Raw genomic sequence first — 55,304 nt, forward strand, 5'->3', positions numbered from 1 at the left:
CCGCAGAGGGCCCAGACCCTTCGCCGCCGCCGCCGGATCGTGCGCGCCGCGGTGCCGCATCACCGGCAGCCGGGCCACCCATGTCGTACCGGCGAGCGTGACGACACCGGCGCAGATCAGCGCCGCCGCCGGCTCGGCCGTGGCCACCAGGAACGCCGCGACCAGCATCGGGCCGAGCACGAACACCAACTCGAACAGGGACGTCTCGGCGGCGATCGCGGCCGACCGCAGCTCGTGCCGGCCGGTGCCCGGAGCGGTCATGTCCGTCCACGCGCGACGGATCGCCGCGGTCGACGGCGGGTAGGTGGCACCGGCCGCCGCCGACGCCACGAAGATCCACGCCAGGTCCTCGACGCCGCCGCGGCTCGCCAGCAGCAGGGCCGCCAGGGCCAGCGGGTGCAGGATCGCCGTCGCCAGCAGGATCGGTCCGGCGCCGATGCGGTCGGCGAGCCGGCCCGCGATCGGGCTCAGCGCCGCGCCGGCCAGCGCGTAGACACCCCCGGCCAGACCGGCCGCCGCATAGCGCCCGGTCGTCTGCTCCACCAGCAGCAGAAGGGCCAGCGGAGTCATGCCGATGCCCAGACGGGCCAGGATCCCGACGACCAGCAGAACCTTCGCCCCCGGCAGCCGCCACACGCCGAGATATTGCCGCAATGCGGTCACGGGGGTCCTCCGGGCTGCCGAACGGTAACGAGCGAAACGCTCTTCGAGGCTAACGTCGGCAGCCTGTGGACTCATCCGGTTTATGGCAGCGCCTATATGAGCAGCGTCACCGATGCCTGGTGAGGGCCGCCTGCTGGTGCAGCCGGCGGACCCGCTCCTCCATCGGCGGGTGAGTGGAGAACAGCGCTGCCAGACCGCCACCCGCGAACGGGTTCGCGATCATCAGGTGCGCGGAGCTCGCCAGGCGCCCGTCAGCGGGCAGGGGTGCGCGCGCCGTACCACGATGGATCTTCTCGAGGGCGCCGGCCAGGGCGAGCGGGTCACCGGTCAGCGTCGCCCCGGAAGCGTCCGCCTGGAACTCGCGGTTCCGGCTGATCGCCAGCTGGATGATGGTCGCGGCCAGCGGGCCGAGGATCATCATGAGCAGCAGGCCGGCCGGGTTCGGGCCGTCGTCGTCGTCGCCGCCGAACGGCAGGAAGATCGCGAAATTGGCGAGCATCGTGACGATGCCGGCCAGGCCCGCGGCGACACTGGAGATCAGAATGTCGCGGTTGTAGACGTGCGACAACTCGTGGCCGATCACCGCCCGCATCTCCCGCGGCTCCAGCAGGTTCAGGATGCCGGCGGTCACCGCCACCGCGGCATGCTGCGGATCACGGCCGGTGGCGAACGCGTTCGGCTGCACCGCCGGCGAGACGTAGAGCCGCGGCATCGGCTGGCCGGCCGTCTGAGCCAGCTCACGCACGATCCGGTACAAACCCGGCAGTTCGGCCTCGGTCATCGGGCGGGCACCCATCGCCCGCAGCGCCATCCTGTCGGAATAGAAGTAGCTGACAGCGTTGACCGCCAGCGACACGAACACGGCGAGCACCAGACCGGTGCTGCCTCCGAGCCAGTAACCCACGGCCAGGATGAGGCCGGTGAGCAGACCCAGCAGGGCGGCCGTCTTGAGGCCATTGTGATGGCTGGACACTTCGACTCCTTCGGCTTGCGGGCTCGTGACCCGCATTCCAAGGAACATCGTTCGCCTGCGTGTTCATCCGTGTGCCCGCTGTGACTTCACTGAAGGCAACGTCAGATGTACGCCGTACACCCCCCCGATCTCTCGAACGGGCTGATGTGGCTCAGGAACAGGGCGTGGCGCTGCCGGTCACAGCGTGCGTCAGCGACGGACGAGAGAGCGAGTATCGAGCTCGAACCGGAACGGGTGCTCGGAGATCAGGCTCGCGCCGGTCTTCACGACCGTTTCCTCTACGTAGTGCTGACCGTCGAGGCGGTTGAGCCGCAGTGTCAGCGAATCCGGCGCCTCGTGTTCGACCAGGAGGTGCCAGCCGATGCCGGCGGCGGCGTAGAGCTGCATCTTGAGCACGCGGTCCATGGCGGCGTTGCTCGGCGAGACGATCTCACCGATCAGAAGGACCCGGGAGGCGTCCGCTGTGACGTCTTCCTCGTCCACGTCCACGACGGCCAGGGCGGGAATCACGATGCGGCCGGTGTGCAGCCGGACGTTGATCGCCTCAACGGCGACCGAGAATCTTCGCGCGATCGGTTCCGCCTTGGCGGGTATCGACTCGACCCCCTGAAAATCTAGAGTCATGGTGCATCTGATCACTGTCGAGAAAGATCAGGAAGTTCTGGCGACAATTGGGGCGGCTCTTGCTGAGCTAGGCGTAACCGCCGGTTCGATGACCCTGATCGGAGCCGTTCAGGCGGCGACCGTCTCGGTTATGAAGAAAGATGATGCGCTGACTGATTACCTGCGCACCTACGATCAGCCGCTAGAGCTGAGCGGCACCGGAGAAATCTGGGACGGCAAACCGCACGTTCACGTCACGCTGTGCGCGGAGGACTTCGTAACCGGCGGACATCTGCACTCTGCGACGGTAAGAGACTTCTTCGTTCACGCCTACGTCACGCCGTTAGGATGATATGTGGCCCTCCGCGTACTGGTGGAGGGCCACATATTCTGTCGTGTGGCATGGGTGAGAGAAATTTTCGGAATGGTCGCGCAGTCCGGTTTACGGGCCTGCACGTGCTCGGCCCGCTCGATCAGGATCCGCGCGACGGCTCCCATGGTCGTGATCACTGCGTCCGCCCCCGCCCGCCGGAATGGCTCTTCCTTCGCGGGCCGGTTCGCGTAGGCGATGCTGCGCACTCGGGCAGCCTGCGCGCCCTCGATGTCCGAGAGCTAGTCGCCCACGAGGACACAGCGGGTGGCCGGTACACCGACGGCCTGAACGGCTCTCGGGATCGGTGCGGGGTTGGGCTTCATCTGGCCCGGCTCGGCGTCCGCGCGTCGGCTGCCGGCGAGACATAGGCGCTTAGCCGGTGTGCGGCGAGGTAGGCCGAGACGGTCCTAGCGGAGTTGTTGCTCACGACCGCCACCGGCAAGCCCGCCTGATGGGCAGCAACGATGACTTCACGGCCGTACGGGGTGGGAACGGCCGAATCGGCCGCGTGGCGCTCTGCCTGGCACGCATCCTCGATCTTCCGGGTGACGCTCGGAGTTGCGGGCTTGTCCGTCCATCTGAGGACTTCAAGCGGATCCTGTTCAGTGGCCACACCCGGTGGGATGTCCACGCCGTGTTGCCGAAGCACGTCGCCTAGGGAGCTTCCGAGGTCAGGGTCTGTGCCGGGTCGCCGCCGCCTCGGCCGGTCTACCTGCCGGGTTCGGGTGTTGTCGCCGCCGTCTGCGGTCGGTGGCCGAGCCCGGGTTCCTCTACCGGGTGCGCCGGACGGCCCGGCGATGGGTTTTGTGCCTGCCCGAACCGCTGCTCGGGTGCGAGTGCGGCGCGGCACCGGCGTCGACGATCCGGCTCACGCGTGTCAGTGGTCCGTGTGGTCGATTTTCTCTGTGGTCGCTGGCGGTGATGGGCGCACACGTAGCGGTTGCGTGTGCGCTGGTCGTCGCCCTGGCGTTGGTGAGAGCCCACGATCGGGGTTTCGTGTGCGCTGGTGGTCGTGGGGGCGTGGCTGGGGTCGCACGATCGGTGTTCGTGTGCGCCCGTCCTCGTGCTCGGCGAAGGCAGGGAACGTCCTGGTGACGAGTCCCCGGGGCAAGGGCAGCGGACGTCTGGCGACCAGTCTCTCGGGGCAATGGGCCGGAGACGTCTTGGTGGCCGGTCTCTCGGGCCCGGGGGCAGCGGACGTCTCGGTGACCAGTCCGTGAACCGCGGCGTGAACGGGCTTGCGGCGACGTCATGACCTGGCTGAGCTATGGCCAGCCGACGCCGGCGCAGACCCTGATTCCGAAAGCTCTCTCTAGATCCGCGGCGATTCCGGGTGCGGGGTGGCCGGTGAAGATTCCGCGGACTGGTCCGTCGAAGTCCAACAGCACGGCGTCGATGTCGGCCATGAGCCGATCGAGGTCGGTGCCAACCTGAGGCACGCGTGCCTCTCCGGATGGCTTAATGCGGGTGTCTCGGCCGCCCTGGTCGCGACTTGGGCGGGGCACAGCATCGCCGTCCCGCTGAAGATCTACGCGAATTGCCTCTATGGAGAGCAGGAAGCCGCGCTGCGGGGCATCGAGGCGTTCCGGCAGGGCTACGCCACACCCGAAGCTGCCTGATCACGGCCGGCGAAGTTCGGGGGACGTATGGGGGACAGCGGGTGAGATCCAACGCGATCGAGTGAGACTGAGTGAGATCAACGAAAGAGGCCCCTGACCGCCGAATCGGCTGGTCAGGGGCCTCTTTTGCTTGCCTGTGGCGGGTAGAGGATTCGAACCTCTGTAGCTTTCGCGACGGATTTACAGTCCGCGGGGAACGACGCTGTGACCAGGGGGAATCCCACTGAGTGCCCGTATCGCGACACGGATACGACTTTGGCGATGCGATGGCGGACTACAACGGAGAGAGTCAAGGTGACCTCTACCAACGCCAGGCCTGATCTTGCACCCCATTGTCTAGCGGTACTGACGTGGCGGAGACTGCGTGAGTGAGGGAGACGACTAACCTACGCGTACAGCGCCGAAGCGGAAGAGGTGACCGACAGTGACGCAAACCGTCTCGAACTGGCGGGATTCCGACGTCGGCCTTGAGGTGTCCATCGATGGTCCCCCACGTTCGGTAGGGGTCAGGGCTTACACCCAACTACTCGACCAGGTCTTGCTGTCCCTCGAAGAAGTCGACCGTTTTGCCATGCCTGGCAGGGTCGCCCGGCTTGAGTGGGCCGTCTCCGACCTATCGGTAGATGGGGGCCTCAAGGCTGTTATTGCCCCCCGACGAGTGCCGCCTCGCCGGCCTCTCGGTACGGTTGCAGCGCCTGCGCTTGGCCTGGTAGCCGGTATTCATGAGCTGCATACAACGGCTGAAATCCCGCCTCTATTCTCGCCGATCACCGTTGAGCGTGTAGGGAACATCGGTAAACCGGTAGGTCTACATGGCGTGGAGCGAATTGGAATTAGACCCGTATCCCTCGATGGCCGTAGCGCCGTTGTTGATGAAGATACTGTCATTAATGCACGTGACGCTATTAATATCTCACGTCGATCCTGGGGAAGTGTCCAGGGTCGTCTAGATATTATTAGTGCCCGAACCCGGTCGGGACTTCGAGCGCAGGTGCTGAACGAGGAAACGCGTCGCGCCATAACCGTCCGCGCAGCGCCGGACCAAGCGGACGTTCTGCGTGATGCGTGGGGTAAGCGGGTGCTCGTGGGTGGCGAGCTGCAACGAAACATCGCAGGCCAAGCCCTGCGGCTGGATATGACAGAGATTCGCATTCTTCCGGAACGAACAAGTGTGTCTGCCTATGACATCCTCGGCATCGCGCCGGGATGGACCGGTGATCTGACTACCGACGAGTATATGCAGCAGGTGCGCAGTGCCTAAGTCCGCGTCCGGCCCAAAGGTTTACGTCGACACGTGCATATATATTAACGTAATCAAGCGAGAGCCTGGCCTATGGGCGGACTCTCTTAAGGTGCTACTTGCCGCAGAGCGCGGCGATATTCGCCTTGTGGCGTCTACTTTGCTTCTGGCTGAAATCGGCTCGTGGAATGGCACAGTCGACCCGATTAGCCGTGACCAAATTCTGTCAGGTTATCTCGAAAATTTGCCGGTCGAATGGGCTGAGCTTGACCTTTTCACCACGCATGAGGCTCGTACGCTGTGCGATAGGTACAGGATGCGTGGCGCCGACGCGGTTCATCTCGCTACCGCTATTCGGCGGAAGGCCGACTATCTAGTAACGCGGGATAAAGGTTTTCCGACTGGCCCCGTACCCGGAACGAATCTCCAGGTAACGCCTCCGATTACTCTTTGGAACCCAACGTTGGAGGACGCCCATATTGACATGCGCGCTCAGGAGGAGTCGCTATCACTCCAGCAGCGGCAACCCAGCGAGGCACCGCCTGTCCCAAGGCCGCAAGGTCCAGCTCGTGGCTGGTAAGCCGACATGATGCGACCCGAGATTGCCCCCTTCGCCATCCTCGTTGGACTTCATTCACACACCTGCCCGGCTGTCTAGCCGCACGGTTGGAGCTTGTCGTGCGGCGAGGACCTTGGCATCCCCGCGCCAGCTTCAGAACACGCGTTTGGGGTTCGGCCAAGGTTTACTTGCTAGGACTTTGGCAATAATCGATTCCCGCGTGGGCCGACTGCTTGACCTGCGATCGTAATCGGGTGGCCGACATGCGCGAAGAAGAACGCACCTTCACTCCCCTCTGTCCCGTTTGCAACACCGATCGGCTCAAGTTTGATCGAAACGGCGGTGCAGAGTGCGAGGAGTACGCGGACCCACAGTTTCGCACTCCGGACCTGCCGAGCTGCACGGGCACGTGGGACGACGGATTGGATGCGGCAATCGCTTACCAGAGACAGCACGACATCAAGGACCGGCACATTTGCCCCGTTGGTATACAACCGTTCGGTTGTCGTGGAACGGAGGAGAGTCGTCCAGTTCTGGACACCGGCGACGACGCGGGGCTGGGCTGCTTTTCCTGCGGAAATTGGCTTGAAAGATGCGAAACATGCGAAAATATCGCCGACCCCGACCGATGCAAGATCTGCAAGCCTCTTTGACCGCACCCGCATCTGCGATGGATCAATATCCCCTGCGACCCTCTCCTGTTCCAAAGGGGTAGAGACTTCAGAGCTACTGCGTCTGTGTAGCTAAACCTAAGCCCCTTTGGCGTAGACAACGGCGGTCGAGCCGAGCTTTGCCCGGTCCTGTTGGGCGGCGCGAGCGGTCGGCTGTGCAGGCCGTCTCGATCTTCTGGAAGGAAGATTCGCACCGGACGCTGCAACTATTGGCCGCCCGCCGTCTTAAGGCATGGTCGGCGCTTACGACGTTGGTAGTAAATCGATGGCACCGGGTGCTGCGTAGCATCGAGCCGGGATGATGCTGCCGTCGGCAAGGTGATGCGAAGTCGAGCCGAGGAAGACGCAGCCCATCTTTTCGTACATGCCGATCGCGCTGCGGTCCTTCTCCATCACATCGAAGACCGCTCGTAAACGCTTGTCCGCAGCGTAGCTAAGGGCCGCGTCGGCAAGCATCCGACCGGCACCCTTGCCACGTGCGGTCGGCCCTACGAATAGCCGGGCCAGCACAGCGATTTCGGATTCGGCGATGCCGGTTCGTTCGATGAGCATCGCGACGGCAGCGTCGCCTTCCCCTGGCTCGCACACCGCAGCGTGTCCGAGCACCTGCCCCTGTTCGTCCGCTACCCACGCGGCCATCAGACCCTCCGGATACATCCATGCCGTTGCGTCGTCGACACCCTCGACGGGGTAGCCGTCCAGCGCGTATACCTCCCGCAGGAGAGCAGCGCACTCGGGTACGTCGGCCTCCGCGCGAGGCCGGACCTGAACAGCCTTCCGGCCGTCCGAAGGGTTCGTCACGATCGGTCCTCATTCAGCTTGTCGTGGTCATTCGGTCTCTGTGAATGGGCTGGGCTGCTCCATCCCGCTCCATCATGGCGGCGACGAGAGCTACGCGCGTCACCAGGTCCACTTCAAGAACCGCTCGAACAGTTCGGCCGGCGGATTGGGCGGAAGGTCGTACAGCGCCTCGTCCAGGCGCTCCCACATGTAGATGGCCAACCCGACCCGGTCCATCTCGCTTCGGAGCGCCTCGCGGGCCGGATCGCAGGGCCAGGTTTGATCGCAGGCGACGCAGTCCCATGACGGTCGCGCGGCGGTGTGGTCGTCGGTTCTCATGGGGCCTTCGGCCCCTCGTAGACACCGGGCGCGAGGCGTACGAGCCCGCTGCGGGGATCTTCAGCTAGCAAGGCCAGCAAAGGGATGGTGGGGCCGGAGAACCGCTGGGTCTCCAACGCTCCCCATTCGTCGATCTGGGGGAGACCGTCTTCAGATACGAGTTTCCACTTACTTCGTGACATGAATGCCGCACCCCTCGTCTGCGATTCCGCTTGGAATCAGCGTGCGAGGTGGCCGTGTGAGAAAGTAGTCACCAACTGTCTGCTCTGAGATGGCGGACGTTTTTAGTCTTCGACCGGCATCTCAAAGTCGAGGGTCGTGAGGTCTGCCCTGATCACAAATCGCGTTACCTCGAAGGGTTGACCTTGCTCGTTGAAACTCGTGTGAGTGATTTCAAGTACGGGTGTGATCGGTGAGATGGCTAGGTGCTCCCCTTCCAGCATGCTGGGCATGCGAGCGATGATGTGTTCGTTGACCCTTGCCGCGCGATATCCGATGTCAGCTAGTCGGGAGTACAGCGATCCTCGCCCGAGAGCCTTCCTGCCTAAATGCGGGGCCTCGGTTGCCAGATACTCGGGTAAGAAGGTCATTCCGATCTGCACGGGTTCGTCATCGGCGAAGTAGTGGTTCTCTCGACAGATGATGAAATCACCCTCCTCGATCATGAGGAGGCTCGCAATGTCGGCTGGCGCAATCTTTTTCGTGACGGCGCGGCATTCGGTGCGCGGTGCGCGGCCCTGCGCCATCATTTCCATGCGGAAGGGGGAGGCGCCGGTCTCGGATCGAAGACGCGCCGAATAGCGCCGTGCCCCCCAGCGCACGAGCCGTGGCCGACTCCGAACAAATGTGCTGTTGAGCCATTTGGCGAACCGTGCCCACTGGGCGGCTTCGTGGCGGGCTGCTGGGTCGTCGTCTGCATCTCGGAGTTGCTGGGCTAGGTTCTGCAAATGGTGACGGTTTCCGTCGAGCAGCCGCATAGCCTCGCTAAGTGGCGCATTCATGTCGGCATCAGGCTGGTGGGTGACCAATTCCGCCAGAGTCCCTTCCGCAGACAAGGCCGCGTCAAGCGCGTGTGCCACCTCTGGGGTGGGCTGCTTGCGGCCGGTTTCGATGTCCCACAGGTAGCTATGGGAGTAGTGGACAATCGTTGCCAGGCTTCGCAACGAAAGTCCACTATCCTGGCGTAAGGCTTTCAGTAGGCCAGCGAATCGCGTGTCAACGACGATCATCGGTCGTCCCGCCTGGACCCATGGGTGTCCTTCCTAATCCTCTACGGGCATGTCATAGTCAAGTCCGTTGAGGTCCGCCCGCATAACAAATCGGGTGACCTCGAATGGGTTTCGATTCTGGTCGAAACTTGTGTGTAGCACCTCGATGACGGGCACGCCCGGCGGCAAGGCTAATCCGGTCATTTCTTCTGGCGACGGCATTCGCGCAGAGATTTCTTCTCTAATCCTCGTTATGGAGTACCCGAGGTCCTCGAATCTGGCGTAGATGCTGCCCTTGCCGAGGGTTTTCTCTGAGGCCAGCGGCGAATCCCTCGCCACCTCAACTGGGATGTAGGTGATGCCTACCTGGGTGGGATCATCGTCCGCGAAGTACCAGTTCTCGCGACGAATGACATCGGACGTCGAGGCGTCGAGCCCAAGCCTGTCAGCCACATCGCCAGGGGGGGTCTCGCGGGTCACCGATCGGCACTCAGTTCGCGGCGTGCGGCCCTGCTTGGTCACCTCGATGCGGAACGGAGAGAGGCCGGTCTCACCACGCAAACGGCGCGAGTAGCGATTCGCGCCGAGTCTCATCAGGGGCCTGCGAGGCCGGACGAAGACGCCGCGCCCGTGCTGCGCGACGACCAGGCCCTCGCCTTGGAGCAGGCTGATTGCTTCCCTCGCCGTGTTCCGGGCGGTGCCGTACTGGGCGGCGAGATCACGTTCAGATGGAAGCTTCGCACCAGGTGCGAGGCGGCCGGCTTCGATGCTGGCGCGCAGGTCATCGGCTATGCGACGGCTTGGGAGCCGCTTTTCTGGTTCAGGTTCTCGGGCCATGCATGTACCTGCCTCTTGTGTGAATGCCCTGCTCATCAGGGTATCTCAAACTGGCTCAAGCCAGTCCTTGACAGCGTGCCAAAGGTCACTCCAAACTGGCTCAAGCCAGCAACTGGCTCAAGCCAGTTGGATTCGAGTGGAGGAGCCTCCCGTGTCTGTTGACCCCTTCGAGCCGCTCGGCCCGTCGTCGGCCGAACTGGACGCGATCACGGCCGAGTGGCCGCTGATCGCCGCCGAGCTGGACCTCGTGGACGCCGAGATCGCCGAAATCAACGCAGCGGACCACGGCGGCCCGTCGCCCCTGGACTGGCGTCGGTTGCGTCGCGCCGAGGCTCGCGTGACCCGCGTTGCCGCTGAGCTGGCCGCCCGCCCCGCCACCCGGAAGGCGGTCGCGTGATGAGCCAGGACATCAAGCGCCTCAAGCGCATCGGGTGGGGCGTCCGAGCCGTGTTCGCTCTCGGCATCGCCGCGTCCCTGGCAGGCAATGTGCTGCACGCCGACAACAACGTGATCAGCCAGGCCATCTCCGCGTGGTCCCCGGTGGCACTGCTGCTGGCGGTCGAACTCATCTCGCGGGTTCCGGCCCGGCGGTTCGCATCCACCGTGGTGCAGCTCGGGCCGATCGTCCGCATGGTCGCTACTGCGGTCATCGCTGGCATCGCCGCCTGGGTGTCGTACTGGCACATGGTCGGCGTGGCTACCCGCTATGGCGAGGCCGACTCGTCGGCCTACCTGCTGCCATTCAGCGTGGATGGCCTGATCGTGGTCGCGTCGATCAGCCTGGTAGAGATCGGCGGCCGGATCCGCACTCTCGCTGACCCTGCCATCGAGGAGCCCGCACCGGTAGTCGCCAAAGTGCCTACCACCGAGACGGTCGCCGTGGCGCCGGTCCCGGTGCCGGTGGTCACGAAGACTCCCGCGAAGCGCGTCACGCCGCGTCCCGCGTCGGCCGAGAAGGTCGCCAAAGCTGCCGCGAAGCTGCCCGGCGCGACCGTCGCCGAGATCGCCGCGAAGGCCGGTGTGTCGGTCTCGACCGCCCGGCGTCACCTGCCCGCCCAGCGTGTCACCGACGCGTCACCGTTCGCCCCGGCACATGCGGAAACACCGACTCTTGTCGCTGCCTAGCTTCGCCCGGTGACGCGGCCCCAAGCCTGCAAGCAAGCGCCGCGTCACCGGCCCTCCCATCAGTCACCAAACCTTAGGAGAGACCCCCATCATGACTGCCGCGTTCGCCGCTGTCTTCGCTGCCCTGTTTGTCGCTCACCAGGTCGCCGATCACTGGGTTCAGACGCAGCATCAGGCCGACTGCAAGGGCCGTCCTGGTTGGCCTGGTCGTATCGCCTGCGCCACGCACGTGACCACCTACACGTTGACCGCGCTGGTCGCCGTGATCGTCCTGGGGTTGTCGACCGACCTGCATGTCCGGCCCGGTCAGGTCGCCGCCGGCCTAGCGGTCTCCGCCGTGACGCACTACATCGCCGACCGGCGGACCCCGCTCAAGCGCCTCGCCGACCTGGTCGGTGCGGGTCGGTTCTACGCCCTCGGAATTCCGCGTGCCGGCCGAGACGACAACCCGTCGCTCGGCACCGGCTCGTACGCCCTCGATCAGTCCTTCCATTACCTGTTCCTGTTCGTCGCCGCCCTCGTGATCGCCGCCTGAGACCGGAGGACATTCCGAGATGAGCACCCCCAATCACGATCCCAACGAGTTCGACTGGAAGGCCGCCGAGTCCGACCTCGGCGCGGTCGTCGACCTGGAGACCGCGCGCCAGCGCCGCGACGGTGCCGCGGTGGTGGCGTCCGAGGTGCCCGCGGTTTCCGGCCCGGCCGGCACGGCGGACTCCGAGGTCCTGGAGGGCGAGATCGTGGCCGCTCAGGTCACCGACGCGCCGCCGGAGCTGAAGCAGTGGGCATGGGCGGTCGGCTGGCGGCACAAGGCCCGCCGGCTGTGGACCTACAAGTGGCGCTACCTGTGGAACACGTTCGTCGTGCTCGGCGCATGGAGTGTGCGCGCGTCGGGCTGGTGGTTCCGGGGCATCGGCCGGTCGGTCTCCGACTTCTTCAACTACGTCGACGACCGTCAGGCCCTGGTCATCGCCGACCAGGCCGCCGGGGCGATCGACGGCCGTGCCGACGTGGACGCGTGGCTCAAGGCGCGTGCGGAGCGGCATCGGGAGGTCAAGGACCGGCGCCGGGTGGTCCGGTCCCGCACGATCCTGCCGCTGGCCGCGCTGATCGCCCTGGTCGTGCTGCTGCTCTGGCTGGGCCGGGGCGACATGATCCGCAGCAACCTCGGCCACGCCACCCTGACCGCCTGGATCGGGCTGGGCTGCTGGCTGGTCTGGTACGGCCGGGCACGCAGCGCGCCGTTCCTGCCGCAGTTCCGCGAGCCCTCGCCGTACCCGCCGGTCACCCACGACACCATCACCGGCGCTCTGCTGGCCACCGGCATCAGTCAGTTCCGCGACGTGGTGAAGGCCGGCCACTCCCCGGTCGACGTCATCTTCCGCGACGACAGTGCGGGCGGAAAGATCGCCGAGACCCACCCGATTCCGGGTGTGACCACGCAGATGGTGATGGCCAAATCAACTGTCATCGCGGGTGCGCTGAAGCGGCCCCCGGCGATGGTGCACCTGTCGCAGGCCCCGACCGGGGTGCCGGGGCATGTGGAGATCCTGGTTCTGGACATCGACCCCGGGCAGACCAAGCCGAAGCGGTTCGCGTACCTCGGTAAGCCGGTCAACGTGGGTGCGCCGTGCACGATCGGCTACGACCCCAGGAATCGGCCGGTGCGGTGGCCGCTGCCCGGCGCGAACGGCATCACCACCGGCACCCCCGGTTCCGGCAAGACCGCGTATCTGATCGGGCTGGCGTGTCTGGCTGCTGCTGATGTCGACGGCGCGCAGCTGGCGGTGTTCGACTTCAAGGGCATGGGCGACTACGCCGAGCTGGAGCCGGTGTGTTTTGCCTACGGTGCGGACGCCGACCCGACCGAGACCGGCCGGATGCTGGTCGGGTTCCTCACCGCGTTGAAGCGGGAGATCATCCGCCGCCGCCAGGTGCTGACCGATCTGAAGAAGATCGGTTCGGAGATGCTGGACAACAACGCCGCCGCCCTCACCGACCGCCTCGCACGGTCTAAGAAGCACAACATGCCGTGGATCCTGGTCATCATCGACGAGATCCACGAAGGTCTCGGCGACCCGATCTACGGCAAGGAGATCGCTGGCCTGCTGACCGACCTGATGAAGATCGGCCGTGCGTGTGGCATCCATGTCGAGATCGCCTCGCAGCGCACCGACACCGACTCCATCCCGACCTCGATCAGCTCCCTGCCGATCGTGCGGGTGGCGTTCCACCAGAACGGACAGCCCGGTAACGACATGATCCTCGGCACCGGCGCCTACAAGCGCGGCGTCGACGCGACCGCGTTCCGCCGGGGTGCGGCCGGCACTGCCGCCGACGACCGGGGTTCGTGCTGGTACATCGGTTCCGAGGGCGGCGAACCGGTGCGGGTGCGGACGACGTTCGTGCTCCCGGACGTCAAGCGGATCGTCGCCGCAGCTTTGGCCGGACGCACGAAGGCCGGAACGCTGACGGGTGCGGCGGTTGGGATCGTCGAGCAGGCGGATGCGGCACCGGCGCACAGCGCGCTCGATGACGTGCGGGTGGTGTTCCTCGGCGAGGAGATCGCCCTGCACGGGGATGTGCTCTTCCACCGGGTGGAGACCCGCCACCCCGGCCGGTGGAAGTCCCAGGCCGCGCTCATGGCCGCGCTCAAGGCCGAAGCACCCGGCTGGAAGTCCCCGACCGTGGACGTCGGCCAGGTCCGCCCGGCCGATGCCCCGGTGGATGCCGGGCTGGAGAAGACCCGTAAAGGCATCCGTCTTGCCCACCTCGAATCGGCGATCACCGAGCGTGACAGCAAGCGCGGCGGCTAGCACTGTCCGGGTAGGCCTCCATCGGTCCGGCCGGACCCCGGCGACAACCTAGATCGGGCCGCGAGGCCTCGCGGGTGATCCCGCTAGGCCTCGCGGGTCCGCTAGCCCCCACCCTCGCCCCCAAACTGCGCCATCACCAGCCGACTCGCTCCTAGCGCCCGGCACGGTCCCGCACACCCAAAAACCGCCCTGGAGGCCCTGGTGACCACCCCCACCCGCAAACCGCTATGGGCAATGTTCGCCCTGATCGCAGGCCTGCTCTGGCTTGCCGCCCGCACCACACCCGGACTGGCGCTGATCACTTTCGGTAGCCTCGCCGGGCTGTTCGGATACCCCGGCAAGGGCCTCGCGGTAGTCGCTATCGGGGCGATGGTCTACGCCGCTCAGTGCTCCCGCACCGCCTTCACGCCGTGCCTGCGGTGCAAGGGCACCGGCCACCACCGCAAGCGCCGCACCCGCACCTGCCGCCCGTGCCGGGGCAAAGGCGTCCGGATTCGGTGGGGCCGCGCCGTGATGAACGCCTACCGCCGCGCCACCTACACCGCCCCGGCCGCGCCCGCCGCCCGCCCGGCACCGCCGCTGACTCCCGGCACCTACGCCGACACCGACCGGCACTGACCCCCGCACGCCACGGAGAAAGGCGCAGACACCCGATGAACACCACCCGCACCATGGCCCGCCTGATCCGCACCCAGACCCCGCACACCCAGTGGTGCACCCAGGACCACCGGTGCGGCGTAGCCGAGCACCGAGGCCGCGACATCACCGCCGATGAGATCGGCGGCCGGGCCTGGATCACCCGTGTCCGGGCTGGCGACGTCGAGTACGCCGAGATCCGCGCGCGGATCCCGCTGCACGGCAACGACTCGATCGCCCGGTGGCAGCTCGATTTCTGTCTCTCGATCATGCGCGAGCTGCTGATCGGCGTGGCCGTGCGGCTGGCCGGCCTACCGGGCGAGGACAAGCGGCGCGCGATCGGCCGGGACCGAGAGGCCGCCTGACCTTCGCCCAGCGCCCTCCCACCCCCGCCCCTGGAAAGGAGCCGAACGTGTCTCAGCACGCCGCGTACGACCTGGCCGCCGAGCAGGCCGTCATCGGTGCCGCTCTGCTTGCCCCCACGCTTATGGCCGACCTGGCCGCCACTCTTACCGCCGGGGATTTCTACCGGCCCGCGCACGGCGTGCTGTGGGAGGCGATGTGCGCCATGCATGCCGCCGGTACCCCGACCGACACGATCACCGTCGTCGCTCACCTCGCCGAGGCTGGCGACCTCGGCAAGGTGGGCGGAGCGCCGTACCTGCACACCTTGATTGCCGACGTGCCGAGCGCCGCGAACGCCGGGCACTACTCGGCCCGCGTCGCCGGGCTGGCCCAACGGCGCAAGGTCGCCGACCTCGGCGGGCAACTCACCCGGCTTGCCGCGTCCGGCGCGGACCCTGCCGAGCTGGTAGCGACTGGCCGGGCGCTGCTGGATGAGGCCAACACTCCCGGCGGCTGGTCGCCGGTGATCCCGCTCGGCCGGGGCCGCCACCTGCCCGCCTTCCCCGCCGAGTTGCTGCCCGGCTGGCTGGCCGATCAGACGCGGGCGGTCGCCGAGTTCACCCAGACCCCGATCGACCTGGCCGGGAGCCTCGCCCTGGCGTGCCTCTCCACAGCGGCCGGGGGACGCGCCGAGGTCGAGGTACGCGGCTCCTGGCGCGAACCGACCAACCTCTACACCGTCGTCGTCCTGCCGCCCGGCTCCCGCAAGTCCGCCGTGTTCGCCGCGATGACCGGCCCGATCCTCGCCGCCGAGAAAGCCCTCGTCGAGCGGACCGCTCCCGCGATCATCGAGACCGAGCTCGCGGCGAAGGTCGCCACCAAAGCCGCCGAGAAAACCGCCCTCGCCGCCGCGAACGCCGACCCGTCCGGCCGAGACACCCTGATCGCTGAGGCAACCGCCGCCGCGATGAACGCCGAGGCCATCACCGTGCCGGCCAAACCACAACTGGTCGCCGACGACATCACCAGCGAAACCGCCGCACACCTACTAGCCCAGCAAGGCGGACGCCTCGCCGTGCTCTCCCCGGAAGGCGGCATCTTCGCCACCATCGCCGGGCGCTACTCCGGCACCCCCAACCTGGAGGTCTTCCTCAAGGGCCACGCCGGAGACATGATGCGCGTCGGCCGCCTGTCCCGCGAGGCCGAACACGTCGACAAACCCGCCCTCACCATGGGCCTCGCCGTGCAACCCGAAATCCTGCGCGACATCGCGGGCATGCCCGGATTCCGGGGCCTCGGCCTGCTCGCCCGCATCCTGTTCGCCCTGCCCGAGAACACCGTCGGCCGCCGCAAGATCGGGGCCGACCCGGTGCCCGAACAGGTCGCCGCCGCCTACGCGACCAACCTGCACACCCTCATCCTCAGCCTCGCCGAGTGGACCGACCCCGCCGTACTGCCGCTCACCCCCGACGCCAACGATCTCGTGCTCGACATCGAGCGAGCCGTAGAGCCGCGCCTCGCCCCGGGCGGAGCGTGGGCACACGTCGTGGACTGGGGCAGCAAGTACACCGGGGCCGTGGTCCGCATCGCCGGGCTCCTGCACCTTGCCGAACACCTGCGCGACGGATGGGGCAAGCCCATCACCGCCGACACCCTCACCCGGGCCGCCGCGATCGGCGACTTCTATGCCGCGCACGCCCTGGCCGCGTTCGACGACATGGGAGCCGACACGGCCACCCGCAACGCGCGGCACGTGCTGGCCTGGATCGAACGCACCACCACGACCGCCTTCACCAAACGCGAACTGTTCCGCGCCGTGCAATCCAGCCAGATGAAAACGATGGCCGACCTCGATCCGGGCCTCGCCGTCCTCGAAGCCCACGGCTACCTGCGCCAGCTCGAACAGCCCGCAACGAAACGAGCCGGGGGCCGCCCGCCCTCGCCGAGCTACCTCGTGCACCCCGGGGTGCACCGACCCGCCGCCACCGTCCACGCCCTCGACACCGTCCGGCGGTCCGCATGAACGCCCCGACAGAACTGACACAACTGACACAACCCTCTACCGACCGAGGTTCTGTCAGTTCTGTCAGTTGTGTCAGGCCCACTCCGTCCTTCTGTGGGCGAGGCCCACCCAGCTCGGCCGGACGCAATCCACAGGCGAACGACCTCTTCCTGCAACTCAGCACACCCGCCCGTGCATCGCCTAGGGAGGCCGGACCCGATGGCTAGCAACTTCCTGACCCTTGCTGACTTCCTCGCCGAGTTGGACGTACCAAAGTCGACCTTCTTCCGCTGGAAGGCCCTCGGCGAGGCACCCCGCACCTTCAAGCTGCCGAACGGGCAGCTCCGTATCCGTCGCACCGACTTCGACGCCTGGTTGTCGAGCCGTGAGGAGCCACAGGCCGCATGAGCACCTTTGATGTCCGCGTCCACAGCGTGTTGGTCAACAAGCTCGCCAAGGGAACCTCATACACCGTCCGTTGGGTCGTCGCCGGGAAGCCGTTCCGGGATACGTTCGCCACTCGGGCATTGGCCGACAGTTATCGGTCGAAGCTGGTTGTCGCCCAGCGAGAGGGCATCGCCTTCGACGAGAAGTGCGGCCTGCCCGAACCGATGGCCCGTGCTCTCAACACCCGCTCCTGGTACGACCACGCAATTGCCTACGTCGACGTCAAATGGGCGCGTTCCTCGGCCAAACACCGCAAGGGCATCGCCGAGGCGCTGGCAACCGTCACGCCGGCGCTGCTGTCAACCAGTAGGGGAGTGCCGAGCGAAAAGGCCATCCGCGCCGCACTCTACGGCTGGTCGTTCAACAAGGCTCGCCGCGACGCCGGGGATCCGCCGGCCGAACTGGCGTCTGCCGTCCGATGGCTGGAGGCCAACACCGTCGACCTGTCTGCCCTGACCGAGGCCGCATTGGTCAGAAAGGCCCTCGACACCATCGCACTTCGCATGAAGGACGGCGGCGCGGCATCCGCGAGCACCATCGCCCGGAAGCGCGCGATCTTCTCCGGTTCGCTCAAGTATGCGGTCGAGCTGCGGCTGCTGGAGGTCCACCCGCTGTCACTCGTGAGCTGGATCGCCCCGAAGCATGACGATGAGGTGGACCGGAAGGCGGTGGTCAATCCGAAGCAGGCCCGAGCCCTGCTCGCCGCCGTCGCCGATCGCACGCCCGAGCTGGTGGCGTTCTTCGGATGCATGTACTACGCCGCGTTGCGCCCAGAGGAAGTGCTGAACCTCCGCGAGGACGAGTACGAGAGGCCAAAAGTCCAGGGCGGCTGGGGCGTCCTGAATCTGACCGGCTCAACCGTCGCTGTAGGACACGGATGGGGCGACGAAGAGGGCACGATCGAGCGACGAGGACTCAAGCACCGGGCGAAGAGCGCTACCCGGCCGGTGCCCGCGTCCCCGCCGCTTTGTGACCTGCTCGATTACCACATCGCCAAGTACAAGCCCGCGCCCGACGGCAGGCTGTTCGTCACCCGGCGCGGCCCCGGCGGTCGCTACGTGCCGACGCTCGGCCAGCCCATCCCGAGCAACTCCTACAGCAAGGCGTGGCGTGATGCCCGCGAGGTCACCTTCACGCCCGCGCAACTTCGGTCCCCGCTGGCGAAGCGTCCTTATGACCTTCGGCATGCCGCCGTGTCGCTCTGGCTAAACGCCGGCGTCCCCGCAACCCAGGTCGCCGAGTGGGCTGGGCATAGCGTCCACGTCCTCATGCGGGTATACGCAAAGTGCATCGATGGTCAGCACGAAGCAGCCCAGAAGCGGATCGAGCACGCTCTAACGGCGTAAGAGAAGGTCGCTACTATGGAAATTTTGCCACTGCACTGTGCGCGATCTAGTTGATGCAATTTCCAACAAAGAAGTAAACGAGGAGGCCATCGCCCACCGATCGGTTGGCGATGGCCTCCTCGTAGCCGGTGGTAGCGCAGTCAGGAGGCGGGGGTCTCACCTGCTGGCCTGATTGCGCCCACGATCTTCAATTCAGCCTCAAAGAGCGCTTTCCGCTCAGTCAGGAACCCGCGATAGTCGTCTTGCATAAGTGCCGAGGGAGATTCGGCTACTGGTAGGAGGTGGGACTCAAGGACTCGATTAAGAGTTTCGATTCCCAAATGTTCTTCGATTTTTGGAAGATATTCGCTAGGCGGCGTAGCGAGAATGGTGCGATTAGTTGTGCCGTCGATCAATGCACGGTTAAGGATTAATTCTGTGGAGGGTCCTTGCCCCGTCTGGTTCTTCTTGAGCCAGTTTTGCGGGAACACGTGATGACTTTCGATTCCGCCGGATCGAAGCATCGTGGCGTTAATCTCAGCGTCAGTATGGAAATCCCTACAATGTCGCCGAAGCACGAGTGCCATACAGGACTTGTAGAGGGCCGTCCGGGTTGTAGTCGCCGTTTCCAGCACTTCGATGCTGAATTCGGGTTTCTCCACGATGGCTGGCTGGCGACCCTCTGTCAGCCAAGTGTGGAGCTGCCCGAAGTCGCGCCCTGCTTGGCTGTTCGCGCCTTGGTCATACGTGCCGGAGAAGCATGACGTCCAGAAGAACTCCTGTAAGCGCTTGGTGAGTTCCGTCCGGTCAAGACCCTTCTTGCTTGAGATTAGTGGCCACACTGCCGCCATCGGAATCAAGATTCCCGTGTATGGCAGGTAATCAGGCGTTATGACGCCGCAGGCGGCTCGAAGCAGTTCCAGTGTGCCTGCCATGCCGGCAACAGATTCTTGCCAATATGCCTCGATGTCTTGTGACGTCAATTTCATCACGTCACTTCGCTGGGCACTGCCGGTGGTTCTGCCGTCCACCGTTTTGGCCGTTGCGCGTAGAGTGAGAGACTGGAGGACGTTGTAGGGGTCTACGCCGAACTCTTTTAGGATGGGATATTCACCGAGTGCATCGTCCCACAGGTCTCGCAGTCTGATCTCATCTTTAAAGAATCGGGCGGTGAGAAGATCGAATGCGCTCAGCTTTAGGCCACGCTGATTTAGTGTTTCGAAGATCGTGCATACGGCGTCTACGGGTGTTTCTGTGGGCAATGATACTACGGGAAGACTGTGGGCTTTGATTGTGGAAAGGTAGATATCAAGTACTCGCTTGACCTTCTTTCTTTTGGTCAGGTCCGTGCTTGCATCGAACGGAAAAGCAATCTCAAGCCACGCTTCCGTCGTGTTGCTTCCCACCCTCTCTAGTGGAATTTTGAGCTGCTCAACCTGCGCAGCTACCGTGTCGAGTTCCCGTTCCTTTTTGCGATTACTGACGATGCTTTTAAAAATTACCGCGTCTTCAAGTGTCGCCGCGTCATAAGGCTTGGCGCCGGCGCCAAGCCTTTCGATTAAGATCGATAGATCCAAAAAGTAGCGATACTCATCTGGCGCGAAGAGCGCCTGATAGAGGCTGGTAAGGCGCTGCTGGCCGTCCAACACCAGCTGCACCGGCTGTTGAGGGTCCAGCGGTGGGGCACCGGTGATTGGTCTGGTCGCGAAGACGTCGTTCCCCTGGGCTTGGGAAAGTAGAAGCAGCACGCCGACGGGGTAGCGAGCCAGAATCGAAACGAGCAACGCTTGAGCGCGGGCAGGATCCCACTTGAAGTCTCGCTGGAAATTCGGCAAGCCTAGGCGGCCACGTTGGATGTCGCCTAGCAGGGAGTCGAGCCGCTCTGGAGCAGCACGCGTAGCTGCTGCAAGGTAGCCAGGTTCGTCCGGCAGGGCATCAGAGTCAAAGACCACGTCGACCACCCTAGCTATCTGGAACGCTCAGCACTTCGTGCTGAGCGGATGGCAGTTGGGCGTGCGCGACTGCCATCCACCGGCGAGTGCTAGCGCTGTGGGGTCGCAGGCGGAGCGATCCTTAACAGCAAGGCAGTCCGGAGGGGTCGTGCCCTCTGTCGTGTCGTCGTGCGGACCCACCCCAGGGGCGTGTCTTTGCGCAGCGATTCGCGGTCCAACTTGAAGCCGGGTAAGACCGAACCGGAGTGCATCGATGGCGTGACTGCGATCATGCGCTGCCGCGCCCCACGAGGGCAGGATCGATTCCCCCAGCTGAAGGTCGCGAGTTGCCGAGACCTGCCTTCATCCGCAGTGGTTTGATGCGCCGACACGTATACGACACGACCAGTGAGATTGAGCGGTCTCGAGTGAGACCTAGTGGGACCAACGAGAGAAGCCCCTCACCGCTGTTTCAGCTGGTGAAGGGCTTCTTCGTGCCTGTGGTGGCGGGTAGAGGATTCGAACCTCTGTAGCTTTCGCGACGGATTTACAGTCCGCTCCCATTGGCCGCTCGGGCAACCCGCCTGGGCAACCACCACGGTCTCCCGCGGCGGCGGACATAAGAATAGCCGTAGCGCGAACCGCATCAACAACCGGGTACGGTCGGCATGTTGCGGGCCCTCGTGAGCCCGCTGTAGGCATTGACAAAGCATCCAGCCGCAGGAGTCTGATCATGGCAGCCAGCCCGTCGTTCGACATCGTCAGCAAGGTCGACCGGCAGGAGGTCGACAACGCTTTCAACCAGGCGGAGAAGGAGCTCGGGACCCGGTTCGACTTCCGGGGCACCGGCACGTCGCTCGCCAAGTCGGGGGAAGCGTTCACGATCACCTCGGAGACCGAGGAGCGGGCGACCGCCGCGCTCGACGTCTTCAAGGAGAAGCTGGTGAAGCGCAACATCTCCTTGAAGTCGCTGGACGCGGGGGAGCCCCGGCAGTCCGGCAAGACGTGGAAGATCGACCTGAAGGTGGTCGAGGGCATCGAGACCGACAAGGCCAAGGCGATCAGCAAGAAGATCCGCGACGAGGGGCCGAAGGGCGTGCAGGCGCAGATCCAGGGTGACCAGCTGCGGGTCACCGGCAAGAAGCGTGACGACCTGCAGGCCGTGATCGCGCTGCTCAAGCAGGAGGACTTCGGCGTCGCCCTCCAGTTCAACAACTACCGCTAGACGAGAGCCGGCTCGACTCCGGTGGGCGGGGAAGGGCCGCGCGGTGGGTCCGGCACGGGGCGATCGATCTCGCCCCGGAACGCCGGCCACCGGCGCCCGGCTGGAGACGGGACCCGTTGTCGTCCGAGTTGAGAACGGGACGGGTGGCCGTACCGGATTCAGGCCCGCCGAAGGCGGTCGGGGGCGCAGACTGGGGTGATGAGCACGGCGGCGGCCCTGATCGGGTTGGTGCTGGCGGTGTTCGGGCTGCGGATGCTGGTGACCGGCAACGCTCCCGGCGTGATCGCCCGTTCGTTTCGCACGCCCCGGCAGGCGGGCTGCTATCACTTGCTGTTCGGCACCGCCGTGTTGGTCTTCGTCCTGGGGGCGACCCAGCTCACCGAACTGGCCGCGATGATCGCCACGCTGCTCGCCGTGGCGATGGTGGCGGTCGCGGTCGTCTATTTCCGGCCGGGGAGCCGCAGCCGCGACCATTCCGAGTGAACCTCGACGCGGCGTCCGTGGCGTACCGTCGAGTCCGGTTCAGCGTGCGGCTGGTAGGGGGCTGTGGTGATCGACCCGGTGGTGGACGCTTCGTGGATCGCGGATCGTCCGGTGGTCCTCGCCGACGTCCGGTGGTATCTGGACGGCCGGTCGGGCCGGGAGGCCTACGAGCGCGGGCATCTGCCGGGCGCGGTCTTCATCGATCTGGACGCGGCGCTGGCCGGTCCGGCGTCGCCGGCCGAGGGCCGGCATCCGCTGCCGGATCCGGAGGTGTTCGCGGCGGCGATGGCGGCGGCCGGGATCAACGATCAGGATCAGATCATCGGGTACGACGACGCGGGCGGAGTGGTGGCCGCGAGGCTGATCTGGTTGCTCCGGGTGACGGGGCATGACGCCGCGCTGTTGGACGGTGGCCTGACCGCCTGGCCGGGTGAGCTGACCACGGAGGTCCCGGTCCGCCCCGAGTCGACGTTCACCGCCCGTCCGTGGCCCGCCGACCGGCTGGCCACGCTGGAGGAGACGGTCGCCGCTGCGGGCCCGGTGCTGGACGCGCGTGACGCGCCCCGGTTCCGTGGCGACGTCGAGCCGGTCGACCCGCGGCCCGGCCACATCCCCGGTGCGAAGAACCTCCCCGTCCGGGCGAACGTGGACGCCGCCGGTCGTTTCCTGCCCGTGCCCGAGCTGCGGAAACGGTTTGCCGAGGTCGGGGTGGAGGACGCCGCCGACGTCATCTCGTACTGCGGTTCCGGCGTGACCGCCTGCCACAACCTGATCGCCCTGGAGCACGCCGGCCTGGGGGAGGGCCGCCTGTTCCCGGGGTCCTGGTCGCAGTACAGCCACACCGATCGTCCCGCCGCCACCGGCGACTGACTCAGTCGGACCGCCCGGCCGGGTCGGCCGCCCAGCGCTGGTGGGACTCCCAGGCGGCCTGCTTGGTGGTGCCGAGCGCGGCCCCGATCCTGGTCCAGGAGGCGCCGGTGGCACGGGCCGCGCGCATCATCGCCTGCCGTCCGTAACCCGCCTTGCGGATGATCACCTCACTGAGGGCGAGCATCTCCAGGATCTCCTCGGTGGAGAGGGCGGGCTCTTCGGGGTCCATGGCGGCGAGAGCCTCACGCATCCGGAGAGCGTCGTATCGGTTCGTCGCCGTGGTGAGGGTGTGCCGCTGCTCCAATTCGTCCGGCGTGGTCATGCGGATCAGCCTTCCGTCAGGACTTCCTGACGTCAATGTTCCTTGACGATCGGCGGGAGGTTTGTATTGTTTTGCCGCCTAAATCAGGTATAAAGCTGCCAATTCTTCGGTAGCAGGTGGGAGGTCCCGCTCAACCGTTCGGCCAGGATTTGCCGAGCATCGACACGACCCGCCGATGAACGCTCCCTGTCGCACAACTGGTGTGGCACCATCATGTGGACCCCGCCTGCTGCATCCGTGTTAGAGGAGCGAGCAATGTCTGCAAGGAAGTTGAGTCGGTTTGCCGGCGTGGTGCTCGCGCTCGCGGTGGTGCTCGGCGGGGCGGGTCTCGGAGCAGCCACAACAGAGCGCACCAACGCCGCTGTCATGAACACCGGAAACCTCGAGTGGTATTAGGAGCTTGACCGCTCGTCGCACTGTCCGGCGTTGATGTGCTGGCTGGGGAGGGTCCTGGATGGTCAAGCGCCCCCCGCCCCGACAAGGCGGCGCCCAGCGGGCGTGGTTGATCACCTTTCCACTCGGCCTCCTGGCGTTGATCAGCTCCGCGGCATTCTGGATCGCTGAACCGCCCGGCGCGAAGGACTGGCTCCTCGCGCTGCCGTTCTTCATCGCTTATCTGATCGTCCATCGGGACGTCTTCAACATCGTCATCTGGCGCACCACGTTCGCCGTCACGGTCTCCGACGTCCCGCTCGTCCTCGCGTTCTTCTATCTCCCACCGGTGCTGGTGATCCTGGTGGTGAGCAGCGCGATCCTGGCACATCAGATCCGGTCGAGGGTCTCGCCCGTCAAGCTCTGGTTCAACGTCACCAAGTCGGCGGCCGGAAACTCCGCGGCACTGTTGCTGATCTGGATGTTCCCGCTGGACCCGGTGACCGCCGACCCTCGTGCCTGGGCCGTTCTCGCCGCGGCGACGGTCGTGGCCTTCACCGCCGACCTGCTCAGCCTCGCCACCGTGCTCAGCCTGGTGCAGGGCCTGCGGACCGGCCGCGACGCGCTCCGGGCCGGCCTCGCCACGTTGCCCGTCACCGGCATCAACATCGTGATCGGCCTGATCTTCCTGGTGGCGCTCCAGGCCAACCGCTGGTCGGCACTCCTGCTCTCCATCCTTGTCGCGGCACTGGCGCTGGTCCTCCGGTCGTATGCCGAGTTCTTCCGCCGGCACCGGACACTCGCCGAGGTCTACGAGCTCACCCAGGCGGTGCGGGACGAGAGCGGCCGCAGTGGTCTGCCCGACGTGTTGCTCGGCCGGGTGCGCTCCCTCATGCAGTCGGAGTATGCGACGCTCTGGCTCGCCCCGCAGGGCCGCTATCCGGAGGTGCTGCTCACCGCCCGGGTCGAGCACCGGGGCCTGCTGGACATCTCGCCCACTCCGGAGGCCGTGCGCGAGCACGCGATCTCCACCCGGTCCGCCACCGCGGTCGGCACCCGTTTTCCCGGCACCGTGGATCTTCGTCCGGCGCTGCGCTCCGAGAAGGTCAAGGACGTCATCGTCATTCCGCTGCGGTCGGGTCAGGCGGCGATCGGGACGCTCGAGGTGGCGAACCGGATCGGCGACAACCGCACCTTCCGTGAGGCGGATGTACAGGTGCTGGAGACGATCGCCGCGCACGCCGCGGTCGCCGTGGAGAATTCGCGTCTGGTCGACCGGCTGCGCTACGACGCGTACCACGATCGCCTGACCGGTCTGCCGAACCGGCGCCGGGTGATCGACGCGCTCGCCGAGGCGGTCACGGTCCGCGTCGAGGACGAGGTCGTCGCGATCATGCTCTTCGACGTCGACGGCCAGCGAAACGTGAACGAGTCGATGGGCCACGCGGCCGGCGACAAACTGCTGGTCGAGACGGCCGACCGGATCCGTGGCATCGCCGAGCCGGGCGCTCTGGTCGCCCGGATCGGCGGTGACGAGTTCGTGGTCACGCTGCGGGCGCCGAGCATCGACGCGACGATCGAGATCGCCACCCGGATGCGGGAGCGGCTGCGCGGCCCGATGGCGGTCGGCTCGCTCACCCTGGACGTGAACACCGCGGTCGGCGTCTCGGTCTATCCCGACCACGGCAGTGATCCGGAGACCCTGCTGCAGCGGGCCGAGCTGGCCGCCAACGCCGCGAAGGTCCTGCCGTACGGTGTGCAGCCCTTCCACCCGGCTCTGGAGTCGCGCGCGGTTCGCCGACTGGGCATCGCCGCCGACCTGCGCCGGGCATTGGACAACGACCAGCTGGAGGTCTACTTCCAGCCGAAGGTGACGCTCGCCGACCGGCACGTGGTGGGCGTCGAGTGCCTGGCCCGCTGGGTGCACCCGGCGCACGGCGAGGTGGCCCCGGAGGACTTCGTGGCGGTGGCCGAGCACACCGGCCAGCTGGCCCGGCTGACCGAGTCGGTGCTGGTGGCCGGGTTGCGCCGGTGCCGTGCGTGGGCCGACGCGGAGCGCCCGTTCGCGATCGCGGTGAACCTGTCGGCCCGGACCCTGCTGGACTCGCGCTTCCCCGAGCTGGTCCGGGAGCTGCTGGACGAGCACGGGGTGGATCCGGGGCTCGTCACCTTCGAGATCTCCGAGCCGGGCATGCTCAGCGACATCGAGCGGGTGCTGCCGTCGCTCTACCGGCTGCGCGATCTGGGCGTGCGCCTGAGTGTCGACGACTTCGGCACGGGTGCGTCCTCGCTGGCCTACCTCCGGCAGTGGCCGGTGCACGAGGTGAAGATCGACGACAGTTTCGTGCAGGGGATGGCAACCGACTCAGGTGACCTCGCGATCGTCCGGGCGGTGATCGGCCTCTCCCGCGAGTTCGGTCTCACCGTGGTGGCCGAGGGTGTGGAGAGCGAGCTCACGCTGGAGCTGCTCGAGGAGATGGGCTGCGAGATCGGCCAGGGCTACCTGTTCAGCCGGCCGTTGCCGTTCGAGCGTTTGGAGGCCTGGCTGAACGCGCAGACCGAGCCGGAGTCCACTCCCACCGGTGAGGTCAGAAGGCTTCGAGCGGTGATCTGACCAGGTATTTCAGGGGAAGGGGGTACTGATTTCACCCCCGCTCCGGGGCCGTGTAGTCTTACCCGTGCAGCAAGCGAGTCATCGCAAGCAGCGCCCCCTTAGCTCAGTCGGCAGAGCGTCTCCATGGTAAGGAGAAGGTCTACGGTTCGATTCCGTAAGGGGGCTCTACCGGGTTCGTTCCGCCTTGCCTGGCGCTGGACATGTGAGCCTGGCTCGGCGGTGTAGCTCAGATGGCAGAGCAAGCGGCTCATAATCGCTGTGTCGCCGGTTCAAGTCCGGCCACCGCTACTTTCCTGTGGACCCCACCCGGGGCACCACTTTGCGAAGCGGCGGACCGAGCGTCTACGCTGGTTCGTCGTCAGTAAGTAAACCGTTAGCAGGAAGGCACCCCGCCGTGGCCAAGGCGACCGACGTCCGTCCGAAGATCACCCTGGCGTGCACGGAGTGCAAGGACCGGAACTACATCACCAAGAAGAACCGGCGTAACGACCCGGACCGCGTGGAGCTGAAGAAGTTCTGCCCGCGCGACGGGAAGCACACCCTGCACCGCGAGACGCGCTGAGCGTACCGCCAAGATCTTTACCACTGCGCCGCCCGGATCCGTCCGGGCGGCGCAGTGTCGTTTCCGGAGCAGCGCGGCGCGGTCGGTTTCCGGGTCAGCGCGGCGCGGTCGGTTCCAGGGTCAGCGCGGCGCGGTCGCTTCCAGGGTCAGCGCGGCCAGGTAAATATTTTTGCACTCGTAGTGCTATATCTGCGCGGCCCTCGACAGGTAGTTTGTGGACATGCCTCTGGACCAATCCTTCGTGGGCCGCAGCTGGCCGCCCACCGAGCCCTACCTGGTCGGCCGCGAGAAGATCCGGGAGTTCGCGCGGGCGATCGGCGCCACCGACGCCGAATATCACGATCCCGAGGCGGCCCGGGCGCTCGGCTACGCCGACGTGGTGGCCCCGCCCACCTTCCCCGTCGCGATCACGATGCCGGCCAGCCGTGAGGTCGTCGCCGACCCCGCGCTCGGTGTCGACTACAGCCGGGTCGTCCACGGTGACCAGCGCTTCGCGTACACCCGTCCGGTCGTCGCCGGCGATGCTCTCGTCTGCGTCAACACGGTCGAGGAGATCCTCAGCCGGGGCGGGCACGAGTTCCTCACCACCCGCACGGACGTGACAACCGAGGCCGGCGAACCGGTCGTGACCGTCTGGTCGAAACTCGTGGTGCGGGGAGAGGACTGATGAGCGCAGAGCTGGAGCCGCAGACCTTCCGGGTGACCCGGGCCGACCTGGTCCGCTACGCGGGGGCCTCGGGTGACTTCAACCCCATCCACTGGAGTGACCGGATCGCCACTGGAGTGGGACTGCCCGGCGTCATCGCGCACGGCATGTTCACGATGGCACTGGTGGGCCGCGCGGTCACCACGTGGGCCGGTGCCGCGGACGCGGTCGTCGAGTTCAGCGTGCGTTTCAGCCGTCCCGTCCCGGTGCCCGACACCGACGAGGGGACCGACGTCGTGGTTTCCGCCTCGGTGAAGGAGGTCACCGACGAGGGACACACTCGGCTGAGCCTGACTGCGACGTGCAACGGGGACAAGGTACTGTCCATGGCACAGGCGCTCATCAGGAAGCGGTAGCCCGGGTTGGGATAACAGCGGGCGTACCCGTACACTGGTGCGCCGTGGGGCTCTGAAGTCGCGAGGCGACAGGTCCCGCAAAGGGGTGTAGCTCAATTGGCAGAGCAGCGGTCTCCAAAACCGCAGGCTGCAGGTTCAAGTCCTGTCACCCCTGCGCAATCCTCCTCGACGTGCCCGCCCGGTGCGCGGTCCGCACTGCTTCCGCGTCTGGTCGGGTTCTGACAGGACCATCGGAGAACCACCGACGACGGAAGTAGGGCGAAGTGGCCGAGAAGGACCGCCCCCGTGACGACGTCCCCGGCGATGACGAGGTTTTCGCCGACGCCGCCGCCGGTGATGTGCCGGATGACGACGCGCTGGTGACCAGTGGCGCCGGTGGTGGCACTGCCGTCGCCGAGCGTGTGAAGGACGAGAGCCCCAAGGCCAGGAAGTCCGGCCGCGGCCCGTTCGGTCGGATCGGTGGTTTCTTCCGCGAGGTCACGAGCGAGCTCCGTAAGGTCATCTGGCCGACTCGCAAGGAGCTTCTGACCTACACCGGCGTGGTGATCGTCTTCGTGGTGATCATGACGACTCTGGTGGCCGGTCTGGACTACGGCTTCGGTAAGGCGATCCTCTGGGCGCTGGGCTGATCCGCGACACCGGAGCCCGGCCCCGAACCGTAGAGACTTATTTGGAAGTGAGCGAGCGTGCCTGAGTACGACGACGAGACCACTGACGAGCAGTCGTCGCTGGACATCGACGAGTCGGTGGAGACGGCCGACGAGTCGGCCGTGGCCCAGGCGCCCGAGGTCGACGAGGACTACGACCCGGTCAAGGAGCTGCGGCAGAAGCTGCGGTATGCGCCCGGCGACTGGTACGTCGTGCACTCCTACGCCGGTTACGAGAACAAGGTCAAGACCAACCTCGAGACCCGGATCACGAGCCTCGACATGGAGGACTTCATCTTCCAGGTCGAGGTGCCGACCCGCGAAGAGGTCGAGGTCAAGAACGGCAAGCGCAACCAGGTGCAGGCCAAGGTCTTCCCCGGCTACATCCTCGTCCGGATGGACCTGACCCCGGAGTCGTACTCCTGCGTGCGCAACACGCCCGGCGTGACCGGCTTCGTGGGCGCCACCGACCGGGTCGACCGGCCGGCGCCGCTCTCCCTCGACGAGGTGCTGAAGTGGCTGGCCCCGGCCGTGCAGGCCGAGGAGAAGAAGGCCAAGCCCGAGATCAAGGTGCTCGACTTCGAGGTCGGCGACTCGGTCACCGTCACCGACGGCGCGTTCGCCTCGCTGCCGGCCTCGATCAGTGAGATCAACGCCGACCAGCAGAAGCTGAAGGTCCTGGTGTCGATCTTCGGCCGGGAGACCCCGGTCGAGCTGAACTTCAACCAGGTCACCAAGATCTGATCGCCGGATCCCCGGCGATATCAGTGGGAGGGGCCGCCGTCGTGCGGTCCCGCCAACAACCACAGGAGTATCGAGTAATGGCACAGCGCAGCAAGGCGTACCGCGCCGCTCAGGAGAAGATCGACGCCAACAAGCTCTACGAGCCGAAGGACGCGATCACTCTCGCCAAGGAGACCAGCCCGAGCAAGTTCGACGCCACCGTCGAGGTCGCGATGCGCCTCGGTGTCGACCCGCGTAAGGCCGACCAGATGGTCCGCGGCACCGTCAACCTGCCGCACGGCACCGGTAAGACCGCCCGCGTCATCGTGTTCGCCCAGGGCGCGAAGGCCGAGGAGGCCGTCGCGGCCGGCGCCGACGAGGTCGGCACCGACGAGCTCGTCGCCCGGATCCAGGGTGGCTGGCTGGACTTCGACGCCGCGATCGCGACGCCGGACCAGATGGCCAAGATCGGCCGGATCGCCCGCATCCTCGGCCCGCGTGGCCTGATGCCGAACCCGAAGACCGGCACCGTCACCGTCGACGTGACCAAGGCCGTCAACGAGATCAAGGGCGGCAAGATCACCTTCCGGGTGGACAAGCACTCCAACCTGCACCTGATCATCGGCAAGGCGTCCTTCTCGCCGGAGCAGCTGATCGACAACTACGCCGCGGTCCTCGACGAGGTCCTGCGGTCGAAGCCGTCGGCGGCCAAGGGCAAGTACCTGAAGAAGGTCACCATCGCCACCACGATGGGCCCCGGCGTCCAGGTCGACCCGAACGTGCAGAAGAACCTGCACGGCGAGACCGCCTGACATACCGCCTCACGCCGAGCCCCCGGGGACTTCCCCGGGGGCTCGACGCTTTTCCGGGCCTGTGTGCGGGGCACGGTCTGTGGCAGGCTGTCGGCCGTGCGTTTCGACGACGTCTGGTTCCGGTACGCCCGCCGCGCCCCGTGGACGCTGCACGGAGTGGGAGCCGCCATCGAGCCGGGCCGGACGATCGTGGTCCTCGGCCGTAACGGCGCCGGCAAGTCCACGCTGCTCCAGCTGGCCGCCGGGGTGCTGCGCCCGACCCGGGGCTCGGTTCGTGACCGGCCGGCCGTCGTCGGCTGGGTCCCCGAGCGCTTCCCGGCCGCGCAGCCGTTCACCACACTGGGCTACCTGCGTGCGATGGCCGGGGTGCGCCGTCTGCCGCAGGCCGCCGTCGACCCGTGGATCGACCGTCTGGGGCTGACGGGCCACGCCGGCACCCCGCTCGCCGAGCTGTCGAAGGGCACCGCACAGAAGGTCGGCCTGGCCCAGGCGCTGCTCACCCCGCCGGGCCTGCTGGTCCTCGACGAGCCCTGGGAGGGCCTGGACGCCCCGTCCCGTGAGCTGATTCCGCAGATCGTCGCCGAGGTCACCGGCGCCGGCGGCACGGTCCTGGTCAGTGACCATCGCGGCGAGATCGCCAACCTGCCGGGCGCGCTGCACTGGACGGTCGCCGACGGCACCCTCCGTGCCGGGCCGGACCCGGTTCCCGCCGACGGCGATGCCGACGACGTGGTGGTGGAGATCCTGGTGCGGCGGCACGAGGCCGCCGCGACGATGGACCGGCTGGGCGCGTCCGGTCACCGTGTTCACGGGGTCCGGGATCTCGACCCCTCGGGGGTACGCCGAGAGCGCTCCGGCGTGGCCGAGAGGATGTCGGGCGTACCCGAGCGGGGCCCTGAGCCGGGGGAGGGGCGATGATCGCGCTCACCCGGATGCGCCTGGCCGGTTTCGCGCGCGGTGGCCGGGCCACGGCGCCGCTGATCACCGTGCTGGCGGTCCTGTCCGTTCTCTACGGCGGCGGGCCGTCCTCCGCCTCGACCGCCTACGGCTACTCCGCGGCGTGCCTCTTCCCGATCCTGGCGTGGCTCACCAAGCTCGTGCTGGACGCCGAACCGGACGCACAGCGCAGGCTGGCCCGCCTGGCCGTCGGCCCGCTCCGGGAGGCGGCGGCCGGCCTGCTCGCCGCGGCGGTCCTCGCGATCGGGGTGTGCGTGCTGGCGATGCTGGCGCCTCTGCCGTTCCGCGCGATCACCGGCCCCGAGCCCGGTTCGCTGGAGCCGAGTCTTGCGACGGGTGTGCTCCTCGGTGTTCTTGCTCACCTTCTGTCGGTGGCCGCGGCGGTGGCGCTGGGCGCTCTCGCGGGCCGGGCCGTCACCCGCCGGATCCTGCCGGGAGTGGGCATCCTGGTGAGCGGGTCGATCCTGGCCGTGGTCCTGGGCTTGAGCGACTCGGTCGTCCCCTGGCTGGTGCCCCCGCTGATGGCGACGTCCCGTGCGCTGAGCGGGCGGACCGCCCCGTCCGTGGTCGAGGTGTTCGTGCTGGTCGGGTGGACGGCACTGTGGTGCACCGCGGTCCTCGGCGTCTACGCCCGCCTCCGGCGCGACCGCTCGTGACGGCATTGCCGGGACCGGCCCAAACAGGCGGGACGGGGCCGATTTGGTTTTCGGCGGCGGGTCCGCGTACTCTCTCGTCTTGAAGTTCCACCCATAGACCGCTGGTCGCCGCAGCGATCGTCGTCAAGACGGACGCCGCGGCCGAAGGTCCCGCCTAAAGTGGGCGACCCGTGCAGGGAAGAACGGATCGTGATCGTCGGCCGCGCCCGTGCGCGTGTGTTCGAGTCCGCCCCGTGCCCTGCGCCGGGGCGTTTTGCTTTTCTTGCGGACCCTCTCGACCAGTGGCTGAAGCACTGAGAGAGGAGGGACATGGCGGACAAGCCGGTCCGGGCCGATAAGGCTTCGGCCGTTGCCGAACTCACGGACCACTTCCGTGCTTCGGCAGCCACCGTGTTGACCGAATACCGCGGCCTCACCGTGAAGGAGCTCACTGAGCTCCGGCGGTCGCTGGGCGGCGAGAACAAGTACGCCGTCGCCAAGAACACGCTTGCGAAGCGTGCTGCCAGCGACGCGGGTATCGAGGGTCTCGACGCGCTGTTCACCGGTCCTACCGCGCTCGCCTTCGTGAACGGTGACGTGGTCGAGGCGGCCAAGGGCCTCCGTGCCTTCGCCAAGGCCCACCCCGTTCTGGTCATCAAGGGCGGTGTCTTCGAGGGCAAGGCCATCACGGCGGACGAGGTCAACAAGCTTGCCGACCTCGAGTCCCGTGAGGTGCTGCTGGCCAAGCTGGCCGGCGCCATGAAGGCCAACCTGAGCAAGGCCGCTGCCACGTTCCAGGCGCCCCTCACCAAGACGGTGCGCACGGTCGAGGCTCTGCGGGCGCAGCGCGAGCAGGCCGGTTCCGCGGAGGCCTGAGCCTCGCGTGAACCGTTAAACGTCAAAGTTCTTAGGAAAGGTTGCCACCATGGCGAAGATCAGCACTGAAGACCTGCTCGAGGCCTTCAAGGAAATGACCCTCATCGAGCTCTCCGAGTTCGTGAAGCAGTTCGAGGACGTCTTCGACGTCAAGGCTGCCGCTCCGGTCGCCGTCGCCGCCGCCCCGGGTGCCGCCCCGGCCGAGGCCGAGGCCGAGAAGGACTCCTTCGACGTGGTCCTCGAGGGCGACGGTGGCAAGAAGATCCAGGTCATCAAGGTCGTGCGTGAGCTGACCGGCCTGGGCCTCAAGGAGGCCAAGGACGCCGTCGAGTCCGCCCCCAAGGCGATCCTCGAGGGTGTCAACAAGGAGAAGGCCGAGGCCGCCAAGGCCAAGCTCGAGGGCGAGGGCGCGAAGGTCACCCTCAAGTGATCTGACGCTCCACAGCGTTCTGCTTCGATGGCGGGGATCCTCGACGGATCCCCGCCATTGTCGTTCCCGGCGTTCAGGCAGCTCACCGAGGCCGTCGTGGCCGGCTGCGGACCGGCGCGGCAAAGAGTGTCAAACCTCGCTAACCATGCGTTATGGTCCGATTGGTGTGCCGGGCGGATGACCGCGACCGTCCGACCCGCGGCACAGCCCTTGACTGTGTGTCGGCGGGCAGGCACGCTGACATCAGCAAGTTTCCGCGCTTGCGACAGCCGCCCTACGGGTAACGGGGGTTTACCTCCGATACCCGTCGGACCGGCACCAGAGGAGACAGCCGCGTTTCTGAGCGGCCCCGTCACAGCACTGACCGTGGATGCGCAGGTCAGGAGCGATGGGGACACGTTCCGCAGGCGACCTCGGGTGTGGGGCTGGACAGCGGTTAGCCGAGCGGCTACACTGCTAGTTTGCGCTGCCTTCTGCCTTGCCTTCGACTGAGATATCCATGTGGATAACTCTCTTGGGGGCTCATTGGAGTGCACGCAGACCAGTTGCACCAGCAACTCAGCCGCATAGCAGCACCGGTCCTCGGAAGGACGCATCTTGGCAGCTTCCCGCCCTGCGAAGACCAGCCGTACGTCGAGCGCTTACGCACCCCGCCGGGTCTCTTTCGGCCGGATCACCGAGCAGCTAGAGGTCCCCAACCTCCTCGCCCTCCAGACGGAGTCGTTCGACTGGCTGGTCGGCAACGAGGCTTGGCAGGCCCGGACGACGGACGACCCGCACGCCCACTCGGGCCTCGCAGAGATCCTCGAAGAGATCAGTCCCATTGAGGACTTCTCCGGCACCATGTCGCTGTCCTTCTCAGCTCCGCGCTTCGACGAGGTCAAGGCCTCGATCGAGGAGTGCAAGGAGAAGGACCTGACCTACTGTGCCCCGCTGTTCGTGACCGCGGAGTTCACCAACAACACCACTGGCGAGATCAAGAGCCAGACCGTGTTCATGGGTGACTTCCCGATGATGACCCCCAAGGGGACGTTCGTCATCAACGGCACCGAGCGGGTCGTGGTGAGTCAGCTCGTCCGTTCGCCGGGCGTGTATTTCACCAAGGAGCCGGACAAGACCTCCGACCGCGACCTCACCAGCGTCAAGGTCATCCCGAGCCGGGGTGCCTGGCTGGAGTTCGACATCGACAAGCGCGACACGGTCGGTGTCCGCATCGACCGCAAGCGCCGGCAGGCCGTCACCGTCCTGCTGAAGGCGATCGGCTGGTCCGCCGACCAGATCCGTGAGCGGTTCGGCTGGTCCGAGCTGCTCATGACGACGCTGGAGAAGGACCACATCGCGGGGCAGGACGAGGCCCTGTTGGACATCTACCGCAAGCTCCGCCCTGGCGAGCCGCCGACGCGTGAGAACGCGCAGACCCTGCTCGACAACCTCTTCTTCAACCCGAAGAGGTACGACGTCGCCAAGGTCGGCCGTTACAAGTTCAACAAGAAGCTCGAGATCGACGTCCCGATCGTCCGGGGCACGCTCTCCGAGGAAGACATCGTCAAGACCGTGGACTACCTCTGCCGGCTGCACGCCGGTGAGGACGGTTACGAGCCGGACGACATCGACCACTTCGGCAACCGGCGTCTGCGTACGGTCGGCGAGCTCATCCAGAACCAGGTCCGCGTGGGCCTGTCCCGGATGGAGCGCGTCGTCCGCGAGCGGATGACGACCCAGGACGTCGAGGCGATCACCCCGCAGACCCTGATCAACATCCGGCCCGTCGTGGCCGCGATCAAGGAGTTCTTCGGCACCTCGCAGCTGTCGCAGTTCATGGACCAGACCAACCCGCTCGCGGGTCTGACCCACCGTCGCCGTCTGTCGGCGCTGGGTCCCGGTGGTCTGAGCCGTGAGCGGGCCGGCTTCGAGGTTCGCGACGTGCACCCGTCCCACTACGGCCGGATGTGCCCGATCGAGACGCCTGAGGGCCCGAACATCGGTCTGATCGGCGCGCTCTCGACGTTCGCGCGGGTCAACCCGTTCGGCTTCATCGAGACGCCGTACCGGAAGGTCGAGAACGGCGTCGTCAGCGACGAGGTGCACTACCTCACCGCTGACGAGGAGGACCGGTTCATCAAGGCCCAGGCGAACGCGGTGTTGTCAAGTGACAACACCTTCGCCGAGGACCGCGTCCTGGTCCGCCGTAAGGGCGGTGAGGTCGACTACGTGCCCGGCACCGAGGTCGACTACATGGACGTCTCGCCGCGGCAGATGACCTCGGTCGCGACGGCGATGATCCCGTTCCTCGAGCACGACGACGCCAACCGTGCCCTCATGGGCGCGAACATGCAGCGTCAGGCCGTGCCGCTGGTCAAGGCCGAGTCGCCGCTCGTCGGCACCGGTATGGAGTACCGCGCCGCGGTCGACGCCGGTGACGTGGTCGTCGCCGAGGTCGGCGGCGTGGTCGAGGACCTGTGCGCCGACTACGTGACGGTGCACCAGGACGACGGCCACCGGCGTACCTACCTGCTGCACAAGTTCCGCCGCTCGAACGCCGGCTCCTGCGTCAACCAGAAGCCGATCGTGTTCGAGGGTGACCGGATCGAGGCCGGCCAGGTCATCGCCGACGGTCCCTGCACCGACGAGGGTGAGATGGCGCTCGGGCGCAACCTCCTCGTCGCGTTCATGTGCTGGGAGGGCCACAACTACGAGGACGCGATCATCCTGTCGCAGCGCCTCGTGCAGCAGGACGTCCTCACCTCGATCCACATCGAGGAGCACGAGGTCGACGCCCGCGACACCAAGCTCGGCCCGGAAGAGATCACCCGCGACATCCCGAACGTCAGCGAAGAGATGCTGGCCGACCTGGACGAGCGCGGCATCATCCGGATCGGCGCCGAGGTCGTGCCCGGCGACATCCTGGTCGGCAAGGTCACCCCGAAGGGCGAGACCGAGCTGACCCCGGAGGAGCGCCTGCTGCGCGCCATCTTCGGTGAGAAGGCCCGGGAGGTCCGGGACACCTCGCTGAAGGTTCCGCACGGCGAGACCGGCACCGTCATCGGTGTCCGGACCTTCTCCCGCGAGGACGGCGACGAACTGCCCCCCGGCGTGAACGAGCTGGTCCGGGTCTACGTCGCCCAGAAGCGGAAGATCCAGGACGGTGACAAGCTCGCGGGCCGGCACGGCAACAAGGGCGTCATCTCCAAGATCCTGCCGGTCGAGGACATGCCGTTCCTGGAGGACGGCACCCCGGTCGACATCGTGCTCAACCCGCTCGGTGTGCCCTCGCGTATGAACATCGGCCAGGTTCTGGAGACCCACCTCGGGTGGATCGCCAAGACCGGCTGGTCGGTCGAGGGTGAGGACGAGGAGTGGAAGCGTCAGCTCCGCTCGATCGAGGCCCACGAGTCGGTTGCCGACAGCAATGTCGCGACTCCGGTCTTCGACGGTGCTCAGGAGGAGGAGATCAAGGGCCTCCTCGAGTCGACGCTGGTCAACCGCGACGGTAAGCGGCTGGTCAACGGCGACGGTAAGGCGCAGCTGTTCGACGGCCGCTCCGGTGAGCCTCTGCCGGACCCGATCTCGGTCGGCTACGTCTACATCCTCAAGCTGAACCACCTGGTCGACGACAAGATCCACGCTCGGTCGACCGGCCCGTACTCGATGATCACGCAGCAGCCGCTGGGTGGTAAGGCGCAGTTCGGTGGCCAGCGGTTCGGCGAGATGGAGTGCTGGGCCATGCAGGCCTACGGGGCGGCATATGCCCTGCAGGAGCTGCTCACCATCAAGTCCGACGACGTCCTCGGCCGAGTGAAGGTCTACGAGGCCATCGTCAAGGGCGAGAACATCCCGGAGCCGGGAATCCCCGAGTCGTTCAAGGTGCTTCTCAAGGAGCTCCAGTCGCTGTGCCTGAACGTCGAGGTGCTGTCCAGCGACGGTGTGGCGCTCGAGATGCGTGAGACCGACGACGAGGTCTTCCGGGCCGCGGAGGAACTCGGTATCGACCTGTCGCGTCGCCCGAACGAGGGCGTCAGCAGCGTCGAGGAGATCTGACGGAAGGCGGCCCCGGCTCGTATGAGCCCGGGGCCGCCACCCGCCGGCCTTGAATTCACCCGAGCAACGAAACACGAGGGATAGTCCAAGTGCTCGACGTCAACTTCTTCGACGAGTTGCGCATCGGCCTTGCTACCGCTGACGACATCCGGCAGTGGTCGCACGGCGAGGTCAAGAAGCCCGAGACGATCAACTACCGCACCCTCAAGCCCGAGAAGGACGGACTCTTCTGCGAGAAGATCTTCGGTCCTCAGCGGGACTGGGAGTGCTACTGCGGCAAGTACAAGCGGGTCCGGTTCAAGGGCATCATCTGTGAGCGCTGCGGCGTCGAGGTGACCCGGTCCAAGGTCCGCCGTGAGCGCATGGGTCACATCGAGCTGGCCGCGTCGGTGACCCACATCTGGTACTTCAAGGGTGTCCCGAGCCGGCTCGGCTACCTGCTGGACCTTGCTCCCAAGGACCTCGAGAAGATCATCTACTTCGCCTCGTACGTGATCACGAGCGTTGACGCCGAGTCGCGTCACCGTGACATGTCCACGATCGAGAACGAGATCTTCGCCGAGAAGCGCCAGTCGGAGAACAGCCGCGACTCGGAGATCGAGAAGCGGGCTGCGAAGCTGGAGCAGGACCTCGCCGAGCTCGAGGCCGAGGGTGCCAAGGCCGACGTGCGCCGCAAGGTCAAGGAAGCCGGCGAGCGCGAGATGCGCCAGATCCGGGACAAGGCCCAGCGCGAGATCGACCGCCTCGACGAGGTGCTCGACACCTTCCGCAAGCTCGACTCCAAGCAGCTGGTCACCGACGAGCTGCTCTACCGCGAGCTGCGTGACCGCTTCGGTGAGTACTTCACCGGCGGCATGGGTGCCGAGGCCATCAAGGCGCTGCTCCAGAACATGGACCTGGACGCCGAGGCGGAGAACCTTCGGGAGATCATCCGCAGCGGCAAGGGCCAGCGGAAGATCCGGGCGCTCAAGCGGCTCAAGGTCGTCGCGGCGTTCCTGAACACCCGCAACTCGCCGCTCGGCATGGTCCTGGACTGCGTCCCGGTCATCCCGCCGGACCTGCGCCCGATGGTGCAGCTCGACGGTGGCCGTTTCGCCACCTCCGACCTGAACGACCTGTACCGCCGGGTCATCAACCGGAACAACCGCCTCAAGCGTCTGATCGACCTCGGTGCTCCCGAGATCATCGTCAACAACGAGAAGCGGATGCTCCAGGAGGCCGTCGACGCGCTGTTCGACAACGGTCGTCGTGGCCGGCCGGTCACCGGTCCGGGTAACCGCCCGCTGAAGTCGCTGTCGGACATGCTCAAGGGCAAGCAGGGCCGGTTCCGTCAGAACCTGCTCGGCAAGCGCGTGGACTACTCCGGTCGTTCCGTCATCGTCGTCGGCCCCCGGCTCAAGCTGCACCAGTGCGGCCTGCCGAAGCAGATGGCGCTGGAGCTGTTCAAGCCGTTCGTGATGAAGCGCCTGGTCGATCTGAACCACGCGCAGAACATCAAGTCCGCCAAGCGGATGGTCGAGCGTCAGCGCCCGGTCGTGTGGGACGTCCTCGAAGAGGTCATCAGTGAGCACCCGGTTCTGCTGAACCGCGCGCCCACCCTGCACCGCCTCGGCATCCAGGCCTTCGAGCCCCAGCTGGTCGAGGGCAAGGCCATTCAGATCCACCCGCTCGTCTGTACGGCGTTCAACGCCGACTTCGACGGTGACCAGATGGCGGTGCACGTGCCGCTGTCGGCCGAGGCGCAGGCCGAGGCCCGGATCCTGATGCTGTCGTCGAACAACATCCTCAAGCCGGCCGACGGCAAGCCGGTCACCATGCCCACCCAGGACATGGTCATCGGGCTGTACTACCTGACGCACCAGACCGTCGGTGCCAAGGGTGAGGGCCGGGTGTTCAGCTCGGACGCCGAGGCTCGGATGGCGTTCGACAACGGTGAGCTGCACCTCCAGGCGTCCATCAAGGTCCGCCTCCGCGAGATCATCGGCGTGGACAACGGTGCCAAGGGCGAGGCCTGGGTCGCGCCCGAGGACTGGGTGGAGGGTGACCAGGTCCTGGTCGAGACCACCCTGGGCCGTGTCATCTTCAACGAGACGCTGCCTCCGGGGTACCGGTACGTCAACTACGAGATCCGCAAGGGTCAGCTGTCGGCGATCGTCAACGACCTCGCCGAGCGCTTCCCGAAGGTCGCCCTGGCCGCGACCCTCGACGCGCTCAAGGAGGCCGGCTTCCACTGGGCCACCTGGTCCGGTGTGACGATCGGTATGGGCGACGTCATCGCACCGCCGCGCAAGCCGGAGATCCTCGCCCGCTACCAGGGTGAGGCCGACCAGATCGACAAGCAGTACCAGCGCGGTCTGATCACCTCCGAGGAGCGTCGTAGCGAGCTCATCGACATCTGGACCAAGGCGACCAACGAGATCTCCAAGGAGATGGAGACCGCGCTGCCGCAGGAGAACCCGCTCTGGGTCATGATCAACTCCGGCGCCCGCGGTAACCTCCTCCAGCTCCGGCAGATCGCCGCGATCCGTGGTCTGGTGGCCAACCCCAAGGGCGAGATCATCCCGCGCCCGATCACCTCGTCGTACCGTGAGGGTCTGACCGTTCTGGAGTACTTCATCTCCACGCACGGTGCCCGTAAGGGTCTGGCCGACACCGCGCTGCGTACCGCCGACTCGGGTTACCTGACCCGTCGTCTGGTGGACGTCTCGCAGGACGTCATCATCCGCGAAGAGGACTGCGGCACCGAGCGCGCGATCCCGATGCAGGTGGGCGAGCGCGAGGCGGACGGCAAGCTGGTCGTCCACGTGCACGCCGAGACCGGTGTGCACGCCCGGACGCTGGCCGACGACATCAGCGACAGCAACGGCAACCTGGTGGTGGCCCGCGGTGACGACCTCAACTCGATCCTCGTCGACAAGCTGGTCGCCGCGGGTGTCGAGAACGTGCGGGTCCGCAGCGTGCTCACCTGTGAGTCGAAGCTGGGCGTGTGCGCGGCCTGCTACGGCCGGTCGCTGCCGACCGGCAAGGCGGTCGACATCGGCGAGGCCGTCGGCATCATCGCGGCCCAGTCGATCGGTGAGCCCGGCACGCAGCTGACGATGCGTACCTTCCACACCGGTGGTGTCGCGGGTGAGGACATCACCCAGGGTCTGCCGCGTGTCCAGGAGATCTTCGAGGCCCGTGTGCCCAAGGGCAAGGCGCCCATCGCCGACACCCCGGGACGCGTGCGCATCGAGGACGGCGAGCGCTCTCGCAAGATCATCGTGGTGCCGGACGACGGCAGCGAGGAGATCGTCTACGACAAGATCTCCAAGCGCGTCAAGCTGCGCATCCCGGACGGCGGCCACGTCGGCGTCGGCGAGAAGCTCACCGAGGGCACCATCGACCCGCACGAGCTGCTGCGCATCATGGGCCCGCGTGCGGTCCAGGTCCACCTGACCAGTGAGGTCCAGGAGGTCTACCGCTCGCAGGGTGTGCTCATCCACGACAAGCACATCGAGATCATCATCCGCCAGATGCTCAAGCGGGTGACGGTCATCGACTCCGGTGCCACCGAGTTCCTGCCGGGCATCCTGGTCGACCGGGCGCTCTTCGAGTCGGAGAACCGCCGGCTCGTCGGCGAGGGTGGCGAGCCCGCCGCCGGTCGTCCGGTGCTCATGGGTATCACCAAGGCCTCGCTGGCGACCGACTCCTGGCTCTCGGCGGCCTCCTTCCAGGAGACCACCCGGGTGCTCACCGACGCTGCGATCAACTCGCGCAGCGACTCGCTGGTGGGCCTCAAGGAGAACGTCATCATCGGTAAGCTCATCCCGGCCGGTACCGGTATCTCCAAGTACCGCAACATCCGGGTCGAGCCGACCGAGGAGGCCAAGGCGAAGGTGTACTCGATGACCGGGTACCCGGAGACCGACTACGGCTTCGGGCCGGCCAGCGGGCAGGCTGTGCCGCTGGACGACTTCGACTTCGGGTCGTACCGCTAAGGGTTTCTCCCCATGGGGCGGTCGCGCATGGCGCGGCCGCCCCATGGGCGTTCCTAAGATGGTCTGGTGACTCTTCCCGTCGTCCCCACCCGCCACCCGATGGACCCGGAGCCGGTGCCGGCGACGAAGGCGCGGGCCGTCTTCGCCCTCGGCCTGGTGGGGCTGCTCACCGGCCCGCTCGTGGGCGGGGTGATTCCGGCCACGCTGGCGTTGCTGCTGGCCCGCCAGGCGGCCCGTCAGGCCTATGCGGCGGGCGGCTACCTGACCGGCTCGGCCTGGATCCGGCGAGGGCAGCGGCTCGCCTGGGCGGGGCTGGTGCTCGCCCTGACCGCGTTGGTGGTCTTGCTGATCGCCGGCCTGCTCCACCTGGCCGCGGCGCCCACGGGGCAGGACTTCGCCCCGGGCACCGACTGAATCCGCCGCCACGGCCGCACAGGGTGGGCTGCAGCGGGGCTCGTACGGGTGACATGCTTTCGATATGACGCAACCCCCCGGCCCGCCGTACCAGCCGTCGTTCGGCCCTCCGCCGACGCCGTACAGTGCGCCGCCCTCGGCGTATGCGTCGCCGCCCTACGCCTACGTGCCGCCTCCGCCGCCCACCGCGGCCTGGCAGCCCGAGCGGGTGGATCAGGTGACCGGGACCGGGTTCGGCCTGGTCCACCTCCAGGTGGCCCCGCTCACCTCGGGTGCGGCGATCGGGTCGCTGGTGGCCGGCATCGGTGCGATCCTGGTCTCGATCGCGGTGCTCTGCTTCGGGCTGTCCGGGGCGGAGGAGGGGTGGGGCGGTTGGATCGCTGGGGCGTTCGTTCTGCTCAGCGTGATGGCGTGCGCGGGCGCGGTGTCGCTCGGGGTGTTCGCCCGCCGGCAGATCGCGAGACCTGCCGCGCCCGGCCGGGTCCGGTTCACCGGACGGGGGCTGAGCACGGCCGGGATCGCCTGCGGCATCACCGGCGCCGCACTGTCCCTGGTGGCTCTCGGCCTGGGTCTGGCACTGCAGTTGTCATGAGCGCTCAACACCGCTGTGACACTGCCCAGAGCGCAGATCCGGCACCGCGGAGATGGTGCGCAGGAGTACCCGGTACACTGGTATACGGAGATGTCCATCGTGGGAGCCTGGGCTCATTTTGACCTGGGTGCGCAGGGTGGGTAGTCTTTCCCCTCGTGCCCGGGCTCGCCCGGGCAACTCGTGCGTGCACCCGTTTCGGAACGTGCGACGGGTAGAGCACCACGACGAACAGGGTCGGCGAACGGCCCTGTTCACACAGACAACATCCGGAGCGCGTGAACCTTTCACGCGCGATGGGACCGTGAGCCGGACGACACGCCCGACCGCGGGTGCGGGACACTCCCCACCGGGGAGGGTCCGGCACACAGAGGCAGACATACACGGTGCGGCCGTATTACAGGAAGCGGCCGAAGGGAGCGGAGAAACCCGGTGCCCACGATCCAGCAGCTGGTCCGCAAGGGCCGCCAGGCGAAGACGAGCAAGACGAAGACGCCGGCGCTGAAGGGAAGTCCTCAGCGGCGCGGCGTGTGCACGCGCGTGTACACCACCACCCCCAAGAAGCCGAACTCTGCGCTGCGCAAGGTCGCTCGTGTGAAGCTCAGCAGCCAGATCGAGGTGACGGCGTACATCCCGGGCGTCGGCCACAACCTGCAGGAGCACTCCATCGTGCTCGTGCGTGGCGGTCGTGTTAAGGACCTTCCGGGCGTCCGCTACAAGATCGTTCGCGGTTCGCTGGACACCCAGGGTGTCCGGAACCGCAAGCAGGCCCGCAGCCGTTACGGCGCGAAGAAGGAGAAGAGCTGACATGCCGCGTAAGGGACCCGCTCCGCGCCACCCTGTGGTCGCTGACCCGGTGTACAACTCCCCGCTGGTAACGCAGCTGGTCAACAAGATCCTCACGGCCGGCAAGCGTCAGCTCGCCGAGCGCATCGTGTATGGAGCCCTGGAAGGCGCCCGCGAGAAGAGCGGCACCGACCCCGTGGTGATCCTCAAGCGCGCCATGGACAACGTCAAGCCGACCCTCGAGGTTCGCAGCCGCCGTGTCGGTGGCGCGACCTACCAGGTTCCGGTCGAGGTCCGCACCCCGCGCCAGACCACCCTCGGTCTGCGCTGGCTGGTCCAGTACTCCAAGGCCCGCCGCGAGAAGACCATGATCGAGCGCCTCCAGAACGAGCTGCTCGACGCCAGCAACGGCCTGGGTGCCGCTGTCAAGCGTCGCGAGGACACTCACAAGATGGCGGAGTCCAACAAGGCCTTCGCGCACTACCGCTGGTAAGAACCTGCTGCGGGCCCGGCAACCGCCGGGCCACGGCAGTCGTACCGGTCCACGAGACGACGACGAAGAAAAGTAGGGATGGACGTGGCCGCCGCAGACGCGCTCGCCAAGGTTCGCAACATCGGCATCATGGCGCACATCGACGCTGGTAAGACGACGACGACTGAGCGCATCCTGTTCTACACCGGCATCACGTACAAGATCGGTGAAGTCCACGAGGGCGCCGCCGTCATGGACTGGATGGAGCAGGAGCAGGAACGCGGTATCACCATCACTTCCGCCGCCACCAAGTGCGAGTGGAAGGGCCACACGATCCAGATCATCGACACGCCCGGCCACGTCGACTTCACGGTCGAGGTCGAGCGGTCGCTGCGTGTGCTCGACGGTGCGGTCGCGGTGTACGACGGGGTTGCCGGCGTGGAGCCCCAGACCGAGAACGTCTGGCGTCAGGCGGACAAGTACGACGTCCCCCGGATGTGCTTCGTCAACAAGCTCGACCGGACCGGCGCCGACTTCTTCCGCTGCGTGCAGATGATGATCGACCGGCTCAACGCCACCCCGCTGGTCCTCCAGATCCCGATCGGGCTCGAGGGCGACCACATCGGTGTCGTCGACCTGATCGAGATGCGCGCGCTCACCTGGCGTGGGGAGACCCAGAAGGGTGAGGACTACGCGGTCGAGGAGATCCCGGCCGACCTCGCCGACCAGGCCGCCGAGTGGCGCGAGAAGCTCATCGAGACCCTCGCGGACGTCGATGACGCCGTGATGGAGAAGTACCTCGAGGGCGAAGAGGTCTCGGTCGAGGAGATCCGGGCCGCCATCCGGCGCGCCACGATCGCCAGCAAGGCCAACCCGGTGCTCTGCGGCTCGGCGTTCAAGAACAAGGGTGTGCAGCCGATGCTGGACGCCGTTGTCGAGTTCCTGCCGTCGCCGCTGGACATCCCGGCCATCGAGGGCACCGCGACCGACGGCGAGACCGTGGTCCTGCGGAAGCCGTCGAACGACGAGCCCTTCTCGGCGCTGGCCTTCAAGATCCAGACCGACAAGCACCTCGGCAAGCTCACGTACGTCCGGGTCTACTCCGGAACGCTCGAGACCGGTACTCAGGTGATCAACTCCACCAAGGACCGGAAAGAGCGGATCGGCAAGATCTACCAGATGCACGCGAACAAGCGTGAGGAGCGCGCCACCGCGCAGGCCGGCGACATCATCGCCGTCCAGGGTCTGAAGCAGACCACCACCGGTGACACGCTCAGCGACCCGGCCAAGCCGGTCATCCTCGAGTCGATGACCTTCCCGGAGCCGGTCATCCAGGTCGCCATCGAGCCGAAGACCAAGTCGGACCAGGAGAAGCTGGGCACTGCGATCCAGCGTCTGGCCGAGGAGGACCCGACCTTCCGCGTCTTCAACGACGAGGAGACCGGTCAGACGATCATCGCCGGCATGGGCGAGCTCCACCTGGACATCCTGGTGGACCGCATGCGCCGCGAGTTCAGCGTCGAGGCCAACATCGGCAAGCCGCAGGTGGCCTACCGCGAGACGATCCGCGGCACTGTGGAGAAGCACACGTACGTCCACAAGAAGCAGACCGGTGGCTCGGGCCAGTACGCGAAGGTCGTCGTCAACGTCGAGCCGCTGCCGCTCGACGCGGACGGCCCCACGTACGAGTTCGTGAACGCGGTGACCGGTGGACGCATCCCCAAGGAGTTCATCCCCTCGGTGGACGCGGGTGCGCAGGACTCCCTGCAGTACGGCGTCCTCGCCGGCTACCCGCTGGTCGGCGTGAGGTTCACGCTGGTCGACGGTCAGTACCACGAGGTCGACTCCTCCGAGATGGCGTTCAAGATCGCCGGCTCCATGGCGATGAAGGAAGTGGCCCGCAAGGCCGACCCGGCTCTCCTCGAGCCGATGATGGCCGTTGAGGTCACCACCCCTGAGGACAACATGGGTGACGTCATCGGCGACCTCAACTCCCGGCGTGGCATGATCCAGTCGATGGAGGAGCGCCACGGCGCTCGCGTCGTCAAGGCTCTGGTCCCGCTCTCGGAGATGTTCGGCTACGTCGGCGACCTCCGGTCGAAGACTGCGGGCCGGGCGAGCTACAGCATGCTGTTCGACTCCTACGCCGAGGTTCCTCAGAACGTGGCGAAGGAGATCATCGCTAAGGCCACCGGCGCCTGATGCGTTGAGGCACGTGCGGCCTGTCGAGGGCCGCACGTGCACTGGCAGTCGACAGAGTCCTGAGCGCCTTACTGGCGTGCCGGGCGAAAAGTAATGATCAGTCCACAGGAGGACACCAGTGGCGAAGGCGAAGTTCGAGCGGACTAAGCCGCACGTCAACATCGGCACCATTGGTCACATCGACCACGGTAAGACGACGCTGACTGCGGCCATCACGAAGGTCCTGCACGACGAGTTCCCGGACCTGAACCCGTACACCCCGTTCGACGAGATCGACAAGGCGCCTGAAGAGAAGGCCCGTGGTATCACGATCTCGATCGCGCACGTCGAGTACCAGACCGCGGCGCGTCACTACGCGCACGTGGACTGCCCCGGCCACGCCGACTACATCAAGAACATGATCACCGGTGCCGCGCAGATGGACGGCGCGATCCTGGTGGTCGCCGCGACCGACGGCCCGATGCCGCAGACCAAGGAGCACGTCCTCCTGGCCCGCCAGGTCGGCGTTCCGTACATCGTCGTCGCCCTGAACAAGAGCGACATGGTCGAGGACGAGGAGCTCCTGGAGCTCGTCGAGCTCGAGGTTCGCGAGCTGCTCAGCACCTACGAGTTCCCGGGCGACGACCTGCCGGTCGTGCGCGTCTCGGCGCTCAAGGCCCTCGAGGGTGACCCCGAGTGGACCGGCAAGCTCCTCGAGCTGATGAACGCGGTCGACACCGCGATCCCGCAGCCCGAGCGTGAGACCGAGAAGCCGTTCCTCATGCCGATCGAGGACGTCTTCACGATCACCGGCCGTGGCACCGTGGTGACCGGTCGCGCCGAGCGTGGCATCCTCAAGCCGAACGAGGAGGTCGAGATCGTGGGTATCCGCGAGAAGTCGACCAAGACCGTTTGCACCGGCATCGAGATGTTCCGCAAGCTGCTCGACGAGGCTCGCGCTGGCGAGAACGTCGGCCTGCTGCTCCGCGGCATCAAGCGCGAGGACGTCGAGCGCGGCATGGTCGTCGTGAAGCCGGGTACCTCTACTCCTCACACGGAGTTCGAGGGCCAGGTCTACATCCTCTCGAAGGAGGAGGGTGGCCGGCACACCCCGTTCTTCCAGAACTACCGGCCGCAGTTCTACTTCCGCACCACGGACGTCACCGGCGTCGTCACGCTGCCCGAGGGCACCGAGATGGTCATGCCGGGCGACTCCACCTCCATGTCCGTGAAGCTGATCCAGCCGATCGCCATGGACCAGGGTCTGAAGTTCGCGATCCGTGAGGGTGGCCGCACCGTCGGCGCCGGAACGGTCACGAAGATCACCAAGTGATTGAGGGCTCTGCCCTCAGGTGACCCCGATTGGTAATGCCGGATTCAATCCGGCATACTAGTCAGGTTGCGTCCGCGCGGGGTGGGTAGCTGTCCTCAGTTGCCCACCCTCGCCGGGTGTCCGGGTGTGTTCTGTTTGCCGCCCGACACCACAGATCCCCGTGATCGACTGGAGTGCTTGACACTCTGCCTGGGCTCCATAGGCCCGGAGGCGCGACACGCCCGACCGCGGGGTCGGACAACGCAGGATCAAGCGTCCTGCGGGCATGCGGAGGTTACCCGCTTCCGCAGGTAGCGGCATCGAGAGAAGGAAACAGAAGCCACCATGGCGGGACAGAAGATCCGCATCCGGCTCAAGGCCTATGACCACGAGGTCGTCGACTCCTCGGCGCGGAAGATCGTCGAGACGGTGACGCGTACCGGGGCGCAGGTCGCAGGCCCGGTGCCGCTGCCCACGGAGATCAACCGTTTCTGCGTGATCCGTTCGCCGCACAAGTACAAGGACTCGCGCGAGCACTTCGAGATGCGCACGCACAAGCGTCTGATCGACATCATCGACCCGACTCCGAAGACGGTCGACTCGCTCATGCGCCTCGACCTGCCGGCTGGCGTCGACATCGAGATCAAGCTGTAGGGACCGGACAATGGACAGGCAAGTTAAGGGGATCCTGGGCGCCAAGCTCGGCATGACCCAGGTCTGGGATAACAACAAGGTCGTCCCGGTAACCGTGGTGCAGGCCGGCCCTTGTGTCGTGACCCAGGTCCGTACCGATGAGAAGGACGGCTACGCGGCTGTCCAGCTGGCGTACGGCGCGATCGACCCGCGGAAGGTGAACAAGCCGGAGAGCGGCCAGTTCGCCAAGGCCGGCGTTTCGCCGCGCCGCCACGTGGTGGAGCTGCGCACCGTCGACGCCAGCGAGTACGAGCTCGGCCAGGAAGTCACCGTTGACGCGTTCACGGTCGGCCAGCCGATCGACGTGACCGGTAAGACCAAGGGCAAGGGCTACGCCGGTGTCATGAAGCGTCACGGCTTCCACGGCCTGCGCGCGAGCCACGGTGTCGAGCGCAAGCACCGCTCGCCCGGCTCGATCGGCGCCTGCGCGACCCCGGGTCGCGTCTTCAAGGGTGTCAAGATGGCCGGTCGCATGGGTGGCAAGCGCTTCACCGTGCAGAACCTGGTGATCCAGGCGGTCGACACCGAGCGCAACCTGATCCTGGTCCGCGGCGCGGTGCCCGGTCCCAAGGGCGCGCTGATCCTTGTCCGCACCGCGGCGAAGAAGACCGCGAAGGGTGGTGCCAAGTGAGCTCGGTTGACGTGATCAATGCGGAGGGCACCAAGGCCGGCTCTGTCGACCTGCCCGCCAACGTCTTCGACGTCCAGGCGAACATTCCGCTGATGCACCAGGTCGTCGTGGCGCAGCTGGCCGCGGCCCGTCAGGGCACGCACAAGGCCAAGACGCGCGGCGAGGTCTCCGGCGGCGGCAAGAAGCCGTACAAGCAGAAGGGCACCGGTCGCGCCCGTCAGGGCTCGATCCGCGCGCCGCAGTTCACCGGCGGTGGCGTCGTGCACGGTCCCGTGCCGCGCGACTACAGCCAGCGGACCCCCAAGAAGATGAAGGCCGCCGCTCTGCGTGGCGCCCTCTCCGACCGGGCTCGTGACGGCCGCGTGTTCGTGGTCGAGGCGTTCGTCACCGGCGACAAGCCGTCGACCAAGGCCGCCATCACGACGCTGCGCAAGGTCGCCCAGACCACCAAGGTCCTGGTCGTTCTGGACAGCCAGGACGAGCTGAACTGGGTGTCGCTGCGCAACGAGCCGACCGTTCACCTCCTCGAGGCCGGCCAGCTCAACACCTACGACGTGCTGGTCGCCGACGAGGTGGTCTTCACGAAGGCCGCGCTCGACGAGTTCCTGGGCGGGTCCGAGAAGTCCGAGGAGGGCGACAAGTGAGCACGATCGCCGACCCGCGCGACATCATCGTCGCCCCGGTGGTCTCCGAGAAGAGCTACAGCGTTCTCGACCAGAACTGGTACACGTTCGAGGTCCGTCCGGACGCGAACAAGACCCAGATCAAGATCGCGATCCAGCAGATCTTCAACGTCCGCGTGCTGACCGTGAACACGGCGAACCGCGAGGGCAAGCGCAAGCGCACCAAGACCGGTTGGGGTCAGCGCAAGGCGACCAAGCGCGCGATGGTGAAGCTGGCTGACGGTGACCGTATCGAGGCCTTCGGCGGCCCGGTCAGCTAAGGGGTTTGTGAATCATGGCAATCCGTAAGTACAAGCCGACCACTCCGGGCCGTCGTGGCTCGAGCGTCGCCGACTTCGCCGAGATCACTCGGTCGACGCCGGAGAAGTCGCTGCTGGTCCCGCTGCCCAAGAAGGGCGGCCGCAACGTTCACGGCCGGATCACCACCCGTCACCAGGGTGGCGGCCACAAGCGTCAGTACCGCCTGATCGACTTCAAGCGGAACGACAAGGACGGCGTGCCGGCCAAGGTCGCTCACATCGAGTACGACCCCAACCGCACCTCCCGCATCGCGCTGCTGCACTACGCCGATGGTGAGAAGCGCTACATCCTGGCGCCGAAGGACCTGAAGCAGGGCGACCGCGTCGAGTCGGGCGTGGGCGCGGACATCAAGCCGGGGAACAACCTTCCCCTGCGCAACATCCCGGTCGGTACGACGATCCACGGTGTGGAGCTTCGTCCCGGCGGTGGAGCCAAGCTGGCCCGTTCGGCCGGCGTCGGTATCCAGCTGCTCGGTCGTGAGGGTGCCTACGCCACGCTGCGTATGCCCTCCGGCGAGATCCGTCGCGTCGACATCCGTTGCCGCGCGACCATCGGTGAGATCGGTAACGCCGAGCAGTCGAACATCAACTGGGGTAAAGCCGGCCGTATGCGGTGGAAGGGCAAGCGCCCGACCGTCCGTGGTGTCGCCATGAACCCTGTCGACCACCCGCACGGTGGTGGTGAGGGTAAGACCTCCGGTGGTCGTCACCCGGTCAACCCGGCTGGTAAGCCGGAGGGCCGTACCCGCCGCAAGGGCCAGGAGAGCGACAAGCTGATCGTTCGCCGCCGCTACGCCACCCGCAAGCGCGGGTAACGGGAGTTAAAAGATGCCTCGCAGCCTGAAGAAGGGCCCGTTCGTCGACGACCACCTCCTCAAGAAGGTGGAAGTCCAGAACGAGAAGAACTCGAAGAACGTCATCAAGACCTGGTCGCGGCGTTCGACCATCGTTCCCGACATGCTCGGGCACACGATCGCTGTGCACGACGGACGTAAGCACGTCCCGGTGTTCATCAGTGAGGCGATGGTCGGGCACAAGCTCGGCGAGTTCGCTCTGACCCGGACGTTCAAGGGTCACGAGAAGGACGACCGCAAGAGCCGTCGTCGCTAGTCAGTCCACGGATAAGAAAGGGGTTACAGCGATGCCAGTAAAGAATGACGCTCCGGCGCTTCCGGGCTCTCGCGCAGTTGCGAAGCACGTCCGCATTTCGCCGAGCAAGGCTCGCCGTGTGGTCAACCTCGTCCGCGGTCTGCCCGCGAAGGAGGCGCTGGTCGTCCTGCAGTTCGCGCCGCAGGCCGCCAGCGAGCAGGTCTACAAGGTGCTTGCCAGCGCCATTGCGAACGCGGAGAACAACGAGCGGCTCGACCCCGACGCTCTCCTCGTCAGCGAGGCGTTCGTCGACGAGGGCCCCACGCTCAAGCGGTTCCGGCCGCGGGCGCAGGGCCGGGCGTACCGGATCCGCAAGCGCACGAGCCACATCACCATCGCGGTCGAGGCGGTCCAGACGGCCCGCCCGGCGAAGAAGGCCACAGCCAAGAAGGCTGCGCCGAAGGCCGAGTCCCAGAGCACGGAGGGTGCCGAGTAATGGGTCAGAAGGTTCACCCCACCGGGTTCCGTCTCGGCATCTCCACCGACTGGAAGAGCCGCTGGTTCGCGGACAAGCTCTACAAGGACTACATCGGCGAGGACGTCAAGATCCGCCGCATGATGTCCAAGGGCCTCGAGCGCGCCGGCATCTCCAAGGTGGACATCGAGCGGACCCGTGACCGGGTACGCGTCGACATCCACACCGCCCGGCCGGGCATCGTCATCGGCCGTAAGGGTGCGGAGGCCGACCGGATCCGTGGCGAGCTCGAGAAGCTCACCGGCAAGCAGGTCCAGCTGAACATCCTCGAGGTGAAGAACCCCGAGTCGGACGCTCAGCTGGTCGCGCAGGGTGTAGCGGAGCAGCTGTCCTCCCGGGTCAGCTTCCGCCGCGCGATGCGCAAGGCCATGCAGTCGGCCATGAAGAACCCGATCTGCAAGGGCATCCGGGTGCAGGTCTCCGGCCGTCTCGGCGGCGCGGAGATGAGCCGCACGGAGTTCTACCGTGAGGGTCGCGTCCCGCTGCACACGCTCCGCGCCAACATCGAGTACGGCTTCTTCGAGGCCCGTACCACGTTCGGCCGGATCGGCGTGAAGGTCTGGATCTACAAGGGCGACGCCGTTCCGGGTCGCGAGGCCGTGGCGGAGGCGCCCGCGCGCCCGCGCCGTGACCGCGCCGAGCGTCCCGAGCGTCCGCGCCGTGGCCGTTCCGGTTCGTCCGGCACGACCGCGGGCGGCACCGAGGCCGGACGGGCTGCGGCCCAGTCCCGGTCCACCGGTGACGGCGACAACGTGAACGACGCCGCGGTCGCCGCGGCTCCGGCTTCGGCCGAGACGCAGCAGGAGGGCTGACACATGCTGATGCCGCGTAAGCCCCCCAAGGGCTTCCGTAAGCCGCATCACCCGGACCGTAGTGGCGCGTCCAAGGGTGGTAACCGGGTCGTCTTCGGTGAGTTCGGTATCCAGGCTCTCGAGCCGGCGTACGTGACGAACCGTCAGATCGAGTCGGCTCGTATCGCCATGACCCGTCACATCAAGCGTGGCGGCAAGGTCTGGATCTCGATCTTCCCGGACCAGGCCCTCACGAAGAAGCCGGCCGAGACCCGCATGGGTTCCGGTAAGGGCTCTCCCGAGTGGTGGGTGGCGAACGTCAAGCCGGGACGCATCCTCTTCGAGATGTCGTTCCCGAACGAGACGGTCGCGCGTGAGGCGATGCGCCGCGCGATCCACAAGCTCCCGATGAAGTGCCGCATCGTGACACGCGAAGTGGGTGAAAGCTGATGGCAGCGGGCGTTAAGGCCGCCGAGCTCCGCGAGCTTCCTGAAGAGGAACTGGTCGCGAAGCTCCGGGAGGCCAAGGCTGAGCTGTTCAACCTTCGTGTGCAGCGCGCGACCGGGCAGCTCGACAATCACCGTCGGCTCCAGGTCGTCCGCAAGGACATCGCGAAGATCTACACGATCATGCGTGAGCGGGAGCTCGGTCTCTCGGTCGCGCCGGACGAGGTGACGGCATGAGTGAGAACACCAGCGCCGCTCCGCGCGCTCAGCGCAAGACGCGTGATGGGCTCGTGGTCAGCGACAAGATGGACAAGACCGTCGTTGTCGAGGTCGAGGACCGGGTCAAGCACGCCCTGTACGGCAAGGTCATCCGCCGTACGCGGAAGCTGAAGGTGCACGACGAGCAGAACGCTGCCGGCGTGGGCGACCGGGTCTCGATCATGGAGACGCGTCCGCTCTCCGCCACCAAGCGGTGGCGCATCGTGGAGATCCTCGAAAAGGCCAAGTGAGTGCGCTGGGCCGGCTTGTGCCGGCCCAGCGGACCATCGTTCCGCCAAGCTTCGGGCCTGTGGCCCGGAGAACTGGCAGACATAGGAGACAGACGTGATCCAGCAGGAGTCGCGACTCCGCGTCGCCGACAACACGGGTGCCCGGGAGATCCTGTGCATCCGTGTGCTCGGCGGTTCCGGTCGCCGTTACGCGAGCATCGGCGACGTCATCGTGGCCACGGTCAAGGACGCCATCCCCGGTGCCGGTGTGAAGAAGGGTGACGTCGTCAAGGCGGTCGTCGTCCGCACCAGCAAGGAGCGGCGCCGCCCGGACGGCTCGTACATCCGTTTCGACGAGAACGCCGCCGTCATCATCAAGGACGGCGGGGACCCCCGCGGCACCCGCATCTTCGGCCCGGTCGGGCGCGAGCTGCGCGACAAGCGGTTCATGAAGATCATCAGCCTGGCGCCGGAGGTGCTCTGACCGTGAAGATCAAGAAGGGCGACACGGTCGTCGTCATCGCCGGTAAGGACAAGGGCGCCAAGGGTAAGGTCATCGCGGCCTACCCGACGCGGGACAAGGTCCTGGTCGAGGGCGTCAACCGGATCAAGAAGCACGAGCGCATCCGTACGAACCAGCGCGGTTCGAAGACCGGTGGCATCGTCACCCAGGAAGCCGCCATCCACATCTCGAACGTGCAGGTGCTGGACGGCGACGGCAAGCCGACTCGCATCGGTTACAAGATTGACGAGAACGGCAACAAGGTCCGGATCGCGCGCACGACCGGTAAGGAACTCTGATGACTGCCGCTACCGAAGCGAAGACGCTGCCGCGTCTCAAGCAGAAGTACCGCTCCGAGGTCGTGCCGGCCATCCAGGAGCAGTTCAAGTACGGCAACCCGATGCAGACGCCCGGTCTTGTCAAGATCGTCGTCAACATGGGTGTCGGCGAGGCTGCCCGTGATGCCAAGCTGATCGACGGCGCGGTCCGTGACCTGACCACCATCACCGGTCAGAAGCCGCTGATTCGCCGGGCGACCAAGTCGATCGCGCAGTTCAAGCTGCGTGAGGGCATGCCGATCGGCGCGAAGGTCACCCTCCGGGGCGACCGGATGTGGGAGTTCCTGGACCGGTTGCTGTCCATCTCGCTGCCGCGTATCCGCGACTTCCGCGGCCTCGACGGTCGGAAGCTGGACGGCCACGGCAACTACACGTTCGGTCTGACCGAGCAGTCGGTGTTCCACGAGATCGACCAGGACAAGATCGATCGGCCGCGGGGCATGGACATCACCGTGGTCACCACCGCGTCGACCGACGACGAGGGCCGGGCGCTGCTCAAGCTCCTGGGCTTCCCGTTCAAGGAGAACTGAGCATGGCTAAGAAGGCGCTGATCATCAAGGCGGCCGCGAAGCCGAAGTTCGCCGTGCGTGCCTACACCCGCTGCCAGAAGTGTGGGCGTCCGCACTCGGTCTACCGCAAGTTCGGCCTGTGCCGCGTTTGCGTGCGGGACATGGCCCACCGCGGTGAGCTCCCCGGCGTGTCCAAGGCCTCCTGGTAACTTTCCGCCCCGGCCCGCCCTCGCGGCGGGCCACCCGGCGGACCCGAATGTAATGCCGCTTCGCCGTAGGCCTGAGTCCACTCGGGAACCCCGGCGAGAAAGGTTGACGAATACCCATGACGATGACGGACCCGATCGCAGACATGCTCACGCGTCTGCGCAACGCCAACCAGGCGTACCACGACAAGGTGACGATGCCCTACTCGAAGATCAAGGCGAACATCGCCGAGGTCCTCAAGGCTGAGGGTTACATCGCCGCGTGGACGTCTGAGGAGCCCGAGGAGGGCGCGGTCGGCAAGCGTCTGGTCGTTGAGCTCAAGTACGGCCAGAACCGCGAGCGCAGCCTCGCCGGCATCAAGCGCGTCTCGAAGCCCGGCCTGCGGGTTTACGCCAAGTCCGACGAGCTGCCCCGTGTGCTCGGTGGTCTCGGTGTCGCGATCATTTCGACGTCCCAGGGACTGCTGACCGACAAGCAGGCCCGCAAGCGGAGCGTTGGCGGGGAAGTCCTCGCCTTCGTCTGGTAACTGGAGACTTAGAAAATGTCGCGAATCGGACGTAAGTCGATCCCGGTCCCGGCCGGCGTCGATGTCACCATCTCGGGCCAGACCGTCAAGGTCAAGGGCCCCAAGGGCGAGCTCTCGCACACCGTCGCCGAGCCGATCACGGTCTCGCAGGACGCTGGCGAGCTGAGCGTCAACCGGCCCAACGACGAGCGCAAGGCCAAGGAACTGCACGGCCTCTCGCGTACCCTGGTCGCCAACATGATCGTCGGCGTCACCGAGGGCTACAAGAAGGTGCTGGAGATCAACGGCACCGGTTACCGCGTCACGGCCAAGGGCAAGGACCTGGAGTTCGCTCTGGGCTTCTCGCACCCGGTCCTCGTGGTTCCCCCGGCCGGCATCACCTTCTCGGTCGAGAAGCCGACCCAGTTCACTGTCACCGGTATCGACAAGCAGCTGGTGGGTGAGGTCTCCGCGAACATTCGCAAGATCCGCCCGCCGGAGCCCTACAAGGGCAAGGGTGTCAAGTACCAGGGTGAGGTCATCCGCCGCAAGGCTGGAAAGGCAGGTAAGAAGTGACCGCCACGCTGCTCAAGCGCCGCAACGGCGGCGGGGTTGCCGCCAAGCGTGCCGTCGGCAAGGCGCGTCGGCACTTCCGGGTCCGCAAGAACGTCCGTGGTACGGCCGAGCGTCCCCGCCTGGTCGTCACCCGGTCCGCGCGGCACATCACCGCGCAG

At 66.5% G+C, this 55,304-nt stretch carries 62 protein-coding genes and 5 tRNA genes (2 of these 67 running past the window's edge); 56 read left to right on the forward strand and 11 right to left on the reverse strand.

The genetic code is table 11. The annotated features are described in order from the left end of the window. From ACQPZW_RS02810 to ACQPZW_RS02820, 3 genes are all read right to left on the reverse strand, one after another. Window positions 1-663 carry the 5' portion of an MFS transporter gene (locus ACQPZW_RS02810; protein WP_433793282.1) on the reverse strand. The gene continues 192 nt to the left of window position 1, outside the view, so the window shows 663 of its 855 coding nt (coding positions 1-663); it begins with the start codon at window positions 661-663; its stop codon lies off the left edge, out of view. Between the two features lie 106 nt (window positions 664-769). Beyond that, window positions 770-1,636, reverse strand: a complete 867-nt coding sequence (gene htpX, locus ACQPZW_RS02815) for a zinc metalloprotease HtpX (protein WP_433793283.1) — start codon at window positions 1,634-1,636, stop codon at window positions 770-772. A gap of 189 nt (window positions 1,637-1,825) precedes the next feature. Continuing rightward, window positions 1,826-2,275 (reverse strand): Uma2 family endonuclease, encoded by a 450-nt coding sequence (locus ACQPZW_RS02820; protein ID WP_433793284.1) that lies wholly within the window; start codon window positions 2,273-2,275, stop codon window positions 1,826-1,828. Between ACQPZW_RS02820 and ACQPZW_RS02825 the strand changes: the two genes are divergently transcribed. Together ACQPZW_RS02825 and ACQPZW_RS02830 are read left to right on the forward strand one after the other, a co-directional pair. Beyond that, window positions 2,259-2,591 carry a PCC domain-containing protein gene (locus tag ACQPZW_RS02825; RefSeq protein ID WP_433793285.1) on the forward strand — a complete coding sequence of 111 codons (333 nt, stop codon included), beginning with the start codon at window positions 2,259-2,261 and terminating at the stop codon, window positions 2,589-2,591. The two genes, ACQPZW_RS02820 and ACQPZW_RS02825, sit on opposite strands and share 17 nt — an antisense overlap. Window positions 2,592-3,952: 1,361 nt before the next feature. Continuing rightward, window positions 3,953-4,231: a hypothetical protein gene (locus tag ACQPZW_RS02830; RefSeq protein ID WP_433793286.1), complete on the forward strand. Its 279-nt coding sequence runs from the start codon at window positions 3,953-3,955 to the stop codon at window positions 4,229-4,231. Between the two features lie 137 nt (window positions 4,232-4,368). On the opposite strand, the gene ACQPZW_RS02835 is transcribed toward ACQPZW_RS02830, so the two are convergent. Then, window positions 4,369-4,453 (reverse strand) — tRNA-OTHER (locus ACQPZW_RS02835). Between the two features lie 769 nt (window positions 4,454-5,222). On the opposite strand from ACQPZW_RS02835, the gene ACQPZW_RS02840 reads away from it, so the two are divergent. Beyond that, the gene (locus ACQPZW_RS02840) at window positions 5,223-5,492 is read left to right on the forward strand and encodes a hypothetical protein (RefSeq protein ID WP_433793287.1); all 270 of its coding nucleotides are present in this window, start codon (window positions 5,223-5,225) and stop codon (window positions 5,490-5,492) included. Further along, window positions 5,485-6,051, forward strand: coding sequence for a type II toxin-antitoxin system VapC family toxin (locus ACQPZW_RS02845; protein WP_433793288.1), 567 nt, complete (start codon window positions 5,485-5,487; stop codon window positions 6,049-6,051). The genes ACQPZW_RS02840 and ACQPZW_RS02845 overlap by 8 nt, the downstream gene beginning before the upstream one ends. Before the next feature lie 893 nt (window positions 6,052-6,944). Here the strand turns inward: ACQPZW_RS02845 and ACQPZW_RS02850 are convergent. The 4 genes from ACQPZW_RS02850 to ACQPZW_RS02865 form a co-directional block, all read right to left on the reverse strand. Further along, window positions 6,945-7,502, reverse strand: coding sequence for an N-acetyltransferase family protein (locus ACQPZW_RS02850; RefSeq protein WP_433793289.1), 558 nt, complete (start codon window positions 7,500-7,502; stop codon window positions 6,945-6,947). A 99-nt stretch (window positions 7,503-7,601) separates the two neighbouring features. Further along, entirely contained in the window at window positions 7,602-7,820 is a 219-nt protein-coding gene (locus ACQPZW_RS02855; protein ID WP_433793290.1) for a hypothetical protein, read from the reverse strand. Window positions 7,821-8,104: 284 nt separating this feature from the next. Then, window positions 8,105-9,049, reverse strand: coding sequence for a UTRA domain-containing protein (locus ACQPZW_RS02860; RefSeq protein ID WP_433793291.1), 945 nt, complete (start codon window positions 9,047-9,049; stop codon window positions 8,105-8,107). Between the two features lie 33 nt (window positions 9,050-9,082). Continuing rightward, window positions 9,083-9,865: a GntR family transcriptional regulator gene (locus tag ACQPZW_RS02865; protein WP_433793292.1), complete on the reverse strand. Its 783-nt coding sequence runs from the start codon at window positions 9,863-9,865 to the stop codon at window positions 9,083-9,085. Between the two features lie 151 nt (window positions 9,866-10,016). On the opposite strand from ACQPZW_RS02865, the gene ACQPZW_RS02870 reads away from it, so the two are divergent. The 9 genes from ACQPZW_RS02870 to ACQPZW_RS02910 all read left to right on the forward strand — a co-directional run bounded on the left by ACQPZW_RS02870 (window position 10,017) and on the right by ACQPZW_RS02910 (window position 18,582). Then, window positions 10,017-10,262 (forward strand): DUF6284 family protein, encoded by a 246-nt coding sequence (locus ACQPZW_RS02870; RefSeq protein ID WP_433793293.1) that lies wholly within the window; start codon window positions 10,017-10,019, stop codon window positions 10,260-10,262. Then, complete coding sequence (locus ACQPZW_RS02875) at window positions 10,262-10,990, forward strand: DUF2637 domain-containing protein (RefSeq protein ID WP_433797403.1); 729 nt, start codon at window positions 10,262-10,264, stop codon at window positions 10,988-10,990. Before ACQPZW_RS02870 ends, ACQPZW_RS02875 begins: the two co-directional genes overlap by 1 nt. 91 nt (window positions 10,991-11,081) lie before the next feature. Then, window positions 11,082-11,525, forward strand: a complete 444-nt coding sequence (locus ACQPZW_RS02880; protein ID WP_433793294.1) for a DUF3307 domain-containing protein — start codon at window positions 11,082-11,084, stop codon at window positions 11,523-11,525. A gap of 19 nt (window positions 11,526-11,544) precedes the next feature. Then, window positions 11,545-13,806, forward strand: coding sequence for an FtsK/SpoIIIE domain-containing protein (locus tag ACQPZW_RS02885; RefSeq protein ID WP_433793295.1), 2,262 nt, complete (start codon window positions 11,545-11,547; stop codon window positions 13,804-13,806). A gap of 201 nt (window positions 13,807-14,007) precedes the next feature. Then, entirely contained in the window at window positions 14,008-14,424 is a 417-nt protein-coding gene (locus ACQPZW_RS02890; protein ID WP_433793296.1) for a hypothetical protein, read from the forward strand. A 35-nt stretch (window positions 14,425-14,459) separates the two neighbouring features. Then, a complete protein-coding gene (locus tag ACQPZW_RS02895; RefSeq protein WP_433793297.1) occupies window positions 14,460-14,807 on the forward strand; it encodes a hypothetical protein in 348 nt (115 codons plus the stop codon). A gap of 47 nt (window positions 14,808-14,854) precedes the next feature. After that, a complete protein-coding gene (locus ACQPZW_RS02900; RefSeq protein WP_433793298.1) occupies window positions 14,855-16,810 on the forward strand; it encodes a DUF3987 domain-containing protein in 1,956 nt (651 codons plus the stop codon). Window positions 16,811-17,008: 198 nt separating this feature from the next. Continuing rightward, window positions 17,009-17,197 (forward strand): helix-turn-helix transcriptional regulator, encoded by a 189-nt coding sequence (locus ACQPZW_RS02905; protein WP_433793299.1) that lies wholly within the window; start codon window positions 17,009-17,011, stop codon window positions 17,195-17,197. Further along, window positions 17,194-18,582, forward strand: coding sequence for a tyrosine-type recombinase/integrase (locus ACQPZW_RS02910; RefSeq protein ID WP_433793300.1), 1,389 nt, complete (start codon window positions 17,194-17,196; stop codon window positions 18,580-18,582). Before ACQPZW_RS02905 ends, ACQPZW_RS02910 begins: the two co-directional genes overlap by 4 nt. A gap of 140 nt (window positions 18,583-18,722) precedes the next feature. On the opposite strand, the gene ACQPZW_RS02915 is transcribed toward ACQPZW_RS02910, so the two are convergent. After that, entirely contained in the window at window positions 18,723-20,513 is a 1,791-nt protein-coding gene (locus ACQPZW_RS02915; RefSeq protein WP_433793301.1) for a GmrSD restriction endonuclease domain-containing protein, read from the reverse strand. Between the two features lie 480 nt (window positions 20,514-20,993). Further along, window positions 20,994-21,077: transfer RNA gene (locus ACQPZW_RS02920), tRNA-Tyr, on the reverse strand. 148 nt (window positions 21,078-21,225) lie between these two features. Here ACQPZW_RS02920 and ACQPZW_RS02925 point away from each other — a divergent pair. The 3 genes from ACQPZW_RS02925 to ACQPZW_RS02935 all read left to right on the forward strand — a co-directional run bounded on the left by ACQPZW_RS02925 (window position 21,226) and on the right by ACQPZW_RS02935 (window position 23,070). After that, complete coding sequence (locus tag ACQPZW_RS02925) at window positions 21,226-21,717, forward strand: YajQ family cyclic di-GMP-binding protein (protein WP_433793302.1); 492 nt, start codon at window positions 21,226-21,228, stop codon at window positions 21,715-21,717. A 198-nt stretch (window positions 21,718-21,915) separates the two neighbouring features. Next, a complete protein-coding gene (locus ACQPZW_RS02930) occupies window positions 21,916-22,200 on the forward strand; it encodes a hypothetical protein (protein ID WP_433793303.1) in 285 nt (94 codons plus the stop codon). Between the two features lie 66 nt (window positions 22,201-22,266). Further along, window positions 22,267-23,070, forward strand: coding sequence for a sulfurtransferase (locus tag ACQPZW_RS02935; RefSeq protein WP_433793304.1), 804 nt, complete (start codon window positions 22,267-22,269; stop codon window positions 23,068-23,070). Between the two features lies 1 nt (window position 23,071). Here ACQPZW_RS02935 and ACQPZW_RS02940 read toward each other — a convergent pair whose 3' ends face one another. Then, window positions 23,072-23,392 (reverse strand): hypothetical protein, encoded by a 321-nt coding sequence (locus tag ACQPZW_RS02940; protein ID WP_433793305.1) that lies wholly within the window; start codon window positions 23,390-23,392, stop codon window positions 23,072-23,074. A 454-nt stretch (window positions 23,393-23,846) separates the two neighbouring features. On the opposite strand from ACQPZW_RS02940, the gene ACQPZW_RS02945 reads away from it, so the two are divergent. The 40 genes from ACQPZW_RS02945 to rplR form a co-directional block, all read left to right on the forward strand. Further along, window positions 23,847-26,378 (forward strand): putative bifunctional diguanylate cyclase/phosphodiesterase, encoded by a 2,532-nt coding sequence (locus ACQPZW_RS02945; protein ID WP_433793306.1) that lies wholly within the window; start codon window positions 23,847-23,849, stop codon window positions 26,376-26,378. A gap of 92 nt (window positions 26,379-26,470) precedes the next feature. Beyond that, window positions 26,471-26,543 (forward strand) — tRNA-Thr (locus tag ACQPZW_RS02950). Window positions 26,544-26,593: 50 nt separating this feature from the next. Further along, a tRNA-Met gene (locus ACQPZW_RS02955) sits at window positions 26,594-26,666 on the forward strand. 106 nt (window positions 26,667-26,772) lie between these two features. Then, on the forward strand, window positions 26,773-26,940 hold the full coding sequence (gene rpmG, locus ACQPZW_RS02960) for a 50S ribosomal protein L33 (protein ID WP_014687739.1): 168 nt from the start codon (window positions 26,773-26,775) through the stop codon (window positions 26,938-26,940). Window positions 26,941-27,160: 220 nt separating this feature from the next. Next, on the forward strand, window positions 27,161-27,607 hold the full coding sequence (locus ACQPZW_RS02965) for a MaoC family dehydratase N-terminal domain-containing protein (protein ID WP_364071501.1): 447 nt from the start codon (window positions 27,161-27,163) through the stop codon (window positions 27,605-27,607). Further along, window positions 27,607-28,002, forward strand: a complete 396-nt coding sequence (locus ACQPZW_RS02970) for a MaoC family dehydratase (RefSeq protein ID WP_433793307.1) — start codon at window positions 27,607-27,609, stop codon at window positions 28,000-28,002. The genes ACQPZW_RS02965 and ACQPZW_RS02970 overlap by 1 nt, the downstream gene beginning before the upstream one ends. Before the next feature lie 81 nt (window positions 28,003-28,083). Continuing rightward, window positions 28,084-28,156, forward strand: a tRNA-Trp gene (locus ACQPZW_RS02975). A gap of 109 nt (window positions 28,157-28,265) precedes the next feature. Beyond that, window positions 28,266-28,631: a preprotein translocase subunit SecE gene (gene secE, locus ACQPZW_RS02980; protein ID WP_433793308.1), complete on the forward strand. Its 366-nt coding sequence runs from the start codon at window positions 28,266-28,268 to the stop codon at window positions 28,629-28,631. Between the two features lie 57 nt (window positions 28,632-28,688). Further along, on the forward strand, window positions 28,689-29,393 hold the full coding sequence (gene nusG / locus ACQPZW_RS02985; RefSeq protein WP_433793309.1) for a transcription termination/antitermination protein NusG: 705 nt from the start codon (window positions 28,689-28,691) through the stop codon (window positions 29,391-29,393). A 77-nt stretch (window positions 29,394-29,470) separates the two neighbouring features. After that, on the forward strand, window positions 29,471-30,184 hold the full coding sequence (rplA, locus tag ACQPZW_RS02990; protein ID WP_433793310.1) for a 50S ribosomal protein L1: 714 nt from the start codon (window positions 29,471-29,473) through the stop codon (window positions 30,182-30,184). A 96-nt stretch (window positions 30,185-30,280) separates the two neighbouring features. Beyond that, entirely contained in the window at window positions 30,281-31,102 is an 822-nt protein-coding gene (locus ACQPZW_RS02995; RefSeq protein WP_433793311.1) for an ATP-binding cassette domain-containing protein, read from the forward strand. Then, window positions 31,099-31,797 (forward strand): hypothetical protein, encoded by a 699-nt coding sequence (locus ACQPZW_RS03000; RefSeq protein WP_433793312.1) that lies wholly within the window; start codon window positions 31,099-31,101, stop codon window positions 31,795-31,797. The genes ACQPZW_RS02995 and ACQPZW_RS03000 overlap by 4 nt, the downstream gene beginning before the upstream one ends. Window positions 31,798-32,106: 309 nt before the next feature. After that, entirely contained in the window at window positions 32,107-32,652 is a 546-nt protein-coding gene (gene rplJ / locus ACQPZW_RS03005; RefSeq protein WP_433793313.1) for a 50S ribosomal protein L10, read from the forward strand. 49 nt (window positions 32,653-32,701) lie between these two features. Then, complete coding sequence (rplL, locus tag ACQPZW_RS03010; protein WP_188120950.1) at window positions 32,702-33,082, forward strand: 50S ribosomal protein L7/L12; 381 nt, start codon at window positions 32,702-32,704, stop codon at window positions 33,080-33,082. 597 nt (window positions 33,083-33,679) lie between these two features. After that, on the forward strand, window positions 33,680-37,120 hold the full coding sequence (locus ACQPZW_RS03015; RefSeq protein WP_433793314.1) for a DNA-directed RNA polymerase subunit beta: 3,441 nt from the start codon (window positions 33,680-33,682) through the stop codon (window positions 37,118-37,120). An 89-nt stretch (window positions 37,121-37,209) separates the two neighbouring features. Further along, entirely contained in the window at window positions 37,210-41,100 is a 3,891-nt protein-coding gene (locus tag ACQPZW_RS03020) for a DNA-directed RNA polymerase subunit beta' (RefSeq protein WP_433793315.1), read from the forward strand. 99 nt (window positions 41,101-41,199) lie between these two features. Then, window positions 41,200-41,514, forward strand: a complete 315-nt coding sequence (locus ACQPZW_RS03025) for a hypothetical protein (protein ID WP_433797404.1) — start codon at window positions 41,200-41,202, stop codon at window positions 41,512-41,514. A gap of 64 nt (window positions 41,515-41,578) precedes the next feature. Next, window positions 41,579-42,106 (forward strand): hypothetical protein, encoded by a 528-nt coding sequence (locus tag ACQPZW_RS03030; RefSeq protein ID WP_433793316.1) that lies wholly within the window; start codon window positions 41,579-41,581, stop codon window positions 42,104-42,106. A gap of 429 nt (window positions 42,107-42,535) precedes the next feature. Beyond that, window positions 42,536-42,910: a 30S ribosomal protein S12 gene (gene rpsL / locus ACQPZW_RS03035; protein ID WP_014440718.1), complete on the forward strand. Its 375-nt coding sequence runs from the start codon at window positions 42,536-42,538 to the stop codon at window positions 42,908-42,910. Window position 42,911: 1 nt separating this feature from the next. Further along, window positions 42,912-43,382 carry a 30S ribosomal protein S7 gene (rpsG, locus tag ACQPZW_RS03040; RefSeq protein ID WP_433793317.1) on the forward strand — a complete coding sequence of 157 codons (471 nt, stop codon included), beginning with the start codon at window positions 42,912-42,914 and terminating at the stop codon, window positions 43,380-43,382. 84 nt (window positions 43,383-43,466) lie between these two features. Beyond that, a complete protein-coding gene (fusA, locus tag ACQPZW_RS03045; protein ID WP_433793318.1) occupies window positions 43,467-45,563 on the forward strand; it encodes an elongation factor G in 2,097 nt (698 codons plus the stop codon). Between the two features lie 118 nt (window positions 45,564-45,681). Next, the gene (tuf, locus tag ACQPZW_RS03050) at window positions 45,682-46,875 is read left to right on the forward strand and encodes an elongation factor Tu (protein WP_106315560.1); all 1,194 of its coding nucleotides are present in this window, start codon (window positions 45,682-45,684) and stop codon (window positions 46,873-46,875) included. A gap of 324 nt (window positions 46,876-47,199) precedes the next feature. After that, a complete protein-coding gene (gene rpsJ / locus ACQPZW_RS03055; protein WP_007073037.1) occupies window positions 47,200-47,508 on the forward strand; it encodes a 30S ribosomal protein S10 in 309 nt (102 codons plus the stop codon). A 10-nt stretch (window positions 47,509-47,518) separates the two neighbouring features. Further along, on the forward strand, window positions 47,519-48,178 hold the full coding sequence (rplC, locus tag ACQPZW_RS03060; RefSeq protein WP_433793319.1) for a 50S ribosomal protein L3: 660 nt from the start codon (window positions 47,519-47,521) through the stop codon (window positions 48,176-48,178). Then, window positions 48,175-48,822, forward strand: a complete 648-nt coding sequence (gene rplD, locus ACQPZW_RS03065) for a 50S ribosomal protein L4 (RefSeq protein WP_433793320.1) — start codon at window positions 48,175-48,177, stop codon at window positions 48,820-48,822. The genes rplC and rplD overlap by 4 nt, the downstream gene beginning before the upstream one ends. Further along, window positions 48,819-49,121, forward strand: a complete 303-nt coding sequence (gene rplW / locus ACQPZW_RS03070) for a 50S ribosomal protein L23 (RefSeq protein ID WP_092548809.1) — start codon at window positions 48,819-48,821, stop codon at window positions 49,119-49,121. Before rplD ends, rplW begins: the two co-directional genes overlap by 4 nt. 14 nt (window positions 49,122-49,135) lie before the next feature. Then, window positions 49,136-49,975, forward strand: coding sequence for a 50S ribosomal protein L2 (gene rplB, locus ACQPZW_RS03075; RefSeq protein WP_433793321.1), 840 nt, complete (start codon window positions 49,136-49,138; stop codon window positions 49,973-49,975). Window positions 49,976-49,988: 13 nt separating this feature from the next. After that, window positions 49,989-50,270, forward strand: a complete 282-nt coding sequence (gene rpsS, locus ACQPZW_RS03080; protein ID WP_433793322.1) for a 30S ribosomal protein S19 — start codon at window positions 49,989-49,991, stop codon at window positions 50,268-50,270. A gap of 31 nt (window positions 50,271-50,301) precedes the next feature. Continuing rightward, window positions 50,302-50,745: a 50S ribosomal protein L22 gene (rplV, locus tag ACQPZW_RS03085; RefSeq protein WP_433793323.1), complete on the forward strand. Its 444-nt coding sequence runs from the start codon at window positions 50,302-50,304 to the stop codon at window positions 50,743-50,745. Continuing rightward, a complete protein-coding gene (rpsC, locus tag ACQPZW_RS03090; RefSeq protein WP_433793324.1) occupies window positions 50,745-51,596 on the forward strand; it encodes a 30S ribosomal protein S3 in 852 nt (283 codons plus the stop codon). The genes rplV and rpsC overlap by 1 nt, the downstream gene beginning before the upstream one ends. Window positions 51,597-51,599: 3 nt before the next feature. Next, complete coding sequence (gene rplP, locus ACQPZW_RS03095; RefSeq protein ID WP_014440729.1) at window positions 51,600-52,025, forward strand: 50S ribosomal protein L16; 426 nt, start codon at window positions 51,600-51,602, stop codon at window positions 52,023-52,025. Beyond that, window positions 52,025-52,258 (forward strand): 50S ribosomal protein L29, encoded by a 234-nt coding sequence (rpmC, locus tag ACQPZW_RS03100; protein WP_183222837.1) that lies wholly within the window; start codon window positions 52,025-52,027, stop codon window positions 52,256-52,258. Before rplP ends, rpmC begins: the two co-directional genes overlap by 1 nt. After that, window positions 52,255-52,530 carry a 30S ribosomal protein S17 gene (gene rpsQ, locus ACQPZW_RS03105; protein ID WP_433793325.1) on the forward strand — a complete coding sequence of 92 codons (276 nt, stop codon included), beginning with the start codon at window positions 52,255-52,257 and terminating at the stop codon, window positions 52,528-52,530. Before rpmC ends, rpsQ begins: the two co-directional genes overlap by 4 nt. Before the next feature lie 94 nt (window positions 52,531-52,624). Continuing rightward, window positions 52,625-52,993: a 50S ribosomal protein L14 gene (gene rplN / locus ACQPZW_RS03110; RefSeq protein ID WP_093618755.1), complete on the forward strand. Its 369-nt coding sequence runs from the start codon at window positions 52,625-52,627 to the stop codon at window positions 52,991-52,993. After that, window positions 52,990-53,310, forward strand: coding sequence for a 50S ribosomal protein L24 (rplX, locus tag ACQPZW_RS03115; RefSeq protein WP_109598814.1), 321 nt, complete (start codon window positions 52,990-52,992; stop codon window positions 53,308-53,310). Before rplN ends, rplX begins: the two co-directional genes overlap by 4 nt. Next, the gene (gene rplE / locus ACQPZW_RS03120; protein ID WP_433793326.1) at window positions 53,310-53,879 is read left to right on the forward strand and encodes a 50S ribosomal protein L5; all 570 of its coding nucleotides are present in this window, start codon (window positions 53,310-53,312) and stop codon (window positions 53,877-53,879) included. Before rplX ends, rplE begins: the two co-directional genes overlap by 1 nt. A 2-nt stretch (window positions 53,880-53,881) precedes the next feature. Beyond that, entirely contained in the window at window positions 53,882-54,067 is a 186-nt protein-coding gene (locus ACQPZW_RS03125) for a type Z 30S ribosomal protein S14 (RefSeq protein WP_014440734.1), read from the forward strand. Window positions 54,068-54,183: 116 nt separating this feature from the next. After that, a complete protein-coding gene (rpsH, locus tag ACQPZW_RS03130; protein WP_093618752.1) occupies window positions 54,184-54,591 on the forward strand; it encodes a 30S ribosomal protein S8 in 408 nt (135 codons plus the stop codon). Window positions 54,592-54,606: 15 nt separating this feature from the next. After that, window positions 54,607-55,146, forward strand: coding sequence for a 50S ribosomal protein L6 (gene rplF / locus ACQPZW_RS03135; RefSeq protein WP_433793327.1), 540 nt, complete (start codon window positions 54,607-54,609; stop codon window positions 55,144-55,146). Further along, window positions 55,143-55,304: the beginning of a 50S ribosomal protein L18 gene (rplR, locus tag ACQPZW_RS03140; protein WP_433793328.1), read on the forward strand. It continues 234 nt past the right edge of the window; the window shows 162 of its 396 coding nt (coding positions 1-162); the start codon lies at window positions 55,143-55,145; the stop codon falls past the right edge of the window. Before rplF ends, rplR begins: the two co-directional genes overlap by 4 nt.

Source organism: Actinoplanes sp. CA-252034 (assembly GCF_050956125.1).
Taxonomy (GTDB): domain Bacteria; phylum Actinomycetota; class Actinomycetes; order Mycobacteriales; family Micromonosporaceae; genus Actinoplanes.

Excerpts from the sequence above, each read along its gene's own strand:
- ACQPZW_RS02825 (WP_433793285.1), top strand. The coding sequence starts at position 2,259 with ATGGTGCATCTGATCACTGTCGAGAAAGATCAGGAAGTTCTGGCGACA.
- ACQPZW_RS02855 (WP_433793290.1), bottom strand. The coding sequence starts at position 7,820 with ATGAGAACCGACGACCACACCGCCGCGCGACCGTCATGGGACTGCGTC.
- ACQPZW_RS02860 (WP_433793291.1), bottom strand. The coding sequence starts at position 9,049 with ATGATCGTCGTTGACACGCGATTCGCTGGCCTACTGAAAGCCTTACGC.
- ACQPZW_RS02865 (WP_433793292.1), bottom strand. The coding sequence starts at position 9,865 with ATGGCCCGAGAACCTGAACCAGAAAAGCGGCTCCCAAGCCGTCGCATA.
- ACQPZW_RS02875 (WP_433797403.1), top strand. The coding sequence starts at position 10,262 with ATGAGCCAGGACATCAAGCGCCTCAAGCGCATCGGGTGGGGCGTCCGA.
- ACQPZW_RS02880 (WP_433793294.1), top strand. The coding sequence starts at position 11,082 with ATGACTGCCGCGTTCGCCGCTGTCTTCGCTGCCCTGTTTGTCGCTCAC.
- ACQPZW_RS02885 (WP_433793295.1), top strand. The coding sequence starts at position 11,545 with ATGAGCACCCCCAATCACGATCCCAACGAGTTCGACTGGAAGGCCGCC.
- ACQPZW_RS02895 (WP_433793297.1), top strand. The coding sequence starts at position 14,460 with ATGAACACCACCCGCACCATGGCCCGCCTGATCCGCACCCAGACCCCG.
- ACQPZW_RS02905 (WP_433793299.1), top strand. The coding sequence starts at position 17,009 with ATGGCTAGCAACTTCCTGACCCTTGCTGACTTCCTCGCCGAGTTGGAC.
- ACQPZW_RS02910 (WP_433793300.1), top strand. The coding sequence starts at position 17,194 with ATGAGCACCTTTGATGTCCGCGTCCACAGCGTGTTGGTCAACAAGCTC.
- ACQPZW_RS02925 (WP_433793302.1), top strand. The coding sequence starts at position 21,226 with ATGGCAGCCAGCCCGTCGTTCGACATCGTCAGCAAGGTCGACCGGCAG.
- ACQPZW_RS02930 (WP_433793303.1), top strand. The coding sequence starts at position 21,916 with ATGAGCACGGCGGCGGCCCTGATCGGGTTGGTGCTGGCGGTGTTCGGG.
- ACQPZW_RS02940 (WP_433793305.1), bottom strand. The coding sequence starts at position 23,392 with ATGACCACGCCGGACGAATTGGAGCAGCGGCACACCCTCACCACGGCG.
- ACQPZW_RS02945 (WP_433793306.1), top strand. The coding sequence starts at position 23,847 with ATGGTCAAGCGCCCCCCGCCCCGACAAGGCGGCGCCCAGCGGGCGTGG.
- ACQPZW_RS02965 (WP_364071501.1), top strand. The coding sequence starts at position 27,161 with ATGCCTCTGGACCAATCCTTCGTGGGCCGCAGCTGGCCGCCCACCGAG.
- ACQPZW_RS02970 (WP_433793307.1), top strand. The coding sequence starts at position 27,607 with ATGAGCGCAGAGCTGGAGCCGCAGACCTTCCGGGTGACCCGGGCCGAC.
- rplA (WP_433793310.1), top strand. The coding sequence starts at position 29,471 with ATGGCACAGCGCAGCAAGGCGTACCGCGCCGCTCAGGAGAAGATCGAC.
- ACQPZW_RS03000 (WP_433793312.1), top strand. The coding sequence starts at position 31,099 with ATGATCGCGCTCACCCGGATGCGCCTGGCCGGTTTCGCGCGCGGTGGC.
- rplJ (WP_433793313.1), top strand. The coding sequence starts at position 32,107 with ATGGCGGACAAGCCGGTCCGGGCCGATAAGGCTTCGGCCGTTGCCGAA.
- rplL (WP_188120950.1), top strand. The coding sequence starts at position 32,702 with ATGGCGAAGATCAGCACTGAAGACCTGCTCGAGGCCTTCAAGGAAATG.
- ACQPZW_RS03025 (WP_433797404.1), top strand. The coding sequence starts at position 41,200 with ATGGACCCGGAGCCGGTGCCGGCGACGAAGGCGCGGGCCGTCTTCGCC.
- ACQPZW_RS03030 (WP_433793316.1), top strand. The coding sequence starts at position 41,579 with ATGACGCAACCCCCCGGCCCGCCGTACCAGCCGTCGTTCGGCCCTCCG.
- rpsG (WP_433793317.1), top strand. The coding sequence starts at position 42,912 with ATGCCGCGTAAGGGACCCGCTCCGCGCCACCCTGTGGTCGCTGACCCG.
- rpsJ (WP_007073037.1), top strand. The coding sequence starts at position 47,200 with ATGGCGGGACAGAAGATCCGCATCCGGCTCAAGGCCTATGACCACGAG.
- rplC (WP_433793319.1), top strand. The coding sequence starts at position 47,519 with ATGGACAGGCAAGTTAAGGGGATCCTGGGCGCCAAGCTCGGCATGACC.
- rplB (WP_433793321.1), top strand. The coding sequence starts at position 49,136 with ATGGCAATCCGTAAGTACAAGCCGACCACTCCGGGCCGTCGTGGCTCG.
- rpsS (WP_433793322.1), top strand. The coding sequence starts at position 49,989 with ATGCCTCGCAGCCTGAAGAAGGGCCCGTTCGTCGACGACCACCTCCTC.
- rplV (WP_433793323.1), top strand. The coding sequence starts at position 50,302 with ATGCCAGTAAAGAATGACGCTCCGGCGCTTCCGGGCTCTCGCGCAGTT.
- rpsC (WP_433793324.1), top strand. The coding sequence starts at position 50,745 with ATGGGTCAGAAGGTTCACCCCACCGGGTTCCGTCTCGGCATCTCCACC.
- rplP (WP_014440729.1), top strand. The coding sequence starts at position 51,600 with ATGCTGATGCCGCGTAAGCCCCCCAAGGGCTTCCGTAAGCCGCATCAC.
- rpmC (WP_183222837.1), top strand. The coding sequence starts at position 52,025 with ATGGCAGCGGGCGTTAAGGCCGCCGAGCTCCGCGAGCTTCCTGAAGAG.
- rpsQ (WP_433793325.1), top strand. The coding sequence starts at position 52,255 with ATGAGTGAGAACACCAGCGCCGCTCCGCGCGCTCAGCGCAAGACGCGT.
- rplE (WP_433793326.1), top strand. The coding sequence starts at position 53,310 with ATGACTGCCGCTACCGAAGCGAAGACGCTGCCGCGTCTCAAGCAGAAG.
- ACQPZW_RS03125 (WP_014440734.1), top strand. The coding sequence starts at position 53,882 with ATGGCTAAGAAGGCGCTGATCATCAAGGCGGCCGCGAAGCCGAAGTTC.
- rpsH (WP_093618752.1), top strand. The coding sequence starts at position 54,184 with ATGACGATGACGGACCCGATCGCAGACATGCTCACGCGTCTGCGCAAC.
- rplF (WP_433793327.1), top strand. The coding sequence starts at position 54,607 with ATGTCGCGAATCGGACGTAAGTCGATCCCGGTCCCGGCCGGCGTCGAT.